The 56,598-nt window shown below is 66.2% G+C and carries 52 protein-coding genes and 1 pseudogene; 30 read left to right on the top strand and 23 right to left on the bottom strand.

Annotated features, from left to right (window positions below):
• Positions 1-123 precede the first annotated feature (123 nt).
• A complete protein-coding gene (locus tag D9V32_RS11950; RefSeq protein ID WP_121649145.1) occupies positions 124-2,328 on the top strand; it encodes a DEAD/DEAH box helicase in 2,205 nt (734 codons plus the stop codon).
• 2 nt (positions 2,329-2,330) lie between these two features.
• Entirely contained in the window at positions 2,331-2,720 is a 390-nt protein-coding gene (locus D9V32_RS11945; RefSeq protein WP_121649144.1) for a DUF6804 family protein, read from the top strand.
• A gap of 54 nt (positions 2,721-2,774) precedes the next feature.
• Here the strand turns inward: D9V32_RS11945 and D9V32_RS11940 are convergent, their stop codons facing one another.
• From D9V32_RS11940 to D9V32_RS11915, 7 genes and pseudogenes are all read right to left on the bottom strand, one after another.
• Entirely contained in the window at positions 2,775-3,533 is a 759-nt protein-coding gene (locus D9V32_RS11940; RefSeq protein ID WP_147440468.1) for a hypothetical protein, read from the bottom strand.
• Positions 3,530-3,796 (bottom strand): hypothetical protein, encoded by a 267-nt coding sequence (locus D9V32_RS16500; RefSeq protein ID WP_245982296.1) that lies wholly within the window; start codon positions 3,794-3,796, stop codon positions 3,530-3,532. The genes D9V32_RS11940 and D9V32_RS16500 overlap by 4 nt, the downstream gene beginning before the upstream one ends.
• A gap of 15 nt (positions 3,797-3,811) precedes the next feature.
• Positions 3,812-4,165: pseudogene (locus tag D9V32_RS16680) on the bottom strand (alpha/beta hydrolase); the annotation flags it as partial.
• Between the two features lie 11 nt (positions 4,166-4,176).
• Positions 4,177-5,250: a hypothetical protein gene (locus tag D9V32_RS11930; protein WP_121649141.1), complete on the bottom strand. Its 1,074-nt coding sequence runs from the start codon at positions 5,248-5,250 to the stop codon at positions 4,177-4,179.
• 1 nt (position 5,251) lies between these two features.
• On the bottom strand, positions 5,252-5,530 hold the full coding sequence (locus tag D9V32_RS11925; RefSeq protein WP_121649140.1) for a hypothetical protein: 279 nt from the start codon (positions 5,528-5,530) through the stop codon (positions 5,252-5,254).
• A 332-nt stretch (positions 5,531-5,862) separates the two neighbouring features.
• Positions 5,863-7,299 carry a reverse transcriptase family protein gene (locus tag D9V32_RS11920; protein WP_147440467.1) on the bottom strand — a complete coding sequence of 479 codons (1,437 nt, stop codon included), beginning with the start codon at positions 7,297-7,299 and terminating at the stop codon, positions 5,863-5,865.
• 340 nt (positions 7,300-7,639) lie between these two features.
• Positions 7,640-7,897 carry a glutaredoxin domain-containing protein gene (locus tag D9V32_RS11915; RefSeq protein ID WP_121649138.1) on the bottom strand — a complete coding sequence of 86 codons (258 nt, stop codon included), beginning with the start codon at positions 7,895-7,897 and terminating at the stop codon, positions 7,640-7,642.
• A 183-nt stretch (positions 7,898-8,080) separates the two neighbouring features.
• Between D9V32_RS11915 and D9V32_RS11910 the strand changes: the two genes are divergently transcribed.
• Entirely contained in the window at positions 8,081-9,109 is a 1,029-nt protein-coding gene (locus tag D9V32_RS11910; protein ID WP_121649137.1) for a 6-phosphofructokinase, read from the top strand.
• 82 nt (positions 9,110-9,191) lie between these two features.
• Here D9V32_RS11910 and D9V32_RS11905 read toward each other — a convergent pair whose 3' ends face one another.
• Entirely contained in the window at positions 9,192-11,387 is a 2,196-nt protein-coding gene (locus tag D9V32_RS11905; RefSeq protein WP_121649136.1) for a S9 family peptidase, read from the bottom strand.
• A 136-nt stretch (positions 11,388-11,523) separates the two neighbouring features.
• Here D9V32_RS11905 and D9V32_RS11900 point away from each other — a divergent pair, with 136 nt between their 5' ends.
• The 4 genes from D9V32_RS11900 (at position 11,524) to D9V32_RS11885 (ending at position 16,427) form a co-directional block, all read left to right on the top strand.
• On the top strand, positions 11,524-12,363 hold the full coding sequence (locus D9V32_RS11900) for an aldo/keto reductase (RefSeq protein WP_121649135.1): 840 nt from the start codon (positions 11,524-11,526) through the stop codon (positions 12,361-12,363).
• An 89-nt stretch (positions 12,364-12,452) separates the two neighbouring features.
• Positions 12,453-14,408, top strand: a complete 1,956-nt coding sequence (locus D9V32_RS11895; protein WP_121649134.1) for a DUF2207 domain-containing protein — start codon at positions 12,453-12,455, stop codon at positions 14,406-14,408.
• A 319-nt stretch (positions 14,409-14,727) separates the two neighbouring features.
• Entirely contained in the window at positions 14,728-16,095 is a 1,368-nt protein-coding gene (locus D9V32_RS11890; RefSeq protein ID WP_121649133.1) for an inorganic phosphate transporter, read from the top strand.
• Positions 16,092-16,427: a peptidase gene (locus D9V32_RS11885; protein WP_121649132.1), complete on the top strand. Its 336-nt coding sequence runs from the start codon at positions 16,092-16,094 to the stop codon at positions 16,425-16,427. Before D9V32_RS11890 ends, D9V32_RS11885 begins: the two co-directional genes overlap by 4 nt.
• Before the next feature lie 191 nt (positions 16,428-16,618).
• Here D9V32_RS11885 and D9V32_RS11880 read toward each other — a convergent pair whose 3' ends face one another.
• Positions 16,619-17,953 (bottom strand): uracil-xanthine permease family protein, encoded by a 1,335-nt coding sequence (locus tag D9V32_RS11880; RefSeq protein WP_121649131.1) that lies wholly within the window; start codon positions 17,951-17,953, stop codon positions 16,619-16,621.
• 125 nt (positions 17,954-18,078) lie between these two features.
• Here D9V32_RS11880 and D9V32_RS11875 point away from each other — a divergent pair, with 125 nt between their 5' ends.
• The 4 genes from D9V32_RS11875 (at position 18,079) to D9V32_RS11860 (ending at position 22,110) form a co-directional block, all read left to right on the top strand.
• Entirely contained in the window at positions 18,079-19,497 is a 1,419-nt protein-coding gene (locus D9V32_RS11875) for an NCS2 family permease (RefSeq protein ID WP_245982295.1), read from the top strand.
• A 213-nt stretch (positions 19,498-19,710) separates the two neighbouring features.
• Positions 19,711-21,153: an aspartate ammonia-lyase gene (locus D9V32_RS11870; protein ID WP_121649129.1), complete on the top strand. Its 1,443-nt coding sequence runs from the start codon at positions 19,711-19,713 to the stop codon at positions 21,151-21,153.
• Positions 21,154-21,214: 61 nt separating this feature from the next.
• Positions 21,215-21,583 carry an FKBP-type peptidyl-prolyl cis-trans isomerase gene (locus D9V32_RS11865; protein ID WP_121649128.1) on the top strand — a complete coding sequence of 123 codons (369 nt, stop codon included), beginning with the start codon at positions 21,215-21,217 and terminating at the stop codon, positions 21,581-21,583.
• Between the two features lie 5 nt (positions 21,584-21,588).
• Positions 21,589-22,110: an adenine phosphoribosyltransferase gene (locus D9V32_RS11860; RefSeq protein WP_121649127.1), complete on the top strand. Its 522-nt coding sequence runs from the start codon at positions 21,589-21,591 to the stop codon at positions 22,108-22,110.
• Between the two features lie 62 nt (positions 22,111-22,172).
• Here the strand turns inward: D9V32_RS11860 and D9V32_RS11855 are convergent, their stop codons facing one another.
• The 3 genes from D9V32_RS11855 to D9V32_RS11845 form a co-directional block, all read right to left on the bottom strand.
• Positions 22,173-23,207 (bottom strand): GNAT family N-acetyltransferase, encoded by a 1,035-nt coding sequence (locus D9V32_RS11855; RefSeq protein ID WP_121649126.1) that lies wholly within the window; start codon positions 23,205-23,207, stop codon positions 22,173-22,175.
• Positions 23,208-23,240: 33 nt separating this feature from the next.
• Entirely contained in the window at positions 23,241-24,653 is a 1,413-nt protein-coding gene (locus tag D9V32_RS11850; protein WP_121649125.1) for an MFS transporter, read from the bottom strand.
• A gap of 89 nt (positions 24,654-24,742) precedes the next feature.
• Positions 24,743-25,528, bottom strand: coding sequence for an HpcH/HpaI aldolase family protein (locus D9V32_RS11845; protein ID WP_121649124.1), 786 nt, complete (start codon positions 25,526-25,528; stop codon positions 24,743-24,745).
• Between the two features lie 82 nt (positions 25,529-25,610).
• On the opposite strand from D9V32_RS11845, the gene D9V32_RS11840 reads away from it, so the two are divergent.
• Positions 25,611-26,354 (top strand): FadR/GntR family transcriptional regulator, encoded by a 744-nt coding sequence (locus D9V32_RS11840; RefSeq protein ID WP_121649123.1) that lies wholly within the window; start codon positions 25,611-25,613, stop codon positions 26,352-26,354.
• Between the two features lie 48 nt (positions 26,355-26,402).
• On the opposite strand, the gene D9V32_RS11835 is transcribed toward D9V32_RS11840, so the two are convergent.
• The 5 genes from D9V32_RS11835 to D9V32_RS11815 all read right to left on the bottom strand — a co-directional run bounded on the left by D9V32_RS11835 (position 26,403) and on the right by D9V32_RS11815 (position 31,653).
• Positions 26,403-27,290, bottom strand: a complete 888-nt coding sequence (locus tag D9V32_RS11835; protein ID WP_121649122.1) for an NAD(P)-dependent oxidoreductase — start codon at positions 27,288-27,290, stop codon at positions 26,403-26,405.
• Positions 27,287-27,661: an NIPSNAP family protein gene (locus D9V32_RS11830; protein WP_121649121.1), complete on the bottom strand. Its 375-nt coding sequence runs from the start codon at positions 27,659-27,661 to the stop codon at positions 27,287-27,289. The genes D9V32_RS11835 and D9V32_RS11830 overlap by 4 nt, the downstream gene beginning before the upstream one ends.
• Before the next feature lie 99 nt (positions 27,662-27,760).
• Positions 27,761-28,426 carry a YoaK family protein gene (locus tag D9V32_RS11825; RefSeq protein ID WP_121649120.1) on the bottom strand — a complete coding sequence of 222 codons (666 nt, stop codon included), beginning with the start codon at positions 28,424-28,426 and terminating at the stop codon, positions 27,761-27,763.
• A 164-nt stretch (positions 28,427-28,590) separates the two neighbouring features.
• Positions 28,591-30,414 carry a gamma-glutamyltransferase family protein gene (locus D9V32_RS11820; RefSeq protein WP_121649119.1) on the bottom strand — a complete coding sequence of 608 codons (1,824 nt, stop codon included), beginning with the start codon at positions 30,412-30,414 and terminating at the stop codon, positions 28,591-28,593.
• A 24-nt stretch (positions 30,415-30,438) separates the two neighbouring features.
• Positions 30,439-31,653 (bottom strand): ROK family transcriptional regulator, encoded by a 1,215-nt coding sequence (locus D9V32_RS11815; RefSeq protein WP_121649118.1) that lies wholly within the window; start codon positions 31,651-31,653, stop codon positions 30,439-30,441.
• 162 nt (positions 31,654-31,815) lie between these two features.
• Here D9V32_RS11815 and D9V32_RS11810 point away from each other — a divergent pair, with 162 nt between their 5' ends.
• The 6 genes from D9V32_RS11810 (at position 31,816) to D9V32_RS11785 (ending at position 39,165) form a co-directional block, all read left to right on the top strand.
• Positions 31,816-33,123 carry an ABC transporter substrate-binding protein gene (locus D9V32_RS11810; RefSeq protein ID WP_121649117.1) on the top strand — a complete coding sequence of 436 codons (1,308 nt, stop codon included), beginning with the start codon at positions 31,816-31,818 and terminating at the stop codon, positions 33,121-33,123.
• A gap of 88 nt (positions 33,124-33,211) precedes the next feature.
• A complete protein-coding gene (locus D9V32_RS11805) occupies positions 33,212-34,258 on the top strand; it encodes a carbohydrate ABC transporter permease (protein ID WP_121649116.1) in 1,047 nt (348 codons plus the stop codon).
• Positions 34,255-35,172 (top strand): carbohydrate ABC transporter permease, encoded by a 918-nt coding sequence (locus D9V32_RS11800; RefSeq protein WP_121649115.1) that lies wholly within the window; start codon positions 34,255-34,257, stop codon positions 35,170-35,172. The genes D9V32_RS11805 and D9V32_RS11800 overlap by 4 nt, the downstream gene beginning before the upstream one ends.
• A 32-nt stretch (positions 35,173-35,204) precedes the next feature.
• Positions 35,205-36,947 (top strand): alpha-glucosidase, encoded by a 1,743-nt coding sequence (locus D9V32_RS11795; RefSeq protein ID WP_121649114.1) that lies wholly within the window; start codon positions 35,205-35,207, stop codon positions 36,945-36,947.
• Positions 36,944-38,002, top strand: coding sequence for a Gfo/Idh/MocA family protein (locus D9V32_RS11790; RefSeq protein WP_121649113.1), 1,059 nt, complete (start codon positions 36,944-36,946; stop codon positions 38,000-38,002). Before D9V32_RS11795 ends, D9V32_RS11790 begins: the two co-directional genes overlap by 4 nt.
• A 125-nt stretch (positions 38,003-38,127) precedes the next feature.
• On the top strand, positions 38,128-39,165 hold the full coding sequence (locus D9V32_RS11785) for an LLM class flavin-dependent oxidoreductase (RefSeq protein WP_121649112.1): 1,038 nt from the start codon (positions 38,128-38,130) through the stop codon (positions 39,163-39,165).
• A gap of 161 nt (positions 39,166-39,326) precedes the next feature.
• Here D9V32_RS11785 and D9V32_RS11780 read toward each other — a convergent pair whose 3' ends face one another.
• The 3 genes from D9V32_RS11780 to D9V32_RS11770 are packed head-to-tail and all read right to left on the bottom strand — an operon-like array spanning position 39,327 to position 42,248.
• Positions 39,327-39,998, bottom strand: coding sequence for an ABC transporter ATP-binding protein (locus tag D9V32_RS11780; RefSeq protein WP_121649111.1), 672 nt, complete (start codon positions 39,996-39,998; stop codon positions 39,327-39,329).
• Positions 39,995-41,329, bottom strand: coding sequence for an ABC transporter permease (locus tag D9V32_RS11775; protein WP_121649110.1), 1,335 nt, complete (start codon positions 41,327-41,329; stop codon positions 39,995-39,997). Before D9V32_RS11775 ends, D9V32_RS11780 begins: the two co-directional genes overlap by 4 nt.
• Entirely contained in the window at positions 41,322-42,248 is a 927-nt protein-coding gene (locus tag D9V32_RS11770; RefSeq protein ID WP_121649109.1) for an ABC transporter permease, read from the bottom strand. Before D9V32_RS11770 ends, D9V32_RS11775 begins: the two co-directional genes overlap by 8 nt.
• A gap of 930 nt (positions 42,249-43,178) precedes the next feature.
• On the opposite strand from D9V32_RS11770, the gene D9V32_RS11765 reads away from it, so the two are divergent.
• Positions 43,179-44,564 carry an MFS transporter gene (locus D9V32_RS11765; protein ID WP_245982294.1) on the top strand — a complete coding sequence of 462 codons (1,386 nt, stop codon included), beginning with the start codon at positions 43,179-43,181 and terminating at the stop codon, positions 44,562-44,564.
• Between the two features lie 63 nt (positions 44,565-44,627).
• Here the strand turns inward: D9V32_RS11765 and D9V32_RS11760 are convergent, their stop codons facing one another.
• Together D9V32_RS11760 and D9V32_RS11755 are read right to left on the bottom strand one after the other, a co-directional pair.
• Entirely contained in the window at positions 44,628-45,035 is a 408-nt protein-coding gene (locus D9V32_RS11760; RefSeq protein ID WP_121649107.1) for a VOC family protein, read from the bottom strand.
• A 13-nt stretch (positions 45,036-45,048) separates the two neighbouring features.
• Complete coding sequence (locus tag D9V32_RS11755) at positions 45,049-45,495, bottom strand: helix-turn-helix transcriptional regulator (RefSeq protein ID WP_425462009.1); 447 nt, start codon at positions 45,493-45,495, stop codon at positions 45,049-45,051.
• Between the two features lie 107 nt (positions 45,496-45,602).
• On the opposite strand from D9V32_RS11755, the gene D9V32_RS11750 reads away from it, so the two are divergent.
• The 6 genes from D9V32_RS11750 to D9V32_RS11725 all read left to right on the top strand — a co-directional run bounded on the left by D9V32_RS11750 (position 45,603) and on the right by D9V32_RS11725 (position 51,231).
• Entirely contained in the window at positions 45,603-46,793 is a 1,191-nt protein-coding gene (locus D9V32_RS11750; RefSeq protein ID WP_121649106.1) for an LLM class flavin-dependent oxidoreductase, read from the top strand.
• Positions 46,790-47,476 (top strand): CE1759 family FMN reductase, encoded by a 687-nt coding sequence (locus D9V32_RS11745; RefSeq protein ID WP_121649105.1) that lies wholly within the window; start codon positions 46,790-46,792, stop codon positions 47,474-47,476. The genes D9V32_RS11750 and D9V32_RS11745 overlap by 4 nt, the downstream gene beginning before the upstream one ends.
• Positions 47,477-47,769: 293 nt before the next feature.
• Entirely contained in the window at positions 47,770-48,876 is a 1,107-nt protein-coding gene (locus tag D9V32_RS11740; RefSeq protein ID WP_183086299.1) for an AAA family ATPase, read from the top strand.
• 80 nt (positions 48,877-48,956) lie between these two features.
• Positions 48,957-49,508, top strand: coding sequence for an RloB family protein (locus D9V32_RS11735; RefSeq protein ID WP_183086298.1), 552 nt, complete (start codon positions 48,957-48,959; stop codon positions 49,506-49,508).
• Between the two features lie 98 nt (positions 49,509-49,606).
• Positions 49,607-50,266, top strand: a complete 660-nt coding sequence (locus D9V32_RS11730; RefSeq protein ID WP_121649102.1) for a bifunctional 4-hydroxy-2-oxoglutarate aldolase/2-dehydro-3-deoxy-phosphogluconate aldolase — start codon at positions 49,607-49,609, stop codon at positions 50,264-50,266.
• Complete coding sequence (locus D9V32_RS11725; RefSeq protein ID WP_121649101.1) at positions 50,263-51,231, top strand: sugar kinase; 969 nt, start codon at positions 50,263-50,265, stop codon at positions 51,229-51,231. The genes D9V32_RS11730 and D9V32_RS11725 overlap by 4 nt, the downstream gene beginning before the upstream one ends.
• A 21-nt stretch (positions 51,232-51,252) precedes the next feature.
• Here the strand turns inward: D9V32_RS11725 and D9V32_RS11720 are convergent, their stop codons facing one another.
• Entirely contained in the window at positions 51,253-52,023 is a 771-nt protein-coding gene (locus tag D9V32_RS11720) for an IclR family transcriptional regulator (RefSeq protein WP_121649100.1), read from the bottom strand.
• Positions 52,024-52,181: 158 nt separating this feature from the next.
• On the opposite strand from D9V32_RS11720, the gene rpsO reads away from it, so the two are divergent.
• The 5 genes from rpsO to D9V32_RS11695 all read left to right on the top strand — a co-directional run.
• Positions 52,182-52,451 (top strand): 30S ribosomal protein S15, encoded by a 270-nt coding sequence (gene rpsO, locus D9V32_RS11715; protein WP_121649099.1) that lies wholly within the window; start codon positions 52,182-52,184, stop codon positions 52,449-52,451.
• 114 nt (positions 52,452-52,565) lie between these two features.
• The gene (locus D9V32_RS11710; protein WP_121649098.1) at positions 52,566-53,207 is read left to right on the top strand and encodes a hypothetical protein; all 642 of its coding nucleotides are present in this window, start codon (positions 52,566-52,568) and stop codon (positions 53,205-53,207) included.
• A gap of 70 nt (positions 53,208-53,277) precedes the next feature.
• Complete coding sequence (locus D9V32_RS11705) at positions 53,278-54,345, top strand: FUSC family protein (RefSeq protein WP_121649097.1); 1,068 nt, start codon at positions 53,278-53,280, stop codon at positions 54,343-54,345.
• 80 nt (positions 54,346-54,425) lie between these two features.
• Positions 54,426-54,695: a hypothetical protein gene (locus D9V32_RS11700; protein WP_147440466.1), complete on the top strand. Its 270-nt coding sequence runs from the start codon at positions 54,426-54,428 to the stop codon at positions 54,693-54,695.
• Positions 54,696-55,013: 318 nt separating this feature from the next.
• The coding region (locus tag D9V32_RS11695) for a polyribonucleotide nucleotidyltransferase (protein WP_121649095.1) at positions 55,014-56,598 on the top strand (1,585 nt) is incomplete at its 3' end.

Here is a 56,598-nt window from a genome sequence, read left to right as displayed (position 1 = left end):
CCGTTTTTCCGGCTTCGGTCCCGGTGTCGATCACCGCGTGAAACCCCAGTCGAGGCCACCGCCAACCGGCCGGCGCAGTTTCGGACCCGCACTCGCGCGGGTACTCGAGCGCTCAGGAGGAGCATGCCGAACACCGGTCAGCGCCGTTCACCCGGCCGATCCGCACACCGCACCGCGGGTGCACGCGGAACAACCAACCGCAAGCCGTCGTCGCGCAATCAGGTGTCGCGCCACGATGAGGAAGCCCCGATCATCCCGATCCTCGCCCGCAAGGTGCGCGAGGTTGAGGCAAAGGCTCAAAAGGGCAAGGTTGGCCCGACCAACCGCGTAAAGTTCCAGGTCATCGCCTTCCTGGTGCGCGAGGAACGCGCCCGGGTTAAGGGCGCGACCGATATGTCCGACAGCATGCGTGCCGAGCTGCTGAAGCGTCTCGATGGTGTGGCGACGATCCTCGCAAAGACCGCGGCGCGTGACACCTCGCTGATCACCCTGCTCGAGGCCGATGCCGCAACCAGCCCGGTCGCGCAGAAGATGCGTCGCGACTGGCTGCTGGAATCCGGTGCCGAGCTGAGCCCGGAAGAGCTCATCATCACCACCCAGGCCGCCGAGCCCGAGCAGATCATCCCGGCCGAGCTCGCGCAGAAGCAGGTCGTGCCGATCCAGGTGAAGGCGCGCCTGCGCTCCAACCCGTTCCTCGCCCCGAACCTGACTCCCGCCGCCGCCGCGCCGTCCTCGCGTGGCCGGTTGGACAGCTGGGAGCTCATGGGCCCGCTCTACAAGTCGTTCGAGACCGGTGCCGGCGGGGCTTCGGCCTGCATGCCGCTGCCGGATGCCCCGAAGATCGACCGCCTGGCCCCTCCGGGCCGCGAGATCATGAAGCACCAGGCGCGCTTCGTGGAGGCCGTGAAGCAGGGCCAGCGCTCCATTCTGCTCGCCGATGAGCCCGGCCTCGGTAAGACCGCACAGTCGCTGCTGGCCGCCTCGGTGGCGCAGGCGTACCCGCTGCTCGTTGTGGTCCCGAACGTCGTGAAGATGAACTGGGCCCGCGAGGTTGAGCGTTGGACGCCCGGCCGCCGCGCCACCGTGATTCACGGTGATGGCCGCGACATCGATGCCTTCGCCGATATTTTCATCGTCAACTACGAGGTGCTCGATCGCCACCTCGCGTGGCTCAGCACCCTGGGTTTCCGCGGCATGGTGGTGGATGAGGCCCACTTCATCAAGAACCTGCACTCGCAGCGCTCGCAGCACGTGCTCTCGCTGGCCCGTCGCATCCGCGCCAACACCCCCGGCGGCAAGCCGCTGCTGATGGCGCTGACCGGTACCCCGCTGATCAACGACGTGGCCGACTTCAACGCCATCTGGCAGTTCCTCGGCTGGACGACCGGCGATAAGCCGGGCCCCGAGCTGATGGCGAAGCTCGAGGAGAACGGGCTGACCCCGGCCGATTCGGGCTTCTACCCGGAGGCGCGCGCCGCGGTCATCGACCTCGGTATCGTGCGCCGAAAGAAGATGGATGTGGCGGCGGATCTGCCGTCGAAGATGATCGCAGACATTCCGGTGGAGCTGGATGATGAGGCGGGTCGTTCGATCCGCGATGCCGAGCGTGAGCTCGGTCAGCGTCTGCTCGCGAAGTACCTGCGCATCATCGAGGCGCGCCCCGAGCGTGCGGGCCGTGCGAGCGGCCCCGACCTCGACATTATGCGCCTGGTCGCCCAGGGTGAGCTCGAGGAGTCGAAGGCCGCCGGTGGGGGAGAGAACGTCTTCACCATGGTGCGCCGCATCGGTCAGGCCAAGGCGCAGCTCGCGGCGGACTACACCGCGCAGCTCGCACACTCGGTGGGCAAGGTGGTGTTCTTCGCCAAGCACATCGACGTGATGGACACCGCCGAGCGGGTTCTCGCCGGTCGGGATCTTCGCACGGTGTCGATTCGTGGCGATCAGTCCACCGCGGCCCGCCAGGAGGCCATCGACGCGTTCAACAACGACCCGAGCGTCTCGGTGATCGTGTGTTCGCTGACTGCCGCCGGCGTGGGCGTGAACCTGCAGGCCGCCTCGAACGTGGTGCTGGCTGAGCTCAGCTGGACCGCGGCCGAGCAGACCCAGGCCATCGACCGCGTGCACCGCATCGGTCAGGACGAGCCGGTCACCGCGTGGCGGATCATTGCCGCGCACACCATCGACTCGAAGATTGCCGAGCTGATCGATTCGAAGCAGGGCCTCGCCGCCCGTGCCCTCGACGGCAGCGACCAGGCCGTCGAATCCAGCGACTCGGTGCAGCTCAACGCCCTCATCTCGCTGCTGCGCGACGCGATCGAGGAGCGCTAGGCATGAGCAACGATCGTTACGGTCGCGGCTCCAAGCGCGAACCCACCTTCACCCGCCCGGCCCTCGCGCCGGGACTGCTGGCCGCCATCATCATGATGGCCACGGTCGCGCTGCTGGAATCCGACCTGTACTACATCGTGCGCTTTGTGGTGTGTATCCTGACCGTGATCGTGGCGTTCTATGCGATCCGGGCGGAGCGCCCCTGGTGGCTCGTCGGCCTGGTGCCCGTCGCGGTGTTTATCAACCCGATCTTCCCGCTGCCGGACTGGCCGTTCACGGTCGAACCGGGTCTGGTCTTCGCGCTGACGATGATCTTCCCGCTGGTGCTGATCGGTGCTGCCGTCACCCTCAAGGTGCCGGACATCGAGGAAGAAGCCCGTCGCGGTCGCTAGCCCGCACCACACAAAACGCCCCGGTTTTCCGGGGCGTTTTGCGTGTGAGGGGCGTTACTCCGCCGGTTCTTCACCGCGCGGGGTGGGTTTGGGCGGCGGGGTGGGTTTGGTGGTGCGGTAGTAGAAATCCGGTTCGATGACCGGATCGCTCCATTTCGGGAACGGTATATACACGCCGGGGACGGATGGTCCGATTTCGATCACGGATTCCGGGAGGCGATCCACAACAGCAGCAAGGAGTTCTGAAGAGTCTCCCCAGAAGGCTTCACTAAAAATGCTGATGCTGTAATACCCGTTGGGCTGGACCATATAGTCCAGCCAAAATCCGGTCCCGGTGTTTGCTTTCGCCCAGTGACGTTTCCCGCGAAGCTCGGTGACCTGATACTCCCACCCGTGTGAGTCATAGAACGCCAACATCGGATCAAGATCCGAGCGCTCACCCACCGCGCCCGGAAGTCGGATAGAACTCGTCGCCGTCACGGTGTAACTATTTGTTGATGTCGCGCCGTGCAACGAAATCGGTGATTCCAAACCTCCATACGCCGCAGCTCCTTTCACGAGCCATTTCCATTCGCCCTCGCTGATCTCACGCTGCGCCTCTGCAAGAAGCTCGTGCATTGCCACATACCGTTCGCCAAACACATCAAAGCGCTGCTCCGGGGTCAGCGCCTCCGCCTCGGCCTGGGTCACTCCCGCCGCATCTAACACACTTTCAGAACCCATCGGTTTCTCCCCTGTCGAACAACCCGCCATCACAGCCACCATCAATACCGCGCCCAGAACAATCCCTGCACGCCCTCGCCTACGACTCATCGTGGTTTCCCATCGATCAGAATGTGGCCCAGATCATTCACCACACCGGTATTACCCGAGAGATACCCCACGTCACCGTCCTTCTCCGTGGCGTCCCCGTCGGTGAACATGTCGTGGACCGTCACCCGGTCCTCGCGCCTTCCGCCCTCGGCGGAGAAGTCTTTCACGCCGTCGAGATCGCGCGGGTCGTTTCGGCCGCTCACAAACCGTCCGGTCTTTGCCCAGTAATCGGCCTCGGCCTCGGTTGCAAAAATCTTCTTCACGTTGAGGTCCTTACGTTTGATCCCGTGTGGGAGCCCCGCGGACCCATACGTGGTGAACGAGTCAAGGCGGAACCTGGTTTGTGCGAGGGCCAAAGCAGCGGTGGTCGACCCGTAGGAGTGCCCCATGAGCCCCACCCGCACGGCCTCTGATCCCGCACGTGCGGCACCAATCCCGTTCAAAAACTCCGCCAACCCGTACGCGCCAACCTGCGCTCTGAACGGGGTCACAACCTCCGCAGCCCCGGGCGTGCGATAGCCAAACCACGTAACAATCGCGGGCATAGAGCCGGGGCCAATTCTCTTTGCCGCTTCATATAGGGATTCTGCCGCTCTCACTCCGTTATCTAAACCGAACATATCGGCGTTCATCCCGGGAACGTTCACCCCAACATGCGTTGCGGTATCCACGTTCCCGGTAGAAATACTCCCCACCACTCGTCCCCCTGATTTCCGATACCAATGAGTTGCACATCGGGACGACCATTCAGGAGGGTCGCGCGCCTATCTGCCTCGCGTCCCGCCCGATCGTACGCTTCGATCTGCCGGATAAACTCCGCCACGGCATCCGCATCAGCCAGCGCATCACCCGCGAAACCCAGCAGATGAAACGCACCCGTGGGCCACTTGAGCGCATAGTCAAGCACACGCCTCGTGGCCACATCACGCACCCAAAACGGTAACCCGTCCGTGTTCGCGAGGGTCAAAATATCCTTGATCGGTAACGCCGCAATCCCGTCCGAATCAAGATCAAGACCCGCCCACAGCTCGGCAACCTGCTCGGGCGTGCGATCCCCACGCAGAATACGTTCGAGTTCGGGAGCGGCCACGTTTTCCGCGTTAACGACCATGCGCGCGGCAAAGTCCGCGAACCCCGTCAACCCATCCGATAACACGTTGCCCGAGCCCGAGGGCCCGGCACTGACCCGGGCCAACACCTCACGGCAGTGGGTCAGATCACGCGCGCAGGACCGATCGAGTGACACCCGAGCCTGATCGAGCTCGGCCAGGCCACGCTCAATCTGGGACAGCGAGGCGCGGGTGTCTTCGACCTGGTTTTCCATCCGTAACGCCCGCCCGCCAGCCTCGGGAGAGGTATCGGCGCGAATCTCGAACAGCGCCGCGGTGTGTCGACGCTGAAGATCCTGAGCCTGGGAGCGGCGCAGACGAAACACGCGTGCCTGATCCTGGAGGTCGAGAACCTGCGCCGCATAGCGGAACAGGATCTCGCCCGCACGCACGCGTACCTGGGCGATGGCCTCGATCGAGTGCTGCATCGGGGCCGCGACCGTGCGGAGCCGGGAAACGGCCTGTGAATGGCCCGCTTCTTCGAGGTGGTTCATCCCGTCTCGGACCGCGAGGAGCCCGTTGCGGAACTCCTCGACCGAGGAAAGATCCTGCGCGACCAGACGCACCGAGTGCATTTCGCCCCGATCGACCCGGCTCCCGACCGTCATTTCAACCGGCCTCAACCGCGCGGGCGAGACGGGAATCCGCCTCGGCAAAACCCTCAGCGGTGTTGCTCGCAGCGCGGGCGTGAGACTCGAGACGCTGCTGGGAAGCCTCGGTCGTGCGCCGCAGATCAGTCTGCAACCCGTGGAGCGCCGAAGCCACCTCATCGGCCCCGATCTCGGAGTTTCGAGACGACCCGCAGGCACCGGTCAGGGCACCGCCCGCGCGGTGCAGCGCAACGGACACACTCCGGAGCGCATCCAGGGAGATGTTGAGGCCGGTCATGTTGCTCCTCCGCTCGAGAGTTTCACTCGGTGGAGCACGGGTCAGTCCCGCGAGAAACAACCACCTCGTTATCACGTTCACCGAGGGCACACAGATCCCGTTCGGACGGTCACGACCACGGCACACCGGCCGAGGGGCGGGGCCTCGGTGGTCTCAACCTAGCCAGCATCGAGTCTCAAGAACCGGGAACCGAACCAAATGCACGCGGGGCTGTCGCATCAGCTTTGAGCGGCAGAGCCGGGCATGGATGTTACATAACGAGTGGTCCCGGACCGACCTCGCACCGGACATAACGAGGGTCTGCTGAGTACGGGCTCTACAGCGGTGCGGCCTCAGCGCAAAGGCGCCGAACCCGGCTCCTCCCACTCGATGGCCTCCCACAGGCGGCGGAGTGCGGGCTCACGCTTCGGAGTGAGCGAAACCACCCAGTCGATGCGGCCACGCAGGTGCTCCCGAAAGTACGGAAGATTCTCGCGGTTTTGGGCGGCGGGGCCGGTGCGGGCGCAGTTATGCAGGGGCGCGCGCAGCGCATCGTAGGATCGCCGGTCAACCGCCGGGTGCGCGTTCACCACGATGCCGGTCACGCGCTGGCTCGTGCCGCGCGGGCGCACGCGGGTCTTGCGCTCATTGACCCGCTGGCCGCAGTCGGCGACGATGCCGGATACGCCACGAATGAAGGCATCCGACCGTGCGGCGAGACGCTGATCGCCGCTAAAGGTGAGGTCATCGGCATAGCGGGTGTAGCGCGCACCCACGGCGGCGGCCCAGCCGAGTAGGCGGTCATCGAGTCGGCGCATCGCGAGGTTCGCGAGCATCGGCGACGTGGGGGCACCCTGGGGGAGATGGGGGAGCCGCAACGCCTGCGCAAGGGCGAAACGTTCCTCAGGGTTACCGCCCGGTGGCATCGCCCGGATCACCGCCTCGGGCACCGCGTGCGTGGCCAGTGCGGCAAGAACGGGAGCGACGGCCTCACCCCAGCCGGCTCGGCGAAGCGCCGCGGTGATCTCGGATCGGCCCACCCGGGCAAAGAACGTGGTGAGATCCATGCCGATCACGACGTGGGATCCCGCATGAACCGCCGCCCCGGTGCGTGCCGACCGCCCCGGTACAAACCCGTGCGCCGCCGGATGAATCGGCAGGGCCGTCAACACCTCATGGACGAGCTGCCGCTGCAGTCGCATCAGTCGTTGCCCCGGAACCTCCAGGAGGCGCGGCACCCGGCCTGGGCGCGCTCGCCACTCGTAGCGATAGTGCTGGAGACGGGCGCTACCAGCTCGGCGATTCCAGCCGCGCTGATCGGCAAACCACGCGAGCTCCCCGATATCCAGCCCGAGTAGCCCCGCGAGTTCGGCCGGCGTAGCCGGCAGCGGTGAGGCCGCGCCCACTGGCTCGTACACGGCGTGCCGAACCAGGACGAGGTGCTGCCCCCGTGCCGTGGCCGCCGCACACGCGTCGCCCAGCACGGCAGACGCCTCGATCCAGGCTGCGAGCTCGCGCGGTCGATCAAACGGTGCCCGCGGATACGCGTCGAGCACCGCACGCACCAGCGGCGAAAGCCAGCGCCGACGTGCCCCCAGGACGGAGGCACCCGCCGCGATGAGTACCGGGCGATTCCAGCCGTGCTCACGCGCCGCCGCGCCATGACCGAGTACCTCACCACCAGAGCCGGGATCCAGCGGCACCCGCGCCGCATCCAGAAACGCGGAGGCCAGCGAATCGGCCACCGCCCGGATCGAGGGAGCGGGCGTGTGCCCGGGGTTCGGGGTCACCGGTCGCAGACCCCGTCTGGAGAGGCCGCGGCGATGTCACGGGTGCGTGATCGACCGGTCGATGCGGCCGTGTGCGGTGCGACGCGAAGCGTCGGGAGGCACTCGGGGCGCGTGGTCCTGCTCGGTCTGCGGCCCCCGGGGTTACCCCGGAGCGGAAGGGAATCACGCATGTTTCGCCCTCCGTTCTCGACCACGTCACCCGTGTCGCCGCCACGGTGTGTACAGGCTAACCCCTGCGCGGAACCCGGACAAGGGGGCCAACCAGACGAGACTTGGGCATCAACAAGACGAGGGGTACCCGCGCACACGCGGGTACCCCTCGGACAAGCAGGAGAGAAGGCTACGCGCCGATGCGCTGCTTAACCTCGATCAGGGAGGGGTTGGTGGCGGCGGTGCCGTCCGGGAAGATCAGGGTCGGGACGGTCTGGTTGCCACCATTGAGCTCGGCGACGAGCTCGGCGGTACCGGGAACCTCCTCGATGTTGATCTCCTGGTAGCCGATTCCGGCGGCGGTGAGCTGGGTCTTGAGACGCTGGCAATATCCGCACCAGGACGTAGAAAACATGGTGACCTGGCCGGCTTCGGGTGTGTAATCCATGCCCCGATTCTAACCCCGGATACGACATGCACAGATTCCCAATCCACCCGGGCGCTCGATCCCGATCCCGCCAACCGGATACGCTCAAGGGTGTGGGCGACAAGGCGTCGGCCACTGCGACTCCCCGCGGGCCAGCACCCGCGGTACACGGGTCGAAATATTGCGCGCAAGGGAAGTGATTCGATGAGAATTGGTGTACTCACCAGCGGTGGCGATTGCCCCGGACTCAACGCAGTGATCCGCGGGGCTGTCCTCAAGGGTACCGCCGTGCACGGCCAGGAGTTCCTGGGTATTCGTGACGGCTGGCGTGGCCTGGTAGAGGGCGATGTTCACCCGCTCACCCGCCACGACGTACGCGGACTTTCCAAGCAGGGTGGTACCGTTCTCGGCACCAGCCGCACCAACCCGTTTGACGGCCCCCATGGTGGCCCCGAAAACATTCGCGCCACGATGGACCGCCTCGGTATGGACGCCGTCATCGCGATCGGTGGCGAGGGCACCCTGGCCGCGGCCAAGCGCCTCACCGACGCCGGGCTGAACATCGTGGGCGTGCCGAAGACCATCGACAACGACCTCGACGCCACCGACTACTCCTTCGGATTCGACACCGCGGTAGAGATCGCCACCGAGGCGATCGATCGCCTGCGCACCACCGGTGACTCCCACCGCCGCTGCATGGTGGTTGAGGTCATGGGCCGCCACGTGGGCTGGATCGCCCTGCACTCCGGTATGGCCGCGGGTGCACACGCCATCCTGATGCCCGAGCAGCCGCAGTCGATCGATCAGATCGTGAAGTGGGTCGAGTCCGCCAACAACCGCGGCCGCGCCCCCATCGTCGTGGTCTCCGAGGGCTTCACCCTCGACACCATGGAAACCGCGCACTCGGAGAAGGGCCTCGACGCCTTCAACCGCCCGCGCCTCGGTGGTATTGCCGACGTGCTCGCCCCGATCATCGAGGAGCGCACCGGCATCGAGACCCGCGCCACCGTGCTCGGCCACATCCAGCGTGGTGGCGTTCCCAGCGCCTATGACCGCGTCCTCGCGACCCGCCTCGGCATGGCCGCGATCGACTCGGCCGTGGCCGAACAGTGGGGCACCATGATCGCCCTGCGCGGCACCGAGCTCGTGCACGTCCCCTTCCAGGAAGCCCTCGGCGGCCTGAAGACCGTGCCGCAGGACCGCTACGACGAGGCCGCAATCCTCTTCGGCTAGGCAGTCTTCCAAACGGAAAAACGGGCCCGGATGCACTCAGTGCATCCGGGCCCGTTTCATTGACGCAGCGGCGGCCAAACGGCTAGTGCGCGGCTCCGTCGACGTCTACGTCGGTGCCGGCCCCGTCTTCGGCCAGACCGAGGACATCGAGGATCCAGGCGAGCTCAAACGCCCGCTCGCGCCACGAGTTGTAGCGGCCGGTGACGCCGCCGTGCCCGGCGACCATCTCGGTCTTCAGCAGCACGGGAGCCTCGACCTCGCGCAGGCGCGCTACCCACTTCGCGGGCTCCACGTAGAGCACCCGGGTGTCGTTGAGACTCGTCACGGCGAGGATCCGCGGGTAGGTGACATCGGTGCGGACGTTCTCGTAGGGCGAGTACTCCTTCATGTACCGGTACACCTCGGCATCGTGCAGCGGGTTGCCCCACTCGTCCCACTCGATCACGGTGAGCGGGAGGTCCGGGTCGAGGATTGAGGTCAGCGGGTCGACAAACGGCACGCTCGCGAGGATCCCGGCGAAAAGCTCGGGCGCAAGGTTCGCGACCGCACCCATCAGCAGGCCACCCGCGCTGCCACCCTCGGCGACCAGCTGAGCCGGCGTCGTGTAACCGTGCGAGACCAGGTGACGGGCACTGGCCACGAAGTCCGAGAAGGTGTTCTTCTTGGTGAGGGTCTTGCCGTTTTCGTACCAGGCGCGGCCGAGCTCACCGCCGCCACGCACGTGTGCGATCGCGAAGGTCACACCGCGATCGAGAAGCGAGAGTCGGGCGACCGAGAACGTGGGATCGATGCTCGCCTCATACGAGCCATAGCCGTAGAGCTCAAGCGGGCCCGGGGTGCGCTGGCCGGCGGCCTCGTTGGTGCCACGCTTCCACACCAGCGAGATCGGGATGCGGGTGCCATCTGCCGCCACGGCCCACTCGCGTGCCTGCTCATAGTGAGCCGGATCGTAGCCACCCAGCACCGGCTGGCGCTTGAGCACACGAATCTCCCCGGTGGCGACGTCGAGCTCGGACACCGTGGAGGGCGTGACCAGCGAACCGTATCCCAGGCGCAGCGTGGGCTGATCCCACTCCGGGTTGGCCCCGGTGTGCACGGTGTACAGCGGCTCGTCAAACTCGATCTCCCGTGGTGCGATGTCGGTGAGCGAGGTGGTGTCGGCCAGGGATGCCACGGAGACCCGGGCCAGCCCCTCGCGGCGGTACTCCACCGCGAGGAAGGAAGCGAAGACGTCCACGGACTCCAGCCGGACATCCGGGCGGTGTGGCAGGACCACGGTGGCGTGCTCGGGACCGGAGCCGGCCGGGGTTCCGAGATCCGCGAGGGGGAACCCCACGAGCTCGAAGTTCTCGGCCCCGGAGTTGTGGGTGATCAGCAGGTGATCGGCACCACCCAGCACCGCGTGCTCGACATCGTATTCGACGCCGTCTCGTCGCGGCCAGATGAGCTCGGGGGCGGAACCCGCCGCCTCATCGCGCACCAGATGCCACTCCGAGGTGACCGAGGACCCCACACCGATCAGCAGGAACTTGCCGCTCTGCGTGAGGAATGCCCCGACCCAGAACCGCTCGTCCCCCTCGTGGAAGATCTTCTCATCGGGGATGTTCGCGCCGATGGTGTGACGCCAGAGGGTGTCCGGGCGCCAGGCGTCATCGACGGTGGTGTAGTAGGCGCGGGCGCCGTCGCGGGAGAGGAAGGCTCCGCCGAAGGTGTTCTCGACGGCATCGGGGAGCTCACGAATCTCGCCGGGGACGCTCAGATCACGGAAGCGCAGCGTGTAGCGCTCATCGCCGCTGAGGTCCACCGAGTAGAGCAGGGTGTTGCCGTCGGTCGAGACGTCGAAGGACCCGAGGGAGAAGAACTCGTTGCCCTCGGCCAGGATGTTGCCATCCAGCAGAACCTGCTCGCCCGGCACGGGCTGCTCGGGATCGAGGGTGGGCGGTGTCCAGTCGTCCGGCCCGGCGAGCGGGGCCCGGCAGTGCAGCGCATACTGGCTGCCCTCGACGCTGCGGGAGTAGTACCACCACGCGCCCTGACGGGTCGGGACCGACAGATCGGTCTCGAGCGTGCGGTCCTTAATCTCGTTGTAGATGCGTTCGCGCAGCGGCGCGAGGTGGGCGGTGTGCGCCTCGGTGAAGGCGTTCTCGGCCTCGAGGTGTGCGAGCACCTCGGGGTCCTCCTTTGCGCGGAGCCACTCGTAGTTGTCGATCACGGTATCGCCGTGGTGGGTGCGTTCGGTGGGGCGCTGCTCGGCCCGGGGTGCGGATGCTGAAGCCATGCCCCTACGCTATCGCGGTGGGTCCGATATTGGCTCGGGATCTGCTCGGTACCGGGGAGTTTCGCTCACCGCGGAACACGCGGGGATGGCAAGAAGACGCTTGGCACGGGACGAGTATGGCGAGTAGGTTCGAGGCATGACCTCGCTACCCGTTATCCCCCTGAACGACGGACACCGTGTCCCCGCACTCGGCTTCGGCACCTACCCGCTGACCGGCCCCGAGGGCGTCACCGCCATCGCCTCGGCCCTCGGCGTGGGCTACCGCATGCTGGACACCGCGGTGAACTACAAGAACGAGACCGAGGTGGGGGAGGCACTGCGTGTTTCGGGTGTCGCCCGACGCGACATCACGCTCACCAGTAAGCTCCCGGGCCGCGACCACGGGTACGACGAGACCCTGCGCTCGTTCGAGGGCACGATCGAGCGCCTCGGCGTCGAGAAGCTGGATCTCTACCTGATTCACTGGCCCAACCCGAGCGTCAACCGCTTCGTCGACACCTGGAAGGCCATGATCCGGCTGCGCGAGGAGGGCCGGGTCGCCTCGATCGGTGTGTCCAACTTCACCGAGGACTTCCTCACCCGCCTCGCCGCTGAAACCGGCGTTCTGCCGGCGGTCAACCAGGTTGAGCTGCACCCGTACTTCCCGCAGGAGGCGCTGCTCGAGTTCCATCGCGAGCACGGCATCGCAACCGAGGCGTGGAGCCCGCTGGGCAAGCGCGCGAAGCCGCACGAGGAGGCCGTGATCGGTGAAATCGCCGAGCGGCACGGGGTGACCCCGGCCCAGGCTGTGCTGCGCTGGCACATCGAGCGTGGTGTGATTCCGATCCCGAAGTCGGCAACGCCGGCTCGACAGGCCCAGAACCTCGATATTTTCGGGTTCGAGCTCGACGAGGCGGACATTGCGGCCATCACGGCGCTCGGTCGCCCCGACGGACGCCTCTTCGACGGAGACCCCAACACCCACGAGGAAATGTAGCCGGACCAGGGGTCGCGATTGCGACACCGGTTCCTCCGGTTACCCGGGGTGGGATACCGGGGGTGACGGGCAGCCCCTAGGGTGGAGACATGATTTTCACGAGTGAGCGTGCCACCCCCGGAGCCCGAACCGAGCGCCCAATTTCGCGGGCACTCTCCCGCTGGGGCGTCGCGCTCGGGATCGTGGTTGGGCTCGGGACGGCCCTCGGGATGGCCGCTCCGGCGATGGCGGCCCCCGCGGCACCCGTGTCCGTTTCCGCGGCACCGGCGGACGTCGCTCCCGCCCCCGTTGCCGCGCTCGACGCCGCGGGGAATGTGGAAAACTTCACCTTCGACGTCTTCGACGGCACCTACGCGCTCTCCCGGGACACCACGCAGCACTCCGTACTGGTTGCCACCGAAAAGTTTGTGGCCAGGTTCCCCGAATACGATCAGAACCGCGGCATCGTGCGTGCGCTTCCGCGCTCCTACAACGGGGTGGATATGCGCACCTCGGTGGAATCGGTCACCGATGATGAGGGGCGTCCGGTGCCCTACGAGACCGAGCGGGATGACGATAACCTCCTGGTCCTGGTGGGGGATGACACCTTCCTGCACGGCATCAATACCTTTGTGATCCGCTACTCTCAGCACGATGTCACCCGCTACTTCGAGGACACCGGGGTGGATGAGCTGTACCGCGACTCGATCGGCACCCAGCTGCGTCAGCCCGTCGCCAAGGCGACCATGAGCGTCACCGTTGATGCGGCCCTGGTGCCCGCACTCACCGGCGATCAGGCCTGCTACGTGGGGCGAGAGGGCTCCACCGATCGCTGCGAGTACACCATGCGGGACGAAGGCGGCACGCGCATCTATACCTCCGATGTGCGGACGCTCCAGCCCGGTGAGAACATCACGATGGCGGTCGCGTTCACCCGCGGTACGTTTGAGACTCCGGTGCCGCTCGGGCAGAAGCCCGCGTTTAGCTGGGGCCCCGGACTCATCGGTGGCGGCCTGGCGGTTTCGGCCCTCCTGGCCGTGCTGTCCCGGCGTCGGCGCAACCCGCGGGAGCACGGCGACGGAATCGTTGTCGCGCAGTATGCGCCTCAGCCGGGGATCGATCTCGGCGTCGCGGCCGATCTGATGGATCGCACCAGCCTGCCCCAGGCCGCCATGATCGATCTCGCGGTGCGCGGCCGGGTGCGCATCCGGGAAAAGGAACCGAAGGGGCTCTTTTCGAAGACGCCCACCTTTAGCATCGAGTACCGCGAGCCCGAGACCGGGGAGAGCAGCACCGCGAAGGTACAGCGGGCGCTGTTTGGAAAGAAGCCGTTTGTGGGGGAGGAGCGCGCGCTCGATAAGCCCAGCAAGAAGCTCACGAAGGCCATGGAGAAGCTCAAGACGGACACCCGCGAGGAGAGCGTTCGACTCGGCCTGCGCCGCCCCGCCCACCTGCCGCACGCGGGCTGGTGGGTGTTCCTTGGCCTCGTCGCTCTCATCGTCGTGGTCGGGATGACGCTCACCGCCGCCTCCGAGGGGGGAGCATCCGGATTCGCCATCGCCGGGGCCGTGGCGGCGGGAATCGGGTTTGTCACAATCCTCGTTGCGGCGATCCCGACGGCACCGCTTACGTCCGAGGGACGTCGTGCGCTTGAACACCTCGAGGGCCTGAAGCTCTACCTCCAGGTAGCGGAGGAGGATCGGCTGCGCATCCTGCAGTCCCCGACGGGGGCCGAGCGCGAAACCATCATTGCCGCTGCCTCCGAACCGCAGCGGATCGTCCGTCTCTATGAGGCCCTGCTGCCCTACGCCGTGCTCTGGGGCGTCGAAAAAGCCTGGGCCGAGACGCTCGCGGTGCGCTACGCGGCGGACTCCTCGGTGCCGTACTGGTATGTGGGAACCAATGGTTTTAACCCGGCGGGCCTGGGTCTCGGCATCGCCGGGTTTAACTCCTCGGTCTCCACGGCTTCCTCCTGGAGTAGCTCGGGCAGCTCGAGTTCGGGCGGCTCGGGCGGCGGTGGTTTCTCCGGCGGCGGATCCGGTGGTGGCGGGGTCGGCGGACGCTAGGAATTGGCTCCGCGCGGAGGAAATCATCTCACCCCGCCGGTCTGGGGTGAGCGTGGTGGCGCACGGCGGAAATAAATCCCGCGATTCTGAGATCATGACATTCGGATTTTTTCGCGCCTCACCGGGGTAAACGCACCGGCGTGTCGCGGCAATTGAGGGCACGAGCCCTCGGCGCGTCGAATGTCGAGTTGACGCACGCGGATACCGATGGAAGTATCTTCATGACAACCCCGTTTGCAACCCCGTGTGCAAGAAATCGTCGTAAATTCTTTCCGACGTTTTCCTGAACAGTGGGGGTCCGACTCAGAGAAAAATCCCGGTGGACGCAACCTTTATCGTTATTCTCGTAATAGCGCTCGCACTCTTTTTTGACTTTACAAACGGTTTTCACGACACCGCAAACGCGATGGCCACACCCATCGCTACCGGTGCCATGAAGCCGAAAGTCGCGGTGACACTCGCGGCCATCCTGAACCTGGTTGGAGCCTTCCTCTCAACCGAGGTTTCAAAGACCATTTCCCACGGCATCATCCGCGAGGGCGGAGACGGCGGGGTTTCCATTACCCCCGAGCTGATCTTTGCGGGTCTGCTCGGTGCGATCATCTGGAACATGCTGACGTGGCTGCTGGGTCTTCCCTCCAGCTCCTCGCACGCGCTGTTCGGTGGCCTGATCGGTGCCGCAATCGTGGGTATCGGATTCACCGCCATCGACAGCGGCCAGCTGCTGTCAAAGGTGATTCTCCCGGCGGTCCTTGCCCCGCTCACAGCGGGACTGATCGCGTTCCTCGCGACCCGGATCGTCTACGCGATCACGCGTCGATACGACGGTAAGCCCGATGGGCGCCCCGGATTCCGCTACGGACAGATCTTCACCTCCTCGCTGGTTGCGCTCGCGCACGGTACCAACGACGCCCAGAAGACGATGGGTGTCATTACCCTGACCCTGGTCGCCGTGGGGGCTCAGTCCGCCGACCACACCGAGCCCCAGTTCTGGGTGATCCTGGTGTGTGCGCTGGCGATCGCCCTGGGTACCTACGTGGGTGGCTGGCGCATTATCGCCACGCTCGGCACCGGACTGACCGAGGTCAAGCCCGCACAGGGCTTCGCCGCCGAGACCTCCACGGCCGCGACCATCCTCGCCTCGAGCCACCTCGGCTTCGCCCTGTCGACCACCCAGGTGGCCTCGGGCTCGGTCATCGGATCGGGTCTTGGACGTCGTGGTTCGAAGGTCAAGTGGGGCACCGCCGGACGCATCGCGCTCGGCTGGCTGATGACCCTGCCGGCCGCCGGTATCGTGGGCGGCCTCGCCGCCTGGGTGGCACACAACTTCGGTACCGTGGGCCTGATCATCGACGCGATCGTCGGTTTCGGTGCCGTGCTGTTCATCTACCTCTGGTCGCGCCGCAGCAAGACCGACTTCGTTGAGGCCGCCGTGGCGGATGTTGCGGAGTCCGCGTTTGCGGTGGACATCCCCGAGGAGATCGAGCCCAAGCCGATCCCCGCCCGCATCGAGGCTCGCCTCGAGGCTCAGGCCGAGGCAAAGGCGGAAGCCAAGGCAGAAGCCAAGGCCGAGGCCAAGGCAGAGGCGAAGGCAGAGGCGAAGGCTGAGGCCCGCGCGGAAGCCCAGGCACAGGTCGCCGCCGATGCCGATGCCCAGACCGATTCGACCGAGGGAGACAAGCGATGACCGTCGACTGGATCGCCTTCCTGACGGTGTTTATCGCCGCACTGACCGGCACCGTTGTCGTGGTGACCCTGTACGCCGTCGGCGTGCGCCTGCTGGTGACGGCCGGTCGCGTGCCGGTCGCGCTGCCGGCGGAGTTCACCGATGCGATCACCGTGCTGTCGAAGTCGGAGATCAAGCAGGCCGCCAAGCGTGCCGCCAAGGCCGCAAAGAAGAACCCGCTCACCCAGGGGCAGAAGAACCTGGCCCGCGCCGGTGCCTATGCCTGCTTCGGCCTGTGTGCCGTGGCCGTGCTCGCGGGCATCTACCTGATCGTGCCCTTCTTCCACGGCTAGCAGCCGCTCACACGCGCCTCGGGGTGCTCACCGCAGTTGGTGAGCACCCCGAGGCGTTTTGACGTGCGTGGTGAGCCCGCGAGGCTTTCGAGGTGCGCGGTGAGCCCGCGAGGCTTTCGAGGTGCGTGGTGACCGGGTACGCGAATGGGCCCGGCCCTCCGAGGAGAACCGGGCCCATTCGGGAAACCCGACTAGTGCGCGCTGGGCGTCTTCGTCGAGGTCGAGCCGGTGTCGAGCGACGCGTCGCCGCCATCGGTGCCGCGCCAGCGACCGATCACGTTCATCACGTGGTAGATCACGATGGCCGCGATGGCACCCAGGGCGATCGAGTTGAACGAGATGCCGTCGAAGGTGAAGACGAACTGTCCCACGGCCACGATCAGCGCGGTCGCGGCGGTGAACTGGTTCTTCGGCAGCGAGAAGTCCACCTTGTTATCGAGCCAGATCTTCACGCCGACGATACCGATGAGACCGTACAGTGCGGTGGTCACACCACCGAGAACGCCCTGCGGGATGGTGGTGATAATGGCACCGATCTTCGGCGACAGGCTCAGCAGGATCGCGACGATACCGGCGACCCAGTAGGCGGCGGTCGAGTAGATGCGGGTAGCGGCCATCACGCCGATGTTCTCACCGTAGGTGGTGGTGGCCGAACCGCCGCCGGAGCCAGCAACGATCGTGGCCACACCGTCGGCGATGAGTGCACGGCCGGTGAGCTTGTTGAGCTTCGGCTGGTCGACCATTTCGGCGACGCCGCGAATGTGACCGACGTTCTCGGCGATGAGCACGAGAACAACGGGGATGAAGGCGGGCAGGACCGCCCACAGACCGGCGTCAACGAACGGGTTGCCGGGCAGGTGCAGGTCGGGCAGACCGATCCAGGCGGCATCGCCCACGGCCTTGAAGTTGATCTCACCGCGGATCGCGGCGAAGGCGTAGCCCACGAGCACACCGATGAAGATCGAGAGGCGGCCGAGGATGCCGCGGAACAGCACGGTGGAGAGGACGACGGCGAGCAGGGTCACCAGTGCGGTGATCGGGCCCTCCTTTGCGTTAATCCAGGCTGCCGGGCCGAGGGCGAAACCGATCAGCGCGACGATGGTTCCCGCGACGACGGGCGGCATGAGCTTGTTGATCCAGCCCACGCCGGTCCAGTTGACCAGTACACCGATGAGCGCCAGCGTGATGCCCACCACGATGATGCCGAAGAGTGCGCTCTCCTGGCCGTGGCTGGCCACGGCGGCCTGAACCGGGGCGATGAAGGCAAACGAGGATCCGAGGTAGCTGGGCAGCTTGTTCTTCGTGATGATGAGGAACAGGATGGTGCCGATACCGGAGAACAGGATCGTGGTGCTGGGCGGGAAGCCGGTCAGAACCGGCACCAGGAACGTGGCACCAAACATTGCAATAACGTGCTGGGCGCCGATCCCGATGGTGCGGGGCCAGGTCAGTCGCTCGCCGGGAGCAACGATTTTGCCGGGTTTTACGGTTTTTCCGTCACCGTGCAGGGTCCAAGGGAGGGCCATATATTCACTTTCAAGGAGGGGCGGGTTATGCGTGTCGTCAAGAAGCCTGGCAACACTCTATGCTATTTCACAGACAACCTTTTTGAGAGGAGCGCCCGCCAGTGGCCTCAGATAACGCATCCAGCGTGAAGAGTAAGATCGACCGGTTCTTTGAGATCACCAAGCGGGGATCCTCCTTCGGTGCCGAAATTCGCGGTGGCCTCGTGACCTTCGTCACGATGGCGTACATCGTGGTTCTGAACCCGATCATCCTTGCCGGTCACCCCGACATCAGTGGCAACGCCCTTGATTTCGCTCAGGTCAGTGCCGTTACCGCGCTGACCGCCGGTGTGATGACGATCCTGTTCGGTATCGTCGCCCGCCTGCCCTTCGGTTTCGCCGCGGGCCTCGGCATCAACTCGTTCCTGGCCGTGAGCGTCGTGGGCCAGGTCACCTGGGCCGAGGCCATGGGTCTCGTGGTCATCAACGGTGTGATCATCGTGCTGCTGGCCGTCACCGGCCTGCGCCGCATGATCTTTGACGCCGTTCCGGTGCAGCTCAAGGTCGCCATCTCGGTGGGTATCGGTCTGTTCATCGCCTTCATCGGTTTCGTGAACGCCGGCTTCGTCACCGCGACCGGCGTGAACTCGCCGCCGGTTGGTCTGGGCCACGACGGCTCGATCAACACGGTTCCCACCGTCATGTTCGTGATCGCCCTGCTGCTGACCGGTGTCCTGGTGGCCCGCAAGGTTCGTGGCGCGCTGCTCATCGGTCTGGTTGTCAGCACCGTCCTCGCGATCATCGCCGAGGCCATCTTCAAGCTCGGCCCGTCGTTTGTTGATGGCAAGCCGAACCCCGGCGGCTGGGGCCTGACCGTTCCGGAGTTCACCGGTAGCCTCGTCTCGCTGCCCGACTTCGGCCTGATCGGTGCCTTCAACTTCGGTGGCTTCGAGCGCCTCGGCATCCTGGCCGGCATCATGGTTGTGTTCACCCTGGTGTTCTCGAACTTCTTCGACGCCATGGGCACCATGACCGGTCTGTCCAAAGAGGCCGGACTGGCCGATGAGAAGGGCAACTTCCCGCGCCTGAAGTCGGCGCTGGTTGTCGAGGGTGTCGGAGCGATCGCCGGTGGTGTGACCTCCGGTTCCTCCAACACCGTGTTCGTGGAGTCCGGCGCCGGTATCGGCGAGGGTGCCCGCACGGGTCTCGCCAACGTCGTGACCGGTCTGCTGTTCCTGCTGGCCGTGTTCTTCACCCCGCTGACCCAGCTCGTTCCGTCCGAGGTGGCCTCGGCCATGCTGGTGGTCGTAGGTGCCATGATGATCAGCCAGATCAAGGAGATCGACTGGACCTCCTACACCGTCGCTCTGCCGGTGTTCCTGACCATCACCGTGATGCCGATGACCTACTCGATCGCCAACGGTATCGGCGTGGGCTTCGTTTCCTGGGTTGTCCTGCACGCCCTGGGTGGCAAGATCCGCACGATCAGTCCGCTGCTGTGGATTGTGGCGGCCGGCTTCGTGATCTTCTTCGCGCGTGGTCCGATCGAGGCTCTGATCGGCTAGTTTCGCCAAACACACACGGCGAGGACACATTTGTGTCCTCGCCGTGTGTCTTTAACGGGGTGTTGTCTGGGCGTTCAGGTGCTTTCGGGTGCCGCCCGGGCGAGCCGGTGTGGGCGCGGGCTAGGCTTGTTCCATCACCCTCTCCCACACCGGAGGGCAACGACGCCACAGTGACTATCGCGCGGTATCCCGCAGATATGGAGCAAGGAAAACATGACCACCCTCAACGCCACCCGCACCGAGACCGATTCCCTCGGTTCGGTCGAGATTCCGGCCGACGCCTACTGGGGCGTCCACACCGCTCGGGCCCTGGAGAACTTCGCCATTACCAAGCGGCCGATCTCCATCTACCCGGACCTCGTGAACGGCCTCGCGGCGGTCAAGCAGGCCGCAGCCCGCGCCAACATGGAGCTCGGAACGCTCTCGCAGGAAAAGGGCGACCTCATCGTCCGCGCCTGCCAGAAGGTACTCGATGGCGAGTACCACGACCAGTTCTGCGTGGGCGTGATCCAGGGCGGTGCCGGCACCTCAACCAACATGAACGCCAACGAGGTGATCACCAACATCGCGCTTGAGCTGGCCGGCCGGGAGAAGGGCGACTATGCCTACATCTCGCCCATCGACCACACCAACCGCAGCCAGTCCACGAACGACGTCTACCCGACCTCGATCAAGATTGCGCTCGCCTTCTCGCTGCAGACACTGCTGACCGAGCTCAAGGCGCTGCGCGGTTCCTTCACCGCGAAGGGGAGCGAGTTCAACCACGTGCTCAAGGTGGGACGCACCCAGCTGCAGGATGCCGTCCCGATGACACTGGGGCAGGAGTTCCACGGCTTTGCCACCACCCTGGGTGAAGACTACGATCGCCTCCGCGAAACCCTGCCGCTGCTGGCTGAGATCAACCTCGGGGCCACCGCCATCGGCACCGGCATCACCGCCGACCCGCGCTACGCCGGTGTGGTGGTGCGCCACCTCAACGAGATCACCAACCTGGGTCTGTCCACCGCTCCGGACCTCGTGGAATCCACCTCGGATGTGGGCGGGTTCATGTCGTTCTCGGGCACGCTCAAGCGCTCGGCCGTGAAGCTCTCGAAGATCTGCAACGATCTGCGCCTGCTCTCCTCGGGCCCGCAGGCGGGTCTCGGCGAGATCAACCTGCCCGCCCGCCAGGCAGGTTCCTCGATCATGCCGGGCAAGGTCAACCCGGTGATCCCCGAGGTCGTCAACCAGGTGGCGTTCTCCGTGGTGGGGGCCGATATGACGGTCACCATGGCGGTTGAGGGCGGCCAGCTGCAGCTCAACGCATTTGAGCCGGTCATTGCGCACTCGCTGCTGCAGTCGATCACCTGGATGGCCCAGGCCTGCAACACCCTGCGGGTCAACTGCATCGACGGTATCACCGCCAATGAGGAGCGCCTCGAGGTGATGGTGGGCACCTCGGTGGGTGTGGTCACCGCCCTGACCCCGTTCATCGGTTATGCCGCCGCCGCGGCCCTCGCCAAGACCGCCCTGCTGACCGGCCGCAACGTCGCCGATCTGGTGGTGGAGGCGGGCCTAATGACCCGCGAAGAGGTTACCAAGCAGATCGCCCCGGCCCGTCTCTCGGGCATGGAGGCCATCACGAGCGCGATCCCGATCATTTCGCCGACCGCTTAAGTTCATGTGCCGCGTCCGGTTCGGGTTTTGAAATCCGGGCCGGACGCGGTTTGATTAACCCATGACCAACAACACCAAGCCTGAAATCGACGCTCCCGTCGGTCCCGCGCCCACCGAACTGCAGATCGTTGACCTCGAGGTCGGCACCGGCGATGAGGCTCAGGCCTCCTCGACCGTTGACGTTCACTACCTCGGCGTCTCGTTCGACTCCGGCGAGGAGTTCGACTCCTCCTGGAACCGTGGACAGTCCATCAACTTCCCCCTGCGCAACCTCATCTCGGGTTGGCAGGAGGGTATCCCCGGTATGAAGGTTGGCGGCCGCCGCCAGCTCACCGTGCCGCCGCACCTGGCCTACGGCCCCGCCGGCTCGGGCCACCAGCTCTCGGGCCAGACCCTGATCTTCGTGATCGACCTGCTGGGTGTGAAGTAAGCACCTTGACCGCAGCCGATCTGGTGCTCGCGCACAGCGTCACCATTCCCGATTTTCCGAAACCGGGCATCCTGTTTCGTGACCTCACCCCGGTGTTCAGCAATGCGGACGCCTTCCACGCGGTAATCGACGAGTTTGCCCAGCACTTCGCCGGGCAGTTCGACGCGGTTGCCGGCGTGGAGGCCCGCGGTTTCCTGCTGTCCTCGGCGCTCGCCTACGCCACCCACACGCCGCTCATCGCGGTGCGGAAGGCCGGCAAGCTGCCCGGAGAGGTAATCCGCGAGGATTACCAGCTGGAGTACGGCACCGCCTCGCTTGAGCTGCGCCCGGGCCAGTTGCCCGCGGGCAGCCGGGTACTCATCCTCGATGACGTACTCGCGACCGGTGGATCCTGCAACGCCTCCGCGCGCCTGATTGAGCGCGCCGGATACACCGTTGCCGGGTTTGGTCTCGTCCTGGAGCTCGCCGGAATGACCGGTCGGGAGCGTCTGGCGGGCTACCCGCTACACGCGATCATGAGCGAATAGGGTTTCGACCCGCAAAAACGAGCCTCACCCGTTTGGGTGAGGCTCGTTTTTTGCTTTCCTCTTTAGAATTCGCGGACGAGGGAGACGGAGCGCGCCTCGGGCGCGAAGCCCACGGATTCGTAGAGGCGCAGGGCCCCGGTGGGGCTCTCCGAGTCGACGTCCAGTGCGGCGCGTTCGAGCCCCTCGGCCTTCAGATTGCGCAGCACCTGGGCGAGGAGTGACTTTGCGAGGCCCTTTCCTCGCCAGTCGCGCCGGGTGGCCACCAGATCGATGTAGCCGAAGCGGTAGCCGGCGGCCTCCCACTGGGCGGGATCCACCGAGACGATGACGAGGGCCGCCACCTCGTTATCCGAGGTGACCGCGAGTGCGGAGAGGTCGCCGCGCAGGGTCGAGACGGACCCATACTTCTTCCAGTCTTCCTCGTTCGTGGGCTGGGAGCCCCAGTGGTCGCGGAAGGAGTCGTTGAATGCCTGCCGGGTGGCCTCGGAGAGTTCTTCGGTCAGGGGTTCGAGGCGAACGTCGGCGTGGAGCGGAAGCTCGGGGATGGCGTCGGAGAGATCGCGGGTGAGCTCCATCCACCAGCGCCGTTCGACATAGCCGCGGGTGGTGAGGAAGCCGCGCGGGCTCTCGGCGTGCTCGGCGGCACCGGTGGAGATCCAGCCGGGAACGGCGAGGTCGGAGGCGGCGAGGTGCTGGGCGGCACGCGCCTCCTGCCAGTCGAGCAGGGCGGTGCCGAGGCCCCTGCCGCGATACTCGGGGTGGACCGCACCCGGAACGTGGACCTTGACCACGCTGCGGGCCTCGGGTTCGGCGTGGGCGGTGCCGTAGGCGATCACGGTGCCGTCGGTGGTTTCGGCGAGCAGGGAGTCGGCTGCTGGATCAAAGCCCGAGGCCGCGAAGTCGACGGTCAGGGCCTCGATGGTGGTGACGTGGCGCGGGTCGTCCACCGCCTCGACGGCGCGATCCAGGGTGAGAATCGCCGGAAGGTCAGCCGCGGTGGCTGGACGCCAGGTGACGCCCTCCGTGCCGGTGGGCACGGGGAGCTGGGTGGGCGCGGTAACGCGCTGGTTCAACGGGAGCATGCTTTCCGTAGTCATGCCCCAATTGTTTCATTCGGGGGACGGCATCCGCTAGGGGACGGGATTGTGCGCGTCGTAGCGCCAGAACGTGCGCTGGGTTTTGACGAGCACGTAGACCAGCGCGATGATGACCACGCCGCCCACGAGCGGCGGCGCCCAGGCGAGCAGCAGCGAGGCCATGATGCCCGAGTAGAGGTCGCCGAGGCGCGGGCCGCCGGTGACCACCACGGTGAACAGGCCCTGCAGGCGCCCGCGCACGCCATCCGGTACGGCGGTCTGGAGCAGGGTGCTGCGGAAGATGGCGGAGACGTTATCGGCGGCACCCGAACCCGCCAGGGCGATGGCGGCGAAGATCACCCCGGGCAGGTAGGCGTCGCTGAAGAGCTCGCCGACGTGGGCGTTGCCCGTCCAGACGGTGACCGCGAGCACCACACCAAACAGGGCGATGCACGCGCCGTAGGCGGCGACGGCCCAGGCGATCGCACGGCCCTGATAGCGCACGCGGCCGAGCGGTCCCGAGAACACGCTGGAGATCAGGGTGCCGACGGCCGCGGCCGCGGTGAGCACACCCACGGTGATGGGGCCGCCGCCGAGCACAAACAGACCGATGGCCGGGAAAATCACGCGCGGCTGGCCGAAGGTCATCGCGATGATGTCGATCACAAACGAGGCGCGCACGTTCGGTGCGGTGCGCAGGAACCTCCAACCGTCCACCAGACTGGTGAGGCCGGGGAGGCGCTTGGACGCGCCATCCGGGACGATGGCGGGCAGCGAGGCGATGCCCCAGAACGCGGCCACGAACAGCACCAGGTCGAGCGTGTACGTCCACGGGATACCCACGGTGGCCACGAGCACACCGGCGAGCATCGGACCCACCGTGACGGCGGCACCCATCGAGATGCCGCCGAGCGCGCTGGCGGCGGGCAGCAGGCGAGCCGGCAGGATGCGCGGCAGAATCGCGGCACGTGAGGTGCCCACCACCGTGGAGGATACCGCGTTGAGCGTCGTCAGCACGTAGAGGGGCCAGACGGTGGTCGAGCCGGTCCAGGCCAGGATCGCGATGACCGCGGTGGAGGCCCAGGTGACCGAGGCCGCCGCCAGGGCGAGCTTGCGGCGGTCCACCGCGTCGGCGAGCATGCCGCCGTAGAGCCCAAAGATGATCATCGGGACGAGAGCGACCACGCCCACCAGCGCCACCGCGAAGGTGTCGTGGGTGAGGTCAAAGATGTGGAGGCCCACGGCCACGATGGTGAGCTGGCCACCCATCGCGGTGATCGCCCCGCCCGCCCACAGCCGGGCAAACGCCGGGCTGAAGCGCAGCGGCTCAAGGTCAACGAAGATGCCGCGGTGCGTGCGCGGGGCGTCTTCGTGCGGGTCTTCGGGGGAGCCGGGGGTAGTGGGCAGCGGATCCGCACCGTTCTCGGTGGGCAGGGGAATGGGAGAGGTCTGTGGATCCGCGGGCATGGAGTAAGCCTAGTCCTCGGTGCCGACACCCGGCGGCGTGGCGGATGTCGGTGCCAGCGGCCCGACATCCACCACGCTCCGGACCGGGTTTAGAACCAGCGGTGTCCGATGGGCGTCTTGCCCAGGGCGGTTGCGATATCGCGAATCTCGCGAATCATCAGGCCCACGTCTGATCCGAGCGACACCATACCGAAGCCCTCCTGGCTCCGCGAGAGAACCTCGGCGGTGCTGCGCGCAACGATCCCGGTGCGCAGGCTGGCGGCGGCCGCACGATCCTTGAGGTTGATGTTGAGCTCGGCGATGCCGGGCCCCTCCCACTCGCCCACAAAGCCGTAGCTGGCGGACATGTCGCCGGGCCCGAGGAACAGTGCCTCGAGGCCATCGACCGCGATAATCTCATCGAAATTTTCGGCGGCCTCCTTAGTCTCGATCATGGGAATGAGGAGCAGGTCATCATTCGCGGAACTAACGTACTGTTCGAGTGCGAGGCCCCAGGTGACGCTGCGCTCGCCACCGATACCTCGGCGGCCCTTCGGCGGGTAAAACATGTTCTGCTGTGCGGCGTGCACCTCGTCCGCGGTTTCCACGAGCGGGAGAATAATCCCGTGAGCCCCGAGGTCGATGACGCGCTTGGTGGGTTCAAGATCGTGTGTGGGCGGGCGCACGATGACCGAGAGGTTCGATCCACGCGCGGCGGTGAGGTGGGCGTTGATGTGCTGGAGGGAGAGGTACCCGTGCTCCATATCGATGCAGATCCAATCGAGTCCGAGTTCCACGGCGATCTCGGTGATTGCGGTGCTCTCGGAGGTAACCCAGAGCCCGTAGGCGGTTTCGTTGGCGGCGAGCTTGGCGCGCAGCGCGGCGTTCATGGTCATGGTGTTTCCTTTCGCGGCCGCAAAGGGCGACCGGTTGATGTTTCTGGTTTTGTGGGTGTCTCGGCGCTAAGCTGGGCGGATCATGACTATCGAAGACGCCACGATCTCCACCTCGACCCTGGGCCTCGCGCCCCGAGCTCGCGAGAGCTCGGTATCCGTCCTGGTCTCTCAGCTCGCCTCGCGGTTCCTCTCCGGGGAGGTCGTCCCCGGAGGAAAGCTTCCTCCGGAACGAGCGCTCGCCGAGGCCCTGGGTGTGGGACGTTCGGCGGTGCGGGAGGCGCTCAAGGCCCTGGATCTGCTGGGGCTGATCGAGATCCGTCAGGGCGATGGAACCTACCTGCGTTCGAGTGCCTCTTCGCTGCTTCCCCAGGTCGTCGAGTGGGGGCTGATGCTCGGGTCCACCCAGACCGATGAGCTGGTCGAGGCCCGGTATCACCTCGAGATCACGCTGGCCGGGTTGGCCGCCGAGCGTGCGAGTGCCGAGGAAATCGCGGAGATTACCCGCTGGTTCCAGGCGATGGGCGAGGCCGATGATGTGGCCGACTTTGCCCGGGCCGATATTGAATTTCATCTCGCGGTGGCCGCCGCCGCACATAACGGCGTGCTGGCCGGGGTGCTGAGCAATGTGAAGTCACTTCTCGAGGTGTGGGTGGTGCGGGCGATTCGTCAGTCGGGGGAGCGTGCAAGCACCCTCGACCAGCACGCCGCCGTGCTTCAGGCCATCACCGCGGGGGACGCGGCGGCTGCGGCGGCCGCGATGACCGCTCACATGCACGCGGCCACCGCATCGCTGCGTGAGTCGCTCGCGGCATCCGGCACCGAGTAGTGCGCGGATTCCGGTGGAGCCCGCGGTCGGTGAGCGCCGGCCGCGGCCCTATCGGGGAAGGATGCGCACCAGGGTTGAGTCGTCGTGTGACTCGAGCCCGGCCGCTACCCCCGCCACATACTGGCCGTGGGCGGCCAGGGCTACCGGTGTGGCAAGCCCCAGTTCCTCGGCCGCGCGGGTGACGATTCCCAGATCCTTGACGAAGATGTCCACGCGGGAGAGCACCTCGGGCTCCGCACCCTCGAGAGCCTCCAGGATTCGGGGCCCCCGGTTGCTCAGCATGAACGAGGCCGCGGCACCCGCCTCCAGGCTGCGCAGCGATTCAGCGGGATCAAGCCCGAGCGACCGTGCCAGGGTGAGTGCCTCCGCGGCGGCGGCAATGTGGACCCCGCACAGGAGCTGATTGACGGTTTTCTGCGCCTGTCCGTCGCCCGGGTTCGGGCCCACCACGCTTACGGTGGAGGCGAGTGCCGCAAGAATGCTCGTGGAAGCCTCGCGAGCGGCATCGCTGCCGCCCACGATCAGCAGCAGGTCGCCCTCGCGTGCTCGTGCCGCCCCACCGGAGATCGGTGCGTCCAGCAGCTCGATGTCGAGGCGTGCCAGCTGTGCGGCGACCTCGCGCACCGGTTCGATCCCCACGGTGGAGGTGAGGATTACCACGGAGCCGGGCCGCAGCACCTCGGCAATGCCGCCGGCACCAAACAGCACCTCGGTGAGCTGGGGAACGTCGCGCACGGCGAGGATGACGGCATCGGCTTCGGCGCTGGCCGCGCGGGCCGAACCAAAGGTCTGAATGCCGCTGGCTCGGGCGAGTTCGAGTCGAGGTTCGGCGATATCGAAACCGAGCACCTCGTGGCCGCGTTCGGCGAGACGCTGAGCCATCGGCAGGCCCATGGCGCCAAGGCCGAGAACCGCCACCCGGGTTGCGGCGCTCATCGCGCTGCCTCCGTGTAATCGAAGGTGAGCCCGAGGTCGCTCTGCTGGGGCATGGTGCGGATGGGGGAGAAGCTTGTGGGGTACATGATCTTGTTTTCCCAGCTCGCGATCATGGGGCGGACGATGCGGATGCACTCCTGCCAGCGGGGGTCTGCGGCGAGTGCGGCACGACGCTCGCGGCGATCCTCGAGGTCGACGTACGCCCACTGGTGGGTGAGTTCGTTCTGGGTGCCAAACTCGGTGACGAAGTATCCGAGGAATCCGCCGAGAATCGGTTCGGCGGCGGGGAGGCCGATTTCCGAGTAGGGCGTCAGGAAGTCGTTTGTGGGCACTCCCGGGTGGAGTACGTAGGTTCGTTGTTCAATCAGCATCGGGGTTCACTCCTCTGTGAATCAGTCTGATGGGGGTGTTTGCCGGTCACCTGGGGCCAGCCTACGGGGAGAATTGACATAAGGTCAACCGGTCGACCTTTAATTTTTTGTGAGGTGACCACACAGCGCCACGGTAATCGTAATGACCGCCGAGAGCGCGAGTCCCCAGGCCGCCCCCTGGTGCACACACCAGGCACCGACGAGCGCGCCGAGGCCGATGAGACCCACCGCGATCAGTCGGCGAGCCCACGGCTGGTCCTGCTGCGTGGCGAATCGGAGATCTGCCGCGAGTCCGGTCAGCGTGGACGTCACCACGACGGTGGTCACATCCTTCACCGCGAGCCTGCGGGCGGCGGACGCCTGGATGCCCATGGCCAGGCCGAGAGCCCCGGTCACCGCGTACAGTAGCACCGAATCCCGGGTCCCGGAAGCGATGACGCCCCCGGATGCCGCGAGGATGCCACCGACGGTGAGAAACAGCGCGGTCTTGCGATGATTCCAGCCGGCCCGAGACCCGCGCAGCACGCTGCCGCCGATCAGGGCCCCCACAAAGAACGTCACCAGGGCGATCGCCGGGCCGAGCACGGGCAGGTCATCCGCCCCCACCAGCGCCATACCGAGAATTACCACGTTTCCGGTCATATTGCCGGTGAATACGCGGTCGAGGCCAAGATAGCCCACCGCATCGATGATGCCCGTGGAAAACGTGAGCGCGAGCATGAGCACGAGGTGCAGGCGCTCGCGCGGGGGAGAGATTGCGTTCATAGCTGCTTTCTGTTGGAGGTGCCGAGGCACCAAAATGGGTCACCGGTCACCGGTCACCGGTCATCGGACACCGGACACCGGACACCGGGATGAGCCCGGGTGCCGAGAGGATCCCGGTCCGTCTTTTGGGGGTGGGGACGTGCGGGTGTGTGCGGCGTCAGTGCCTATCGGCCGACCGCGTACCCCTGGTTGCCACGCGGGTTTGCGCCGGCCTTGAGCCAGCCGTCCTCGCGTGCCACGGCACTCAGTCTGCCCTCGGACCAGGGATCGCCCACGGTCACCTCGTGGCCGAGCTCGCGCAGGCGTGCAATGACCTCCGCGGGAAAGCGATCCTCCAGGACGAGCCCGGCCGGGACGCTGTCACGTGGATAAAAGGAGCTGGGCATGTGGGTGGAGTGGAACGCCGGAGCATCGATTGCGGACTGAATGTTGTGCTCACCGTGGATGAGGTTCAGGAGCAGCTGGAGCGCCCACTGATCCTGCCCGTCTCCACCGGGGGTCCCAAACGCGAGCCAGGGCTTTCCCTCGCGCAGCGCAAACGCGGGGGAGAGCGTGGTACGTGGGCGCGCGCCGGGACGCAGAGTATTGGGCAGGCCGGGCGTGAGCCAAAACATCTGTGCGCGGGTGCCGAGGCAGAACCCCAGCCCGGGAATCGTGGGGGAAGACTGCAGCCAGCCCCCGCTCGGGGTGGCCGAGATCATCATCCCGTTGGCATCAACCACGTCGAGGTGGCAGGTATCGCCACGAGATTCCCCCGAGGGCTGCGTGACGGGATCCGTGCCGCGCGCCAGTGTGGGTTCGCCGATGCCGGCGGCCACGTGGGTGGGGGCAACAACCGTGGCCGTGCGCGGGATGCGCCCTCCCGGGGAACCGGGTCGTTGCTCGCGATCGGCTACGGGTCCGATGAGCGTCGCTCGCTGAGCCGTGTACGCCGGGTCAAGGAGTTCCTGGAGTGGGAGGGGGTCGGTATCGCCGTACCAGGCCTCACGGTCGGCAAAGGCGAGCTTTCCCGCCTCCACGATGAGGTGGATCCACTCCGCCGATCCCGGAGCCACGGCATCAATTCCGAGGTGTTCCAGGAGCGCGAGCTGCTGCAGCATGACCGGCCCCTGGCCCCAGAGACCGGTCTTGAACACCTCGACCGAACCGTAGGTGAGTCTGCTCGGTGCCTCGATGGGCGCCCGCCACTGTGCCAAATCCTCGGCGGTGAGGAGGCCGGAGTGCGCGCTGCCGGAACTGTCGTGGACCGGCCCGGACCGGATGAACGCATCGATCGCGTCGGCGACAAAGCCGCGGTACCACGCATCGCGCGCGGCCTCGAGCTGGACATCACGATCCTCGCCGGCAGCCTCCGAGATGTCGAGGATGCGGCGGTACGTTGCGGCAATTTCGGGGCTCAGGATGCGGGTTCCGGCGACGGGAACCTGGTCCGGGCCTGCCTCGCCATTGACCGGTGGGGTCAGCCAGCGCGCCGCGGAGGTGGGCCAGTGTTCCCGGAACATCGGGGCGACGGTGGCCAGGGCGTTCGCCGCGGCGGGCAGAAGGGGATGGCCATGCTCGGCATAGTGCAGGGCGGGCTCGAGAACCGCGCGCAGGGGGAGGGTGCCGTGGTCGCGCAGGAGCGTAATCCAGGCGTCGAATGCGCCGGGCACCACCGCGGGGAGGAGCCCGGTCCCGGGGATGAGGTCCAACCCGAGGGCGGCAAAATGCTCGGGGGTTGCGGCCGCCGGAGCCACACCCTGACCGCAGATTACCCGGGTCTGTGCGTCCCCATCCTGCCGCGGATCATGGACGATGATGGGGGCGTCGCCGCCCGGGCCATTCAGGTGCGGCTCAACGATCTGTAGCACGAATCCGCCGGCAACCGCAGCATCGGCCGCATTGCCGCCCGCCTCCAGGATCGCCATTGCACTTGCGGAGGCCAGCCAGTGGGTGGAGGCGACCATGCCAACCGAGCCAACCAGCTCGGGGCGCGTGGTGAATGTCATCTGTTTCTCCGATTCAGATTCGGTCTAGGCGCGGGCGCCGAGGTAACCCTGGATTGCGGTCACCGCGGCGCCGCGGGCCCACATGTACGGTTTCGTGCGGTGCAGTGTCAGATCGACCGGTGCGGCGAGGTCGGCCCGCAGGGCGCTGATCTCGGCGTGGAGCGCGGGTTCGTCGAATTTCGCCAGGTCGATGCCCTCACCGGTCACGATGATGCGCTCGGGGAGGGCGACGTTCGCGATGATCGACAGGAAGCGCCCCAGGGCCTCAACCGAGGCACTGAACACCTCCCGGGAGGTGGGTTCCCCGCCGCGTGCCAGATCGAACCCGGTGGCGAAGTCGGTCGCTTCCCCGCGCCGTTCCTCGAGTGCCGTCTCGATTCCGCCGGTGCTGAGCAGTGCTTTGGCGCATCCTCGATGTCCGCGCGGGCAGCGGGGGCCGGAGGGATCCAGCGGGAGGTGACCGGCGAGGCCGAGCCCCGCATCACGGCCGGTGATAAAGCGATTATTGATGACGAGCCCGAGCCCGATGCCCACGCCCAGGGTCACCACCGCGAACTGATCGAGCCCGCGCCCGCGGCCGAACCAGTGCTCCGCATTGGTGAGCGCGGCCAGATCGTTTTCGACGGTGACGGGGATGCCGAGTGCCGCCTCAACCAGGCCTCCGATGGGCACGTCGCGCCAGCCGAGATAGGGGGCCCAGCTCACCGTTCCGTCCTCATCGATCTGCCCGCCGAGGCACAGCCCAACCCCGCGAATCGGGCGCTCGGGGGTGGTGAGGGCGGCCACGGCGGTGGTAATCGCGGTGACGATCTCAGCGGGGGAGTGCTGCGAGCCGTCCGCACCCTGGGGGAGTCGTACCCGGTGATGACCGATGGTTTCGGCCCGAAAGTCGGTGAGTACGGCCTGCACGTCACTCGCGGTGAGTCGTACGCCGATGAAGTGGTGGTCCTCGGGAGACACGTTGAGCGGGTGGCTGGGGCGTCCGATTCGCGCGGCGGTTTCGGCGGGCTCCTCCACGATGATTCCGCGTTCCAGGAGCGGCGCCGCGAGCCGGGTGATGGTCGCGTTTGAGAGCCCCAGGCGATCGGCGAGCTCGGTGCGGGTGACCGGGCCGCTGAGGAGCACCTCGGTCGCCATCATCCGTGACCAGTCATCATTCGAGACTCGGGCGGCACGGCTGGTCGCGTGGGCGCGTTCGCTGGGAAATCCGCGCAGGGCGGGGGATGCGGGGGTGCTCATGGAGGGCCTCCTCGGGCGTTTTCGGAAAAACGATCAACGTTGATGCTTGACATTCTGTCGCATCCGGACTTATTTTCTCACTGTAAGCAAAAAACTCCCCGGATTCAATCACCCCGCGTCGATTGGTCCGAGGAGCCAGTGAAATTTGTCAAAGGAGACAGAATGCTCAAACGCGGCCTTTCCGCGGTCGCGACCCTCGGGGTCGCGGCGCTCATCCTCACCGGCTGCGCGGCTTCCGCCCCCGCCGCCTCGGGCGGAGACTCAGGAGCCCCCGCCTTCACCGATCGTGGCCCCATCACCCTGGCGATCGGAAAGATCTCCGGTGGTAACGCCGCCCAGACCGCGGTCGACGCCTGGAACAAGGACCACGCGGACGAGCAGGTGACCCTGGTTGAGCTCTCGGCCAAGTCCGATGCCCAGCGTCAGCAGCTCTTTCAGAACGCCCAGACCAAGTCGGATGCCTACACGGTGATGGCTCTTGACGGCACCCTGATCGCTCAGTTTGCCGCGAACCGCTGGATCGAGCAGCTCCCCAAGGACGATCTCGGCCTCGATGATCGTCTGCCCGCAACGGTGAAGACCGTGACCTATCGCGATAACGTCTATGGCGTGCCGCTGAGCACCGACGCCGCGATGCTCTACTACCGCACCGATCTCCTGAAGGCGGCCGGCATTACCGAGGCCCCGAAGACCTTCGCCGAGCTGTCGGCGGCCTGCACGGCCGTCAAGGCTCTGCCCGAGGGCGCGGGAATCAGCTGCTACGCGGGCCAGTTCGACAAGTACGAGGGCCTGACCTGCAACGTCTCCGAGATCATCAACACCGCGGGTGGTTCGCTACTGGATGACAAGGGACGCCCCACCGTGGATACCCCGGAGGCTCGCAAGGGTCTCACCCAGCTGGTGAGCATGTTCAAGGACGGCGAGATTCCCGCCGAGGCCATCACCTACAACGAGGAGGCCGGCCGCCAGGCGTTCCTGGCCGGCAAGCTCCTCTTCCACCGCCAGTGGGCATACCAGTACGTGAGTGCCAGCGCGAGCGATGGATCCAGCCAGGTTGCCGGAAAGTTCGCCGTGGCACCGCTCCCCGGGTTCAGCGCCGACAAGGGTGGCGCGTCGGTACTCGGGGGCAAGAACCTCGTCATCTCCGCGTTTGGAAAGAACAAGGCCACCGCCCTCGACTTCGCGAAGTTCTTCGGCTCCGCCGAAAATCAGGAGGTGTTCCTCGCCGGTGCCGGTGTGGCCCCGACCGTGGCCGCGCTGTACGACGACCCCAAGATGCTCGAAAAGTACCCGTATCTGCCGACGCTCAAGCAGTCGATCCTGACCGCGGTGCCGCGTCCGGCCGTTGCAAACTACGACGACGTTACCGCGGCCATCCAGGACAGCGCCTATGCGGCGCTGTCGGGCACCGAGGGCGTGGATGCCGCGCTCAAGACCATGCAGGGCAAGCTCGAGGGCCTGCTCAAGTAGATCGCGTCGCATACGCGTTCCGATCACATCCGCTTGAAAGAGGCGTGCCGGGGACTCCCCGTCCCCGGCACGCCGGCCAAGGAGAATAATGACCGCCGTAGTTCACGGTAAAACGCGGTCCGCGGGCACCCCTGCCCGGCCGCCCGTCCGACAGTCCTGGCATAACGAGGGTCGCCTCGCCCTGACCCTGCTCGCCCCCGGCGTGCTCGTCATGGTCGTGGTGATCGTCCTGCCGATTCTTGAAACGATCCGTCAGTCGCTGTTTGGGGCCCCAGGCCTCGACCCCGCCACCGGATTCGTCAACGAGACCGAGCCGTTTGTGGCGCTCGCAAACTACACCGATATCTTCAGCAGCACCGGCGAACGCTTCTGGCGTGCGCTCGGCAACACCAGCTTCTTCGCGGTCGCCACGGTTGTCCCCGAAACCATCATCGGTGTTGGAATGGCCCTGATCATGAACCAGGCCCTGCGCGCCCGCGCCCTGGTGCGGGTGGCAATCCTGATTCCGTGGGCCATCCCCACGGCGCTTTCCGGAGTCCTCTGGGGCTGGATCTTCTCCGCAAACGGCGTAGCCAACGCCTTCCTTCCCACCCAGGTGCTCTGGACCTCCGATGGTTTCGCGGCCCAACTCGCGGTCATCATGGCGGACACCTGGAAAACCGCGCCGTTCCTCGCCCTGCTGGTGCTCGCGGGCCTGCAGACCATTCCGGTGGAGGTCTATGAGGCCGCCCGGGTGGATGGTGCCGGGCCGTGGCGTCGCTTTATCGGGGTGACCCTCCCGCTCGTGCGTCCCGCGCTCGTGGTCGCGATCCTGTTCCGCATGCTGGATGCGCTGCGCATGTTCGACCTTCCCTATGTGCTGATCGGTCCACGAAAATCCTCGGTTGAAACGATTTCAATGCTTGCCCAGGATGAGGCTGCCGCGCTGCGCTATGGTTCCGCCGCCGCGTACGCGATCATCCTCTTCCTCTACATCTTCCTGATCGCGTTTGTTTTCGTGCGCATGTTTGGTGCCGACGTGCTGGGAGCGCGTGATCGCGTGGGCCCCACCCGCGCCGAACGCCGTGCGGCCAAGGCCAATGCCCGTTTCATCGCCGCGGCATCCGCAGCCTCGCCGAAGGAGACTCTCCGATGAGCGCCACCCTGACCACCCCCACCACCGAGACCACCAGGCGAAGTAACCAGCGCGCGAGCGCCGTACCTCCGCCCACCAAGCGAAAGCGGAACGGCCGCGAACGCCACACCTATATCTATGTTGGCGTCGCCGTGGTGATCGTGTACTGCCTCGCCCCGGTGTACTGGATGGCCGCCTCGAGCCTGCGCCGCACCTCGGATATCTTCTCGCTCTCCCCGCTGCCGATTCCCGCATCGTTTGAGAGTTTTCTCGCGATCTTTGACCCGTCACAGGGCTTTCTGCGTTCGCTCCTGAACAGCTTCATCATTGCGAGCTCGGTGACGGTGCTCGCCCTGGTGGTGGCCGTGACCGCCGGATACGCCCTGGCCCGGTTGCAGTTCCGGGGTAAGCCCCTGTTCATGATCGCGGTGGTCGCGACCTCGATGTTCCCCACGGTTGCCCTGATTGTGCCGATGCTGAAGATCTTTTCGGCGGTTGGCTGGATCAACACCTATCAGGCGCTGATTCTGCCGAGCCTCTCGTTTGCGCTTCCGCTGGCGATCTGGAATCTCACCACATTCTTCCGCCAGATGCCGAACGACCTTGAGCAGGCCGCCATGGTGGACGGTTGCACTCGGGGACAGGCATTCCGACGGGTGATCCTACCGCTGGCCACCCCGGGTATCTTCACCACCGCGATCATCACGTTTGTGAGCGCGTGGAACGAGTTCCTGATTCCCCTCACCATGACCAACCGGCCCGATGTACAGCCCGCCACGATCGTGATCTCCCGGTTCTCGGGCGTGAGCCAGTTCGATACGCCGTTTGGAAGCCAGATGGCGGCGGCGATGATCGTGACCCTGCCCCTGATCCTCATGGTTCTGCTGTTCCAGCGTCGCATCGTGAGCGGCCTCGCCGCCGGCGCGCTGAAGTAATCCACCTATTTTTGTGAAAGGACATCTCCGAGATGACCCCCGAAACCGCCTCCGTTCTCGCCCCTGCCGCCACTCAGGCCTGGTGGAAGGATTCGACCGTCTATCAGATCTATCCGCGCTCGTTCGCCGATTCCAACGGCGATGGCATCGGTGACCTGCGCGGCATCATCAACCGTCTGGACTATCTCGCCGAGCTTGGCGTCGAGGTCCTCTGGCTCTCGCCGATCTACCCGTCCCCGCAGGATGACAACGGATATGACATTAGTAACTATCGCGACATTGAGCCCATGTTTGGCACCATGTCCGATTTCACCGAGCTTCTCGAGCAGACCCATGCTCGCGGGATGAAACTCATCATGGACCTCGTGGTCAACCACACCTCGGATGAGCACCCCTGGTTCCGTGAGTCCCGCGATCCGCAGAGCCCCAAGCGTGACTGGTACTGGTGGCGGGCCGCGAAGCCCGGGGCGGAGCCGGGCACCGATGCGGCGGCTCCGACCAACTGGGGATCCCGGTTCTCCGGTTCAGCCTGGGAGTATGACGCGGTGTCGGGGGAGTACTTCCTGCACATTTTTTCTCGTCGTCAGCCCGACCTCAACTGGGAGAACCCCGAGGTGCGCGCGGCCGTCTACGAGATGATGAACTGGTGGCTTGATCTCGGTGTGGATGGCTTCCGGATGGACGTTATCAATTTCATTTCGAAAAACACCGATCTACCCGAGGCCGAGGTGCCGGCCGGTGCGATCTATGGCCAGGCACGCGAGCACTACATGAACGGGCCGCGCCTGCACGAGTACCTGCAGGAGATGTACCGGGAGGTGTTTGCCGAGCGTCCCGAGCGTCTGCTGACCGTGGGAGAAACCCCGCGGGTGACGGTGAATGACGCTCTGGAACTCACCGATCCCGAGCGACGCGAGCTCGACATGGTGTTCCAGTTCGACCACATGGATCTGGATTCCGGGGTGGACAAGTTTGATCCGCTGCCGCTGGATCTTGCCGGGCTCAAGGAAATCCTGGGCGGTTGGCAGCGCGGCCTGGCCACCACCGGATGGAACAGCCTCTACTGGAACAATCACGATCAGCCACGGATCGTCTCACGCTGGGGAAATGATGGCGAGTATCGCGTGCGATCGGCGAAGATGCTCGCGACGGTGCTTCACGGACACCGCGGAACACCGTATATCTATCAGGGCGAGGAGCTCGGCATGACGAATGTCGGCTATCCGACCATCGAGGAGTTCCGGGACATTCAGTCGCTGAACTACTACCGCGAGCAGACCGAGGTACGCGGCACCGACCCGGCCACGGTCCTCGCCGGCGTGCGCAAGCGTTCACGCGATAACGGGCGTACACCGATGCAGTGGGACGGCACCGATGGCGCGGGGTTCACCACCGGTGAGCCGTGGATCGGCATCAACCCCAACAGTCGGGAGATTAACGCCGCCGACCAGGTGGGTGACCCCGAATCGGTGTTTGCGCACTACCGCACGCTCGTTGCGCTGCGTAAGAGCGATCCGATTCTGGTGGAGGGCGTGTTTGAGCTGGTGTGGCCCGAGCATCCCGCGATCTACGCCTTCACCCGCACGGTGGGGGAGCGCGGCATCGTGATTCTCGCGAACTTTGGGGATGAGCCGGTGACGTTGCCCGAGCACGGCCTCGAGGCGTTTGCGGGGGCTCGGCTCCTCCTGACTAACGTGGATGGCACGGCGGCGGTGCTGTCCGGGGAGCGGACCCTTGCTCCCTGGGAGGCCAGCGTCTACGACAACCGCGGATGATTGAGGCGGGGCCGGGCGCGCAGGCTCTGCGGATCGGGATCGTCGGGGCCGGTGTGATGGCGGCGACTCACGCGGAGGCCTGGGCACGCTGCGGTGCGCGGGAGGTGCGCGTGCTGGTGCGCACCGATCGCCGACTGCCCGAGGGCTTCGGGTACTCGGCGCGGGCCACGGTGTTCACGGACGAGGAGGCGTTTTTTGCCGGCCTCGACATCCTGGATATCTGTAGCCCGACCGATACCCATCCACGCCTGGCCCTGCGCGCGGCCGCCGCTGGAGTGTCGACGCTGTGCGAGAAACCGCTGGCACCGGATGGCCAGACGGCGGCGCGCATCGAGCGAGCATTCGCCACGAGTAGCACCGCGTTGGTGGTGGGGCATATTCTGCGGTTTGGTACGCCCGCCCGGGTTGCTCGCGAGGCGCTGCTTCGCGGAGACATCGGTGAGCTGCGGGCGCTACGGCTCAGTCGGCTGTCGGCGTCGCCGGCGCGGGCGCGCCCCTGGTTTGCCGATGTGCGGCGCTCGGGTGGGGTGATTGCCGATCTGATGATTCACGATCTCGATCTTGCCGAGTGGTTTGCGGGAGAGACCGAATCGGTGTGTGCGGTGGAGGCACCGGGGCTCCCCGGTGGCGGCACGGCGAGCGCCCTCACCCGGCACGTGGGCGGGGCGACGGCGAGCATCGAGGCGTCCTGGGACTTCCCCACTCCGGGGTATGAATCTGGCTTTGATCTGGTGGGGGAGCGCGGCATCATCACGTTCCGCCAGGGCGGGGTTCCGTTGCTGTGGGAAACCGGGGCCGAGGCACCACGCGCGCTCACCGAGCGGATGGACGATCGTATCGATCCGTTTGTGCGCGTGGCGCGGGCCCTCCTTCGGCGGCGTGAGCAGGACGCCGCTGCTGCGGGCGAACGGGGGATAGCGGATGGTGGGGTCGGTAGAGGGCCTGTGCTCACGCTCCCGGGCTCCGCGCGGGACGCGGTGCGTGCCGTGCGCCTGACGGATGCTGCCCGCGCGTCGGTGCGTTCGGGGCTTCCCGTTCGCCCCGAGCGCGGGTAGCGCCCGCGCTCGCCGGGTGTTCCGTCGCGCCCCTCAGGTTTGGCGCGGAGGGAATACCCGGCGCGGAGGCCGCCTTATACCGAGGGTGTGGTTCGCGAGGGTCGCGCGCATACGAAGGGACGGCAGTGAAACTTTCAATTCTGGATCTGGTGGCGGTACGCACGGGGCAGACCACGGCGCAGGCGCTGCGAGCCAGCGGTTCGGTGGCACGCTGGGCCGATAGTGCGGGCTTTACCCGCTACTGGGTTGCCGAGCACCACAACATGCCCTCGGTGGCATCCACGAACCCGCCGGTGCTGATCGGCCTGATCGCCGCACAGACCGAGCGCATCCGGGTGGGATCGGGTGGCGTCATGCTGCCGAACCACGCGCCGCTGGTGGTGGCCGAGCAGTTTGCGCTCCTTGAGGCCGCGTACCCCAACCGCATCGACCTCGGTATTGGTCGCGCTCCCGGAAGCGACCCGGTCGTGACCGCCGTGCTCAATCGTTCGGGAGCCACGAGTGATGTGAACTCCTTCCCGCGCTCGATCCAGGAGATCCAGGGGCTGCTGGAGCGGGACGGTATCGAGGTATCGCTGAGCAGCGGCCGCGAGTATGGGCTGCGCGCCACCCCGGATGCGGCGACCAGCCCGGACCTCTGGCTGCTCGGCTCCTCCGACTACTCCGCCCGCCTCGCCGCCGCGCAGGGCCTGCCCTACGTCTTTGCCAACCACTTCGGCGGAACGGTGCCCGATGAGGCCATGCAGATTTACCGCAGCGAGTTCCGTCCCGGTGCCGAGGAGACCCCGCGCACGTTCATGACGGTCACCGCCGTGGCCGCCGACACCGCGCAGGAGGCCGAGGAGCGTGCGCTGTCGCAGATGATCATGATGGCGCGCATGCGCACGAATAAGCCGATGACCAAGGGCCTCACCCGGGAGGAGGCCGTGGCCACCCCGCTCGACGCCATCGAGCAGAGCGTTGTGGAGGGCATGCGGCAGAACTGGATCATCGGCGACGGCGACACCGTGGCCGCCCGCATCCAGGCCCTCGCCGACCGCTTCGGCGTGGACGAGGTCATGATCGCCCCGGCCACCGCCGAAGACTTCGCGACCGACCCCGACACCGCCCCCGCACGCATCCGCACGCTGGAGCTGCTGGCCGACCGCCTGATGGAGAAGTAGGGCGCATCCGCACGCTGGAGCTGCTGGCCGACCGCCTGATGGAGAAGTAGGGCGCATCCGCACGCTGGAGCTGCTGGCCGACCGCCTGATGGAGAAGTAGGGCACGTTTTTGGCAACGCGGGGCTGCGCACGTGGTGTGCGGCCCCGCGTTTTGTGCGTTTCTAGCGGGGCGTGGGCAGTGGCGTGAGCGCTCGGTCGGTGAGCAGCAGCTGAGCATCGCAGTGCCGCGCCACTCGCTCGCTGTGGGTCACGATCACGAGCTGGCAGCCGCGATCCTGGAGGGTTCGAAAGAGTGTCAGCACGGCCTCCTCGGTGTCCTCATCGAGTGCCCCGGTGGGCTCATCGGCGAGGATGACCGCCGGTTCGGAGACGAGCGCACGGGCGATGGCGACGCGCTGCGCCTCCCCACCCGAAAGCACGCTCGGACGCTTACGCTCGAAGCCGGTGAGCCCCACCAGCTCGAGATACTCGCTGGCCCGCCTTCGCTCCGCGGATCTGCGACCCCGCGCCCCCATCAGCACGTTGGAGAGCACACTGCGGTCACCGAGGAGATCGTAGTGCTGGGTGATAAAACCGATGTGGTCGCGACGGTGCCGTGCCATGTCTTCATATCGCCGCGAGAGGGCCGCCCCGTGATACCGGTGGGTTCCCTCAAAGCGGGTGTCGAGGCCGGCCAGGATCCGCAGCAGCGTGGTTTTCCCGGAGCCGCTGCGGCCGAGGACGGCAACCGATGAGCCCGGTTCGACCAGGGCAAAGCTGAGATCCTCAAAGAGAACGCGCGCCGTGCCGTTGGGTTCGGTGATGGTCTTGCCGATGTGCTCAAGGGTGATCATGCCGAGCCTCTCTGTGGGGTGTCCGTGGCGGAGCGGGGGCCGAGGTCAAGCGCGCGCAGGAGGAACCAGCGCTGCACGCCGATGTCGAGGAGGAACCAGACTATGAGCGCGCCGATACCGATGAGCGCGGCCCGGATTCCCAGCGCGGGGGAGAGCGAGACACCCAGCCCGAACAGCGCCAGGGTGAGGGTGTACTCCGCCGCCGACGCGCACTGGCGTTCGCGAATCAGGGCGCGAGTGGGGGCTCCGAGGACCTCGAGGATGCGCACCCGCGGAAGACGCCGACGGTGCACGTGGTACGAGATAAAAACGGCGGCAACGAGTGCGGCAATGAGCATCAGCACCTGCACCGCACTCACCAACGCGAGGTTGTCCACCACGATTTGCCGCACCAGTGCGAACTGCGTCAGATACAGGGGGACTCCGATGAGGGCGTGCTGGGTGAAGCCCGTTTGCTGCCCGATCCGGGTGAGTTCCGCGAGGAGTTCATCCGTGGTGGTCTCCAACGGAAATGCGAGGTCGGTGTTGATCATCGCGAAGGTGAGGATGCCGAGGAACGATTGGTACTTGGGAGTGAGCTCCACTGCGGCGGTGTCTTCGCCGGGCTGCACCAGCGTTTCGGGGTAGGGCATGACGATGCGGTCCCGAAGAAAGGTGTTGATTTCGCCCCGGTAGTAGACCGCGGATTCGGGCGGGAGAAAACCGGAGACCGTGAGATCCAATACGTTTCCGTAGAGGTCGCCCCGCAGGGTGTCGCCCACCGCGTAGACCCCCTGATAGTCGCTGCCGAGGAGTACGGGCACCATCCCGCTGGCGTAGTCCACCTCGGCCCAGCTGATGGCTTCGCCCGCGCTCGCCGTCAGTCCGTAAAACTCGAAGGCCTGCCGACTCATCTGCATCGACTTGACGTTCATGAGCGTGGTTCCAGTGACCGCATCGGCGTAGCGGCCAACGACGTCGAGATCGGTGCCAAAAGTGTGATCGAATCGATCGTCACCGCGAAACTCCTGGACTGGCACCGCCTGGTCAAACATCGAGAGCGGTGTGAGGGCGGTGGAGCGCGTGAGCGCGTCATAAAAACCCGAGACCTGCGCCATGGCCTCGGGGTTGTTCCGGATGGCGAGGAACGCGTCGGGATCGTCGTAGTAGGTATCAATCAGCTGCGCGAGGTTGTTTTCTGCGCGCGCGGAGAATTGAGAGTCGAGGGTGCCGGTCGTGGACTCCGTGAAACTCACCGTGGTGACGGTGCTGACCAGCGCGAGTGCCACGATCAGGATGCGCAGGAGGATGAGCGCGCCATTTCGTCGGATGTCATACAGGATTTCACGCATCGTCGCCTCCCCGAGTGGCGCGTGGCGTGAGTGCGCTAAAGCTCGCCACCGTGACGGCCTGGACGAGAAGAATGGCCGCGGTGAGCAGTGGTGCCTGATCGACTCCAAGTAGGAGAAGGGCAACGCCCGCCAGCAGGGCGGTGGCCGCCGACACGAGAACGATCGGGCCAAACCTGGTCAGGAGGCGGCGGTGGCGCGGTGCCCCGAGGACGTGCAGGATGCGCGCCCGGGGGCGCACGCTGGCCCCCACAAACTGGCCGGTGAAGGCCCAGCCCACCACAACCAGCGTGCCGCCGAGGGCGAGGAGTGCCGGGGAGACGAAGTCGATGTTGGTGCGGCCGCTGGTCGCGGTGAGGGATGCCGGTGCCCACTCGTCTTCAAACGCCGCGGCGGCGCGGGCCAGGCCGCCCGGGGCATCCAGGACCACCGCCTGATCTGGTGCGGTGACAAAGTAGTCGGGGTCGTAGAGGAGGACGTCTCCGGAGAGCAGGCTCTGTGGGCTGCGACCGAGAACACCGACCACCCGGTACTCGCGGTCATCGATGCGCACGATCTCGAGGGAATCCCGGGTCAGAGTGACGACATCCGCCCCGACGAGCGCGGTGCCCACCTCGCCCGCGACGAAACCTCGCCCGGAGTGAATGGGGAACCCGAGGCTCGCGCGCGGCTGGGCGGTGAACGCTCGAACCGAGCCGTCCTCCGAGACGTTGGTGAAGGCGCGGGCATTCTGCGCACCGGTGTCGAACACCGCGAGGGCCTCGGAGAGCGGCAGCTCCACCCGGATCGCGTCCGAGCTGTAGAGCCGGTTTCCCTCGCGGTGAAGCCCCGCCTGGCGGTCGTTGTACGTGACCAGCGTGAGTGCGAGCAGCGTAAACAGCGCGCTGAGCGCAGCAAAAAACACCAGGTTTCGAGGTGACACCGTTTCCTCCGATTGAGGGAAGCGAGGAGCCGGAATGCCTATCCATGATTTTCCGGCTCCTCAACGAGGCTAGCGACCGTAATAGGTTCGGGCTGAGCCCCAGCCGCTGTATGCGGCGTTGGGGTTATACGAGCGCCACTGTGAGGTTGCGGTCGTACCATTGATCCCCCATTGGCGTCCGGTCGACGTGAGGACGACTCTCCTTGGCCAGATTCCTTCTAGTTGTGCAACCGTGTAGTGACGTGCGCCGACCCAGGTCGTCCATCCGTGCGCCCGTTTCTGATCGGTTCCCCGAACCTGCCGTTTCTCGGATCTGCCGGCGTGGTGAGGGCCGGAACGGGAGAGGGTACTTGCGGAAAATGATTCGGAAGAGGAATGTTGCGCAGACTCGTTTTCAGCCCATCCTCCAGTTTCCGTGGATGCGTGAGCTGCAGATCCAGGGATCACGAGGCCCGCAACCAGAATGCCGACACCGAGGAATGAGTAACGACGCTGTTTATTCATTTTGTAGTCCTTTCAATAGTTGTTGTTTGTTATGCCGAACCGGTCAGAATGATCCTTTTTGTTCTAGCCGTGCCCTCACCGTAGGTTGCTTGATCGGATTCTTTGCTGGGAGCTCAAGAGAATGGCGCAAACTGACGCCAGGGCTGGCGGTTTATCGGGCGTTTGGCGGCTGGAGCGCGAGATCTTGCGGGTGCTACCGCCCCGCGACACGCCGATACGCGTACCCGCGCGAGTTATTGTTTAGATGACTTTAACTGGGTGGGGCGTGACACTAAGTCGCCGCTCGGTTTCCGAGATTGCCCACATTTCGCGGGATAAGCGGCGGGTGCGCGCCTTGGGGTCCCGGTGACACTAACTCAATTTCGAGCCCCGAAGCGCCCGAAAAACCGCGAAAAGCCGCGGAAAAAGGCGAGCAAAATGGCTTCCATGACTCGATTAGACCGCCTCGACGCGCTCCCCTTCACCCGTGAACACCGCAAGCTCCTGTTTGGTTCGGGGGTGGGCTGGGCGCTGGACGCGATGGACGTGGGTCTGTTCTCGTTTGTGATCGTGGCGCTCTCGCAGCAGTGGAACCTGCAGTCGGGTGAGCAGGGCATCATCGCCTCGATCGGGTTCCTCGGCATGGCGCTGGGCGCGAGCGTTGGCGGTCTGCTGGCCGACCGCTTCGGTCGCCGCCAGGTGTTCGCCATCACGCTGCTCATCTTTGGTATCGCGACCGGTGCCTCGGCGCTGGTGTGGTCGGTCGGTGCGCTCATCGCGCTGCGATTCATCGTGGGCCTCGGTCTCGGTGCCGAGCTGCCCGTCGCCTCGACCCTGGTGAGCGAGTTTGCGCCGCCGCGCATCCGCGGCCGCATCATCGTGCTGCTGGAGGCATTCTGGGCCGTGGGTTGGATCGCCGCCGCGGTCATCGGCTACTTCGTGGTGAAGGCCGGGGATGACGGTTGGCGCTGGGCGCTGCTCATCGGTGCCGTGCCCGCGATCTACGCGGCGGTGATCCGCTTCGGGATGCCCGAATCGGTGCGGTTCCTGCAGTCCCGCGGGAAGAACCTGCAGGCGGAGAACACCGTGCGTCGCTTCGAACGTTCGGCCGGAATCGACGCCCCCGAACTCACCGAGCTGCCCGCCACCGAGGATGTGGCGGAGGAGGCCGCGGTTGTTGAACCCGCCGTTCCCGCGCGTGCCCGACTCGCCGCGCTCTTTGCTCCGGTACGCCGCGGCCAAACCATTGCGCTCTGGACCGTGTGGTTCTGCGTGAACTTCTCCTACTACGGCGCGTTCGTCTGGATCCCGACCCTGCTGGTGAACTCCGGTTTCTCGCTCATTCAGTCGTTCACCTACACGCTGATCATCACCCTCGCCCAGCTCCCCGGCTACGCGGCCTCCGCCTACCTGGTGGAGAAGTGGGGTCGTAACCGCACCCTCGCGGTGTTCCTGATCGGCTCGGCCATCGCAGCCACGCTGTTTGGTCTGGCCACGGTCGAGTGGCAGATCATCGGTGCCGGCATGCTGCTGTCGTTCTTCAACCTTGGCGCCTGGGGTGCGCTCTACGCGATCACCCCCGAGCTGTACCCGACCGCGCTGCGCGGCACCGGTGCCGGCTGGGCGGCCGGATTCGGCCGGATCGCCTCGATCATCGCGCCGCTGATCGTCCCGACCCTGGCGAAGACCGCGGGTCTGCCCACGGTGTTTATCGTGCTGGCCACCGCGTTTGTGATCGCGGCCGTCGCGGCGTTCCAGCTGCATGATCGTCGCGGTCAGTCGATCGACGACTTCGATGACGCCCGGGAGGACGCGGCCGCACCCGCCGCGTAGTTCCGCACAGCACGGCAGCCCGTCCCGATGCTTCGGGGCGGGCTGTCGCTTTGCTTGTGACAGCTATGCCTGGTTGATGCGAATGATGTTGCCGGCCGGGTCACGGAACGCGGCATCACGCAGACCGTAGGGCTGATCGGTGGGCTCCTGAATGACGTCGGCACCGGCGGCGGCCAGGCGCTCAAACAGGCCGTCGAGGTCATCGCTGGAGAGGGTGATCGCGGTGTAGACACCCTTGGCGATGAGCTCGAGCACCACGCGGCGCTCCTCCTCGGTGACGCCGGGGTCGGCAACCGGGGGATGCAGCACGATCGAGGTGCCGGGCTGGCCCTCGGGGCCAACGGTGATCCAGCGCAGATCGTTGTATCCGACTTCCTGACGCACCTCGAAGCCGAGGAGGTCGCGGTAGAAGCCGAGGGCGGCTTCGCCGTCGGTGTGGGGCAGGAATGCGTTCTGAATGGTGAGGATCATAACGCCATGCTAGTTACGCGCTGGTGCCGTGCGCTTCTTGATTCCTGACCGGTCTGGTGATCTGTTTCGCAAGGCAGTGCGGGATTCCCGCGGCTGCCTGAGATTGATCGCGCCGATATGCACTCGGGGCCACCCCGACCAGCTCGGTGAAGCGGGTGCTGAAGGTGCCGAGCGAGGTGAATCCCACGGCGAAGCACACCTCGGTGACGCTGAGATCGCCGCGACGCAGCAGCGTCATCGCGCGTTCGATGCGTCGGGTCATCAGGTACGAGTACGGCGACTCCCCGTACACACGTCGAAACTCACGGCTCAGGTGCCCGGCGGACATGTGCTCGCCCCGCGCCAGCTCCTCAACGTTGAGTGGCTGGGCGTGCTCGCGATCAATGCGATCACGGACCCGGCGCATCGTGACGATATCGCGCAGCCGCTTCTGCTCCTCGGGGGTGCTCATACCCTCCATCCTGACACCTTCTCCTGAATCTGGAATAAAATCTGTGGGGGCACCGTTGACCCAGATATCTATTCAAATGGATATACTTAGGGTGATTGAGAGCAGAGGGATAGACCATGCAGTTTGGAATCTTCAGCGTCGGTGACGTAACCACCGACCCCACGACCGGTAAGACCCCCACCGAGCACGAGCGCATTCAGGCCATCCTGGCGATCGCCAGCAAGGCCGAGGAGGTGGGCCTCGACGTGTTCGCGACCGGTGAGCACCACAACCCGCCGTTTGTGCCCTCGAGCCCCACCACGATGCTCGGGTTCCTCGCCGCGCAGACCAACCGCATCCTGCTGAGCACCTCCACCACGCTGATCACCACCAACGACCCGGTGAAGATCGCCGAGGATTTCGCGATGCTGCAGCACATTAGTGGCGGCCGCGTGGACCTCATGATGGGTCGCGGAAACACCGGTCCGGTCTACCCCTGGTTTGGCAAAGACATCCGCGACGGTATCTCCCTCGCCATCGAGAACTACGCGCTGCTGCACCGCCTGTGGCGCGAGGACTTCGTGGACTGGGAGGGCAAGTTCCGCACCCCGCTGCAGGGATTCCAGTCCACCCCGCGTCCGCTGGATGGCATTGCGCCGTTCGTTTGGCACGGCTCGATCCGCAGCCCCCAGATTGCCGAGCAGGCCGCCTACTACGGTGACGGCTTCTTCCACAACAACATCTTCTGGCCGCAGGAGCACACCGCGCAGATGATCAACCTCTACCGCGAGCGCTACGAGCACTACGGTCACGGACCCGCGGCGCACGCCATCGTGGGTGTGGGTGGCCAGGTGTTCATGCGCAAGAACTCGCAGGCGGCGAAGGACGAGTTCCGTCCGTACTTCAACAACGCCCCGGTCTACGGCCACGGCCCCTCGATGGAGGAGTTCACCGCGCAGACCCCGCTGACCGTGGGGTCCCCGCAGGAGGTTATCGACCGCTACGCCGCGCAGCAGGAGCTGTACGGCGACTACCAGCGCCAGCTCTTCCTCATGGACCACGCGGGCCTGCCGCTGAAGACCGTGCTCGAACAGCTCGACCTGCTCGGCGAGGAGGTTGTGCCGGTGCTGCGCCGTGAGTTCGCCGCCAAGCGCGCCCCCGGAGTGCCCGATGCCCCGACCCACGCGAGCATGCTCGCCCGCACCGGTGCTGTCTCGCAGGCGATCGCCCCGCAGAACGATCCGACCTACGACACCGGCTTCGGCGTCACCGGCATCGCACCGGGCGCCGCGACCCTCGACTCCCTGGATGTCGAGGCCGGGCGATGAGCGCCCGCCGGATCGCCGTTATTAGCGCGGGCCTCAGCGAGCCCTCCTCCACCCGTCAGCTGGCCGATGCCCTCGCCCGGGCGAGCGCGGCCGAGCTGGCGCGCGGGGGAGAGCACGCGGCCATCGAGGTGATCGAGTTGCGCCACATTGCTCCGGACATCCTCAACGGTCTGCTGACGGGCACGCACGCCGAGCCCCTGGTCCACGCGCTGCGTGTGGTGGAGGAGGCCGACGCCGTGATCGCGGTGACGCCGATCTTCAGCACCAGCTACTCGGGACTGTTCAAGATGTTTGTGGACCTCATTGATCGCGATGCCCTGACCGGTGTCCCGGTCATTCTGGGCGCCACCGCGGGAACCCCCAGACACTCGCTCGCGATCGACTATGCGATGCGTCCGCTGTTCTCCTACCTCCACGCGGACGTCGTACCCACCGGGGTCTTTGCGGCCACCGCCGACTGGGGCGGGCAGGGCACGGACGCCGAGGGGCTGCCGGGTCGCATCGCGCGCGCTGCGGGTGAACTTGCCGGACGTCTGACCGGCACCGCACCGCGCACGCGCGCCCCGCGGCCGGAGGCGGCACCCACCGCATCCGCCGCTCCGGCGGCCGCGCCGCTGGGCGGGGCGTCCTCACGCGCGTTTGACGGTGGCTTCGTGCCGCTGGGAGATCTGCTGCCGCACTAGAAACGCAGTCTCACGGTCATCCAACGCCGGGGTATCCAGATCGGATACCCCGGCGTTGTGCATATCTGGCCGCCATGTCCGGTACCTCGTTTTTGCCGGTGCCGCCTCGTAGTCTCGAAACGGGGCGGCACCGGGCCGCCCGATCGTGGTCATGATTGGGGGAGGCCGTGCTTATCCGTTTGGCGGTGGAGAACTTCAGATCGATACGAGCGCCGGTAGAGCTTTCACTCGTTGCCGAAGGGGGCGATCGGTCGGCGGCGGTGCGCCCGGCGTTCCCTCGCCCGGTGCTCGGTGTGAGCCTGGTTCCGGTCGCCGGCATATTTGGCCCCAACGGGGCAGGGAAAACAAACCTCCTCACGGCGTTTGCCTGGCTTCGTCGCTTCCTTGAAGCACAACCGCGTGCGGCGAGTGGGGTGGTGCCCCTCGACCGATTCGCCGGATCGGAAGCGCCCGCGGGGAACACCTCGTTCGACCTCGAAATGGAGATCGACGAGGTTCGCTACGAATATCAGCTGGATGTGAGCCCTGGCGGGGTGACCTATGAGGGTCTGTTTCGCTATGCCCACGGGCAACGACTTACGCTGTGCGAGCGAGAGCGAGGTGCAACCTCGTTCCGCGTGAGCGGGGAGAACCTTCCCACGCTCGTGGACGCGACCCCCGCCACGCTCTCGATGCTCGCTATTCTGGGGCAAACGGAGGGCACCCATGCCGCACGGTTCCTTCGCGCGCTGGGCGCGAGCGTCATCATCGGGGTTCCCGAACATCGAAACCGAGGCGCGGGTGCCGAGGGGGATCGCTCAACGATGAGTATCTCGAGTGTGGCTGCGAGATCAACAAATCTCGCTGCGCGCCGATTGCGTGATCGGGTTCTTGCGCTCCTCACGCTCGCGGAACCCGAGGTCCGGGCGGTCACCATCGATCCTGCTGGCGGCTCCGTGGTGCCCCACCTGGTGCGAGAGCAGGGTGGGCGCTCATTCGCGCGCCGCCTCACTGATGAGTCAGCCGGCACCCGTGCCTGGTTCGAGATTATCGGCCCGGCCCTGTGGGCCCTGGACACCGGATCGTTGCTGGTCGTTGATGAACTCGACGCCCACCTACACCCGATGCTGAGCGAGTATCTGGTGGACCTGTTCTCATTGACTCGCGCAAACCCCAAGGGTGCCCAACTACTCTTCAGCGCACAGAGCTCGCATCTTCTCAACTCACTCGATCGTGACCAGATTTGGTTTGCCGAAAAGCCGGGCGACGGGGCTACCCGGCTGATGTCGCTGGCCGAGTTTTCTGGCCCCCACGCGCGCCCACCGGCAGACTTTGAAAGCGGATATCTCAGCGGCAGATTCGGTGCGATTCCCGAGCTATCCGGCGTGGTATCGCTGCGCGCCGCCCGGCTCATCGGATGAGCCCGCGCCGGGCCCCGCGCGATGCAGACGACGCCTTGCGCCGAGGGGTGGACAGGCGTCCCGTTCGTGCCACTTTCCGCGTGTATGTGGAGGGCAGGGTCACCGAGGTCGCCTATATCGACGCCCTGCGACAGGCCGCTCACCTCGCCTCCTCCACGTCCGTGCGCGTGATGATTGGCGAATCTGGTGCAGTGCCTCTCGCTCTGGTGGAGGCCGCGCGCCGCGACCGGCACAGGATACGAGGGGGAGTGGATCAGTTCTGGTGCGTTTTCGACGTCGAATCCCCGCTCCGGCATCCGCATCTGAGGCGTGCCATCGCGCTCGCTGAAGCGAATGATATTCGTGTTGCGGTGAGCAACCCGTGTTTTGAGCTATGGCTTATCCTGCATCACCGAGACCACGGCGCCCACCTTTCCACTCGCGAGGCTGTTCGGATTCGTCGGCAACTGGACGGGGCAGGAGGCAAGGGGCTCAACCCGGACACATACATGCGATCCCGTGACGACGCGGTGAAGCGTGCTCACACGCTGAGGCGTCGGCATCAAAGCAACGGGACCGTGTTCCCCGAGGATAATCCGGGCAGTTCCGTTGATCGCTTTGTTGTCGCGCTCAGTGAAGCAGGCTGGGCGTAATCACGGCGTTGTGCATGTGTGCGGCCGCCTGCTATCGTCATCCCACAATGTCGGGATGTCGTCCCGATAATCGGTACCGTCGCCGAAAGGGCACCCGCATGACCACGATCCCCACCCGCTCATCCCTCTCCTCAATCCTTGAGGAGACCCCCATCGTGGCCGTGCTGCGTGCCGGTCACGCGCGCGAATACGCGCCGGTCATTGAGGCCCTGGTGGCCGGGGGTGTGCGCTCGATCGAGCTGACCCTCAGCACCGAGGGTGTGTTTGACCTGCTGCCCGACCTGGTGCGAGAGTTTGGTGATCGCGCTGAAATCGGCGTCGGTACCATCACCTCGCGTGCGCAGGCCGAGCGCGCACTCGACGGCGGGGCCGGATACCTCGTCACCCCGATCACCGATCTCGACATCATCGCCGCGGCGGTCTCACGCGGCATCCCGATCTACCCCGGCGGCCTGACTCCCACCGAGCTGTTCTCCGCCTGGAACGCCGGTGCCACCGCGGTCAAGCTGTTCCCCGCGAGCACGGTGGGCCCCGGCTACATCGGCCAGCTGCGTGGGCCGTTCCCCGGCATCCGCGTGGTGCCCTCCGGCGGCATCGGTGTGGACGATGCGGCCGCCTGGATTCGCGCCGGGGCCTCGGCCGTGAGCCTCGGCGGACCGCTGCTCGGCGACGCCTTCTCGGGTGGAAGCCTCGCCGCGCTCACCGAGCGCGCGCGCCGCCTGGTGGCCAATGTCGCCGATGCGCGGAGTGCCCGATGAGTCGCGTCGACACCGCTGTCACCCCGACCGACGTTCTCACCTTTGGCGAGACCATGGCGCTGATGCGCACCGACTCACCCGGCCCCCTCGCCACCGCGCATCAGCTGGGGCTCGGCATCGGCGGTGCCGAAACCAACGTGGCCATCGCCCTGCGTCGCCTCGGCACCGACGTCACCTGGATCGGCCGGGTGGGAGACGACGGCCTCGGCGAAAAGGTACTCCGCGAGGTCGCCGCCGAGGGCGTGCGCGTGGTTCCACTGATCGATCCCGCCGCCCCGACCGGCCTGATGATCAAGGAACGTCGCACCGGCGACCACACCCGCGTCACCTACTACCGCGCGGGAAGCGCCGCCTCCAGGCTCACCCCCGCGGACGTCTCGGCCGAGCGCATCAGCTCGGCCCGGCTGCTGCACGTCACCGGGATCACCCCCGCACTCTCGACGAGCGCCCGGGAGACCGTGTTTGCCGCGGTGGACAGCGCCCGCGAACACGGGGTGCCGGTGTCTCTGGACCTCAACTATCGTGCCGCGCTGTGGTCGGCAGAGGAAGCGGGAAGGGTGCTGCGTGAGCTGGTCACGCGCGCCGACATCGTTTTTGCCGGCGATGACGAGGCCGCTCTCGTCGTGGGCTCCGGTGCCTGCGATGGTCTCGCCCGCGGGCTCGCCGCCCTCGGGCCCGCGCAGGTCATCATCAAGCGCGGGGCACACGGTGCCCACGCGCTCATCGAGGGTGTGACCCACGATGTGGAAGCGGTGCCGATTCGCCCGGTCGATACCGTCGGTGCCGGAGATGCCTTCGTGGCCGGTTACCTCGCCGAGTATCTCGCGGGGGAGGACGCCGAAACCCGGCTGCACACCGCCGTGCGCACCGGCGCGTTCGCGTGCCTCGTCGCGGGCGACTGGGAGGGCATGCCGACCCGACGTGAACTCGGCCTGCTCGACTCCACGGAACCGGTGCAGCGCTAGCCCCCTGGCACCGCGGAGCTACTACAGCCAGTGCTCGGCGAAGTCCGGGGTGAGGTGGGCACCGATTTCCGGGGCGGCGGCGGTGAGAACCGCGGCCACCTCGGTGATTCGCGCCGGGGTCATGTGCACGCTCGGTGCCGACACCGACACCGCGGCGCGATACTCGCCGGTGACATCGGCGATCGCCACCGCGACGCAGGTGATGCCCAGCTCATTCTCCTGATCGTCCAGCGCGAAGCCCACGGCGACCGCACGCTCCAAGACCGCGGTAAACGCGTCGAGGTCGCGTACCGAACGTTCGGTGCGCACCTCGGCCGGGTCAAAGTATGCGGCGGCCACCGCGGGCTCGGCGTGGGCGAGTAGGGCCTTGCCCATCGCCGTGTGCTGCGCCCGAAAGCGTGCACCGGGCCGCGAGGCCATGTCGATGCCGCGGCGGCCGCGGGCCTTCGCGAGGTACAGAATGTCGGTGCCATCCAAAATACCGAGGTGGGTGGCGTCGCCGAGTTCCGCGGCGATTCCCGCGAGGAGCTGCTGCACGCGACTCGGCAGATCCATCTCTCGCTCGGCCAGGCTGCCCAGCTCGAGCAGGGCCACGCCCAGCTGATACCGGCCGTCCGTGCTCAGCTTCAGGAAGCGGGTCGTGACGAGGGAGGTCAGCATGCGGTGGGTGGCCGAACGGCTCAGCCCACTGGCGGCGGCGAGGTCGTCCAGGCGCACCGTGCCGTGCGCCACCAGGCGCAGCAGGCCGAGGCCGCGCTCGAGGGTCAGGGCTCCGGATGTGGGCGTCGTCATGCCCCCAGTATTGCAGCCGCCGTACCCGCCACGCCGGTTCGGCGGGGCTGCGACAAGCTGTTATAGTTGAGAGGTTGCCGTTAGATCGGCCGCGGACTAAGAGAGCCCACGCATCCCGCGTGCGGCACCGCGCAGCGAACAGAAAGGGGATCACCACTATGGCCATTACTGACGAAGCCAAGAAGGCGATCATCGAAGAATATGCAACTCAGCCCGGTGACACCGGATCCCCTGAGGTCCAGGTTGCTCTGCTGAGCGCCCGGATCAAGGACCTGACCGAGCACCTCAAGGAGCACAAGCACGACCACCACTCGCGTCGTGGTCTGCTGCTCATGGTGGGTAAGCGCCGTCGTCTGCTGGGTTACCTGCAGGACGTGGACATCAACCGCTACCGTTCGCTCATCGAGCGTCTCGGCCTGCGCCGCTAGTTCGCGCCGCAATTCTTCGCGTTTTCTAACGCTCTCGTTGGGCCGTCGATCTTTCGTTTAGAAAGGTCGGCGGCCCCTCGTCTTTCCCCGCAACGTTTTGAGGATGAACCCGACATGTCCACTCCGTCTACACCCCGCCCCCGCCGCGCCCTCACCCAGTGGGTGGGTTTTCCCGTGCTGGTGCTGCTGGTGTACTTCGTGGCCGGTTCCATCCTGCTGCCGCTAATTGATGGCGTCGCCCACATCGTGGCCGTCGCCGTCCTTGTGGCCATCGGCCTGTACCTGCTGGTGTGGCTCTGGCGCTGGGGGAGCGGCCCGAAAGCCGCCCGCACTTCCCTCACCTCACTCGCCGACGTGACCCTGCACCGGCTGGGTCGCACCGCGGATACCGCCGGCGAGGTGACCGTGCTGACCTCCCGCACCCCGGTGCCCGAGAGCCGGTTCTTCCGCAGCCCGCTGACCACGGTTCGTGCCTGGCGTGGAGACTTCCCGGACGCGATCCTCGTCCCCGGCATCACCAGCGGCGCATCGCGTGCACTGCGCGTTGGCGTGCAGATGGAGGGCGGCGGCAAGCTCTACCTGGTTGGCTTTATCGCCCCCGAGCAGGATCGTGAACTGCTCGCGACCCTCGAACCCCTCGCCGCCCGCGGGGAGTACGTCAGCGTGCCCGCGCAGATTCTGCAGAGCACCATTGGTACCGGGCTCACGATCGATCTGGACCTCGCGGTCATCCCCGCCGCGCCGAACACGCCGTAGCGGTACCGGACGGTACGCTTACACCTATGGCGGGTGTGTCACCCCGCCGCACACCAGGGGGAGAATCAGCATGGCCGAGCGGGGAATCGCCTCCAGCCTGGTGCGGTTCGCACCGGGAGGGCCGCGCTGGCCGGTAGCCATCCAGGCCGGCATTGCCATGTTTCTGCCGATCACGATCGGCACCGCCCTCGGCGCACCCCAGCTGGGTTTGCTCGCCGGTACCGGTGCGTTTGCGGCGATGTACGGCGGCGGAATCTCGCGGCTCGACCGCGTGCGTGCCCTGCCCTTTGTGGTGATCGCCCTCATACTCTCCGCGGGGCTCGGGGTGCTGGGCTCCGGCTCGCACGCCACCGCACTGCTCGTGGTGATGTTCTCGGGAATCGTGGCGTCCATCCTGTCCGCCGGGTACAACGTGGGTGCGCCCGGTGCGTTCATGTTTACCCTGGTCACCGGTATCGGGGTTCAGCTTGCGGCCCCGCACGCCAGCGGTGGCGCGGGGATACCCGGCTGGGAGGTGATCGGCCTGGTCTCATCCGGCGCGATTCTCGCCTACCTGGTGGTGATCGCCCCGCTCATCGTGCCCAGGATTCGCCGCGCGCAGCCCGCCCGCACCCCGGTTGCCCGGATTTTCGGCCGGTTCGGGTTCGATGACAACAGCTACCTCGCCACCGTGCGCATGGTGGTGGCCGTGATCCTCGGCACCCTGGTGGGCATCGGGATCGACAGCCACCGCGGCTACTGGATCGTGTGCACGGCGATGGCCATTCTGAGCGTGGGGCACAGCCGCCGGCTCACGCTGGAGCGCGGCATCCATCGCGTGCTCGGTACCCTACTGGGAGCGGGCGTATTCCTCCTGCTCGCGCTCATGCAGCCCCACGGATTCGTGTTGGCGATCATCCTCGGTGTATTCCAGGGCGTGACCCAGCTGGTGATCTCGCGCCACTATGGTCTGGCCCTCACCCTGATCACCCCGCTTGCACTCCTGATTGCGGGAAACTCCCACGTCAATGCCGAGGCGGTGGCGTATGAGCGCGTTCTCGATACCGTGATCGGTGCCATCATTGCCGCGGGAGTGCTGCTGGTTACGGTACCGCGCCCGCGTCGCCGTGCCCGAGCTGCGACGAACGAGGGTTTTTAACCCCGCGCCAGGATGGGCTATTTCGGGCAAAAGGGGTTAGTCTGTACCGTTGCTGTTTTGTCGGAAGATAGGGAACCCTCATGGGTCTGTGGAAGCGTCGCACGCGTCCCGAAAGTATGGAAGAGCTCACCGCCGCGTATGAGCGCGCGGAGGCCGAGGCGAATACCCCGGCCATGGTCGAGGCCCTGATCGATATTGCCTGCGCCTGCGAGGCCCGCTCGGCCGGCCGCGGAGTACGCCACGCTATTGACACCGCCGCCGCCCTGGCCGCCGAGGCGGAGGACCCCGCCCTGATCGAACGGGTACGCTCAATGGACGCCGCACTCGACTGCGCAGCCCACCGCGCATAGGGATTCCGTTCACACGCGGCGTTCACCCGAATGTGGGGTGCCCGTTGCCGCCACGCCCTCCCTCGGCGTGACCCCCTCTGATAGTGTTGAGGTGGCTCCCCGCTTCGGGAAGCCACCAACTCCGCGTGGGGAAGGCCGGCAGGAAGCTGGTCCTCGGTGGTAGGTTCCTCTCGAACAATTCGGTTCGCAGGGTGACTTTCTACTGGAGATCAGCCAGACCGCATGGTCGTGGTTTGAGCAAGTACGGTCGCTCTTTCTCGCGTGGGCCAACGAGCGCGCTTTTGTGTGCGCGCTCAGACGCGAATGGAGATGTGACCTATGGAGGGTCCCGAAATCAAGTTTGCCGAGGCCGTTCTTGACAACGGTAAGTTCGGTAAGCGCACCGTCCGGTTCGAAACCGGACGTCTGGCACAGCAGGCACAGGGTGCCGTTGCCGCCTACCTCGATGAAGAAACCATGCTGCTGTCCGCTACCAGCGCCAGCAAGCACCCGAAGGACAACTTCGACTTCTTCCCGCTGACCGTTGACGTTGAAGAGCGCAGCTACGCAGCCGGCAAGATCCCCGGATCGTTCTTCCGCCGCGAGGGTCGCCCCTCGACCGAGGCCATCCTGGTCTGCCGTCTGATCGACCGTCCGCTGCGCCCGTCCTTCGTGACCGGCCTGCGCAATGAGGTCCAGATCGTGATCACCGTGCTGTCGATCGCACCGGGTGAGTTCTACGACGCCCTGGCCATCAACGCCGCTTCGGCCTCGACCCAGATCTCCGGTCTGCCCTTCTCCGGCCCGATCGCCGGTGTGCGCCTGGCCCTGATCCCGGGTGCCAACAGCAGCGACGACCAGTGGATCGTCTTCCCGACCGCCGCTCAGGTGGAAGACGCCGTCTTCGACCTGACCGTTGCCGGTCGCGTTGTGACCGATGCCAACGGCAAGCAGGACGTCGCCATCATGATGGTGGAGGCCGAGGCTACCGAGAACAGCTGGAACCTGATCAAGGGCGGTGCCACCAAGCCGAACGAGGCCGTTGTGGCCGCCGGTCTTGAGGCCTCCAAGCCGTTCATCAAGCAGCTCGTTGAGGCTCAGGCCTCGCTGGCCGCTCAGGCCGCCAAGGAAATCGCCGACTACCCGGTCTTCCTGCCCTACACCGAGGCCGGTAAGGCCCTGGTTTCCGAGCTGGCTCTCGAGGAGCTCACCTCGGTCTACCAGATCGCCGACAAGACCGAGCGTCAGAACGCCGATGACGAGCTCAAGGACCGCACCAAGGCAGCCGTGGCCGCCAAGGTTGAGGCCGAAGAGGCCGAGCAGATCGTTCTGGACCAGTTCTCCGCCGCGTACAAGGCCGTGACCAAGGACGTCGTCCGTGGCCGCATCCTGCGTGACGGTGTCCGTATCGACGGCCGTGGCGCAGCGGACATCCGCGCGCTCGACGCCGAGGTTCAGGTCATCCCGCGCGTGCACGGTTCGGCCATCTTCCAGCGCGGCGAGACCCAGATCCTGGGTGTCACCACGCTGAACATGCTCAAGATGGAGCAGCAGATCGACTCGCTGAGCCCCACCAAGAGCAAGCGCTACCTGCACCACTACAACTTCCCGCCCTACTCCACCGGTGAGACCGGTCGCGTGGGTAGCCCGAAGCGTCGCGAGATCGGGCACGGCTTCCTGGCCGAGCGCGCCCTCGTGCCGGTTCTGCCGAGCCGCGAGGAGTTCCCCTACGCGATTCGTCAGGTGTCCGAGGCTCTGGGCTCGAACGGTTCGACCTCGATGGGTTCGGTCTGTGCATCGACCCTGTCGCTGCTGAACGCCGGTGTGCCGCTGCGCGCACCCGTCGCCGGTATCGCCATGGGCCTCGTGTCGGATGAGGTGGACGGCCAGACCCGTTACGCCGCACTGACCGACATCCTGGGTG

The organism is Mycetocola tolaasinivorans, assembly GCF_003667565.1.
GTDB classification, from domain to species: domain Bacteria; phylum Actinomycetota; class Actinomycetes; order Actinomycetales; family Microbacteriaceae; genus Mycetocola; species Mycetocola tolaasinivorans.
Note: the sequence above shows the minus strand (reverse complement) of the source record. Positions and strands in the feature narration are given on the sequence as shown.

Coding starts and splice junctions, on each gene's coding strand:
- D9V32_RS11950 (WP_121649145.1), top strand. CDS start 124: ATGCCGAACACCGGTCAGCGCCGTTCACCCGGCCGATCCGCACACCGC.
- D9V32_RS11945 (WP_121649144.1), top strand. CDS start 2,331: ATGAGCAACGATCGTTACGGTCGCGGCTCCAAGCGCGAACCCACCTTC.
- D9V32_RS11940 (WP_147440468.1), bottom strand. CDS start 3,533: ATGAGTCGTAGGCGAGGGCGTGCAGGGATTGTTCTGGGCGCGGTATTG.
- D9V32_RS11930 (WP_121649141.1), bottom strand. CDS start 5,250: ATGACGGTCGGGAGCCGGGTCGATCGGGGCGAAATGCACTCGGTGCGT.
- D9V32_RS11925 (WP_121649140.1), bottom strand. CDS start 5,530: ATGACCGGCCTCAACATCTCCCTGGATGCGCTCCGGAGTGTGTCCGTT.
- D9V32_RS11915 (WP_121649138.1), bottom strand. CDS start 7,897: ATGGATTACACACCCGAAGCCGGCCAGGTCACCATGTTTTCTACGTCC.
- D9V32_RS11910 (WP_121649137.1), top strand. CDS start 8,081: ATGAGAATTGGTGTACTCACCAGCGGTGGCGATTGCCCCGGACTCAAC.
- D9V32_RS11905 (WP_121649136.1), bottom strand. CDS start 11,387: ATGGCTTCAGCATCCGCACCCCGGGCCGAGCAGCGCCCCACCGAACGC.
- D9V32_RS11900 (WP_121649135.1), top strand. CDS start 11,524: ATGACCTCGCTACCCGTTATCCCCCTGAACGACGGACACCGTGTCCCC.
- D9V32_RS11895 (WP_121649134.1), top strand. CDS start 12,453: ATGATTTTCACGAGTGAGCGTGCCACCCCCGGAGCCCGAACCGAGCGC.
- D9V32_RS11885 (WP_121649132.1), top strand. CDS start 16,092: ATGACCGTCGACTGGATCGCCTTCCTGACGGTGTTTATCGCCGCACTG.
- D9V32_RS11880 (WP_121649131.1), bottom strand. CDS start 17,953: ATGGCCCTCCCTTGGACCCTGCACGGTGACGGAAAAACCGTAAAACCC.
- D9V32_RS11870 (WP_121649129.1), top strand. CDS start 19,711: ATGACCACCCTCAACGCCACCCGCACCGAGACCGATTCCCTCGGTTCG.
- D9V32_RS11865 (WP_121649128.1), top strand. CDS start 21,215: ATGACCAACAACACCAAGCCTGAAATCGACGCTCCCGTCGGTCCCGCG.
- D9V32_RS11855 (WP_121649126.1), bottom strand. CDS start 23,207: ATGACTACGGAAAGCATGCTCCCGTTGAACCAGCGCGTTACCGCGCCC.
- D9V32_RS11850 (WP_121649125.1), bottom strand. CDS start 24,653: ATGCCCGCGGATCCACAGACCTCTCCCATTCCCCTGCCCACCGAGAAC.
- D9V32_RS11845 (WP_121649124.1), bottom strand. CDS start 25,528: ATGACCATGAACGCCGCGCTGCGCGCCAAGCTCGCCGCCAACGAAACC.
- D9V32_RS11840 (WP_121649123.1), top strand. CDS start 25,611: ATGACTATCGAAGACGCCACGATCTCCACCTCGACCCTGGGCCTCGCG.
- D9V32_RS11835 (WP_121649122.1), bottom strand. CDS start 27,290: ATGAGCGCCGCAACCCGGGTGGCGGTTCTCGGCCTTGGCGCCATGGGC.
- D9V32_RS11830 (WP_121649121.1), bottom strand. CDS start 27,661: ATGCTGATTGAACAACGAACCTACGTACTCCACCCGGGAGTGCCCACA.
- D9V32_RS11825 (WP_121649120.1), bottom strand. CDS start 28,426: ATGAACGCAATCTCTCCCCCGCGCGAGCGCCTGCACCTCGTGCTCATG.
- D9V32_RS11820 (WP_121649119.1), bottom strand. CDS start 30,414: ATGACATTCACCACGCGCCCCGAGCTGGTTGGCTCGGTTGGCATGGTC.
- D9V32_RS11815 (WP_121649118.1), bottom strand. CDS start 31,653: ATGAGCACCCCCGCATCCCCCGCCCTGCGCGGATTTCCCAGCGAACGC.
- D9V32_RS11810 (WP_121649117.1), top strand. CDS start 31,816: ATGCTCAAACGCGGCCTTTCCGCGGTCGCGACCCTCGGGGTCGCGGCG.
- D9V32_RS11805 (WP_121649116.1), top strand. CDS start 33,212: ATGACCGCCGTAGTTCACGGTAAAACGCGGTCCGCGGGCACCCCTGCC.
- D9V32_RS11800 (WP_121649115.1), top strand. CDS start 34,255: ATGAGCGCCACCCTGACCACCCCCACCACCGAGACCACCAGGCGAAGT.
- D9V32_RS11795 (WP_121649114.1), top strand. CDS start 35,205: ATGACCCCCGAAACCGCCTCCGTTCTCGCCCCTGCCGCCACTCAGGCC.
- D9V32_RS11790 (WP_121649113.1), top strand. CDS start 36,944: ATGATTGAGGCGGGGCCGGGCGCGCAGGCTCTGCGGATCGGGATCGTC.
- D9V32_RS11780 (WP_121649111.1), bottom strand. CDS start 39,998: ATGATCACCCTTGAGCACATCGGCAAGACCATCACCGAACCCAACGGC.
- D9V32_RS11775 (WP_121649110.1), bottom strand. CDS start 41,329: ATGCGTGAAATCCTGTATGACATCCGACGAAATGGCGCGCTCATCCTC.
- D9V32_RS11765 (WP_245982294.1), top strand. CDS start 43,179: ATGACTCGATTAGACCGCCTCGACGCGCTCCCCTTCACCCGTGAACAC.
- D9V32_RS11760 (WP_121649107.1), bottom strand. CDS start 45,035: ATGATCCTCACCATTCAGAACGCATTCCTGCCCCACACCGACGGCGAA.
- D9V32_RS11755 (WP_425462009.1), bottom strand. CDS start 45,495: ATGGAGGGTATGAGCACCCCCGAGGAGCAGAAGCGGCTGCGCGATATC.
- D9V32_RS11750 (WP_121649106.1), top strand. CDS start 45,603: ATGCAGTTTGGAATCTTCAGCGTCGGTGACGTAACCACCGACCCCACG.
- D9V32_RS11745 (WP_121649105.1), top strand. CDS start 46,790: ATGAGCGCCCGCCGGATCGCCGTTATTAGCGCGGGCCTCAGCGAGCCC.
- D9V32_RS11730 (WP_121649102.1), top strand. CDS start 49,607: ATGACCACGATCCCCACCCGCTCATCCCTCTCCTCAATCCTTGAGGAG.
- D9V32_RS11725 (WP_121649101.1), top strand. CDS start 50,263: ATGAGTCGCGTCGACACCGCTGTCACCCCGACCGACGTTCTCACCTTT.
- D9V32_RS11720 (WP_121649100.1), bottom strand. CDS start 52,023: ATGACGACGCCCACATCCGGAGCCCTGACCCTCGAGCGCGGCCTCGGC.
- rpsO (WP_121649099.1), top strand. CDS start 52,182: ATGGCCATTACTGACGAAGCCAAGAAGGCGATCATCGAAGAATATGCA.
- D9V32_RS11710 (WP_121649098.1), top strand. CDS start 52,566: ATGTCCACTCCGTCTACACCCCGCCCCCGCCGCGCCCTCACCCAGTGG.
- D9V32_RS11705 (WP_121649097.1), top strand. CDS start 53,278: ATGGCCGAGCGGGGAATCGCCTCCAGCCTGGTGCGGTTCGCACCGGGA.
- D9V32_RS11700 (WP_147440466.1), top strand. CDS start 54,426: ATGGGTCTGTGGAAGCGTCGCACGCGTCCCGAAAGTATGGAAGAGCTC.